Origin of the sequence: Cryobacterium psychrophilum, assembly GCF_004365915.1 — a bacterium.
Taxonomy (GTDB): Bacteria; Actinomycetota; Actinomycetes; order Actinomycetales; family Microbacteriaceae; genus Cryobacterium; species Cryobacterium psychrophilum.
In genome coordinates, this window is record NZ_SODI01000001.1 from 2,628,921 (window position 1) to 2,686,591 (window position 57,671).

A 57,671-nucleotide genomic window follows, 5' to 3' on the forward strand; every position below is an offset into this window, starting at 1 on the left:
GGCGAAGGCCGGGCTGCTGGAGAATGACACGGCCACGCTCCTGCATCGCACCCTGCTCTTCTCCGGACACACGGCATCCGACGTGATGACGCCGCGTCCCCGCGTGGCGGTCATCTCGCGCACGGCATCCGCTCAAGAAGTCATTGAGCTCACCCGCCAGACCGGGTACTCGCGCTTTCCGGTGATCGATGAGAGCGCCGACGATATCGTGGGGATCGTGCACGTGAAGCAGGCCGTGGCCGTGCCGCGGCAGCGCCGGGCCGCTGTGCCCGTGTCGGCGCTGCAGACCGAAGCCGTTCGCGTGCCCGAAACGATGAAACTCGACAGCCTGCTCGGCGACCTGCGCGGTCGCGGCTACCAGATGGCCATCGTCGTCGACGAGTACGGCGGAACGGCTGGCGTGGCCACCCTGGAAGACCTCGTGGAGGAGATCGTGGGGGAGGTCGCCGATGAGCACGATCGCGCCAGAGCCGGCGTTGTACGCTCCCCGGGTTCGATGACGTTTCCCGGCATGCTGCGCCCCGACGAGCTGCTGGAACGCGCGAGCCTCTCCGTCCCCGACGACGGCCCGTATGAAACCGTGGCCGGATTCGTGATGAGCCTGCTCGGCCGACTGCCGGTGGTGGGGGACACCGTGGCCATGGAGGGCGGGGAGCTGCGGGTGGAACGCCTCGATGGGCGCCGGATCGACCGCTTGCGGTTCACTCCCGTGGCGGCGGTGGCGCCTGGGCCCAAACCCGAGTCGGAACCGACCACAGATTCCAGGAAGAAGAATGACAAAAAGAGCGAGGTGACGAAACCATGAGTGATTGGGCGGGAATAGCCTGGCTCATCGTGCTGCTCGCGGCCAACGCATTCTTCGTGGGTGCCGAATTCGCGGTCATCTCCGCGCGCCGTTCCCAGATCGAGCCGCTCGCCGAGGCGGGCAAACGCAGCGCCAAAACGGCCCTGTGGGCGATGGAACACGCCACCCTCATGCTTGCCACCACCCAGCTCGGTATCACCGTGTGCTCACTGCTGATCCTCAACGTTTCTGAGCCGGCGATCCACCACCTGATCGCGGTTCCGCTCGAGTTGACCGGTCTGCCCGGTGAGCTCATCAGCACACTCGCGTTCCTCGTGGCGCTCGTGCTCGTGTCGTACCTGCACGTGGTCTTCGGTGAGATGGTGCCCAAGAACCTGTCATTCTCGGTGCCCGACCGAGCGGTGCTCATCCTGGCGCCGCCGCTCGTGTTCATCGGGCGCATCTTTTCGCCCGTGATCGTGGCCCTCAATGCCACGGCCAATGCCGTGCTGCGTCTTTTCGGGGTGCAACCCAAGAACGAGGCCACGAGCACGTACACGCTCGATGAGGTTGCCACGATCATCACGCAGTCCAAGAAGGAGGGGGTGCTCTTCGACGGGACGGGTGCGCTCACCGCCACGTTCGAATTCACCACCCGCAAGGTGCGCGACGTGGCGGTGCCGATCGGCAACATCATCAGCCTGCCGGAGTCGGCCACCCCGGCCGACGTGGAGAAGGCGGTCACCCGCCACGGTTTCTCGCGCTTCGTTCTCGTGAACGAGGCCGGCGATTCCACGGGTTACGTGCACCTGAAAGACGTGCTCGACATCGAGCTGGCCGAGTACAAGAACCAGATCCCGACCAAGCGCATCCGTCAGCTCGCGTCCATCTTCGAAGACACCGACCTTGAAGACGCCCTCGCCACCATGCGTCGTTCGGGTGCGCACCTCGCTCGCTCGTTCACCGAGATCGGCGAAACCACCGGCATCCTCTTTCTTGAGGACATCATCGAGGAGCTCGTGGGCGAGGTGCAGGACGCCACTCGCCGCGAGTGACCCCCGGCTTTCGCCGGTCTGGTTCGCACGATCGATAGGTAAACAATCTATCGTGGGGGCATGGCGAAACCCCGTGGCTGGCTGGAATGGAACGCTGAGCAGGCGCGCAACTGGATCCGTGTCCCCGGCCCTGCGGATGACAAGTACACGCGTGGTGTGCTCGGCATGCGCACGGGATCGAAGGATTACCCGGGCGCGGCCGTGCTCGGCGCGGAAGCCGCCGCGCGCACGGGCGTGGGCATGGTGCGCTACCTGGGACCGGGACGGGCCAGCGACCTCGTGCTGCAGCGGAGACCGGAGGTTGTGACGGTTGCCGGGCGCGTGCAGGCCTGGCTGCTCGGCTCGGGAATCAACGCGGACACCCGCGGTGAGACGGTGACCCGCGCCCTCGACGCGGCGCTCGCCGAGGGACTGCCCACGGTGGTCGACGCCGGAGCGCTCGATCGTGTGGCCGGTGGGAGCGATTCCCCGCGACCGATCGTGATCACCCCGCACTACCGGGAACTCGCCGCTCTTGTGAACGGGCGAAACGGCACCACAAAGACCGTCACCGCTGGGCAGATCGCGGCCGATCCCGGCGAGTGGGCCACCCGAGCCGCTCGAAACCTCGGTGTCACGGTTCTGCTCAAGGGCAGCGTGACCCGCATCGCCACTCCGTCCGGTGTCAGGCTCACGGTCTCAAACGCGACCGCGTGGCTGGCGACGGCCGGTTCCGGCGACGTGCTCGGGGGCATCCTCGGGGCGCTTCTTGCCACCAACGCGGGACGTATTGAAGCTGATCCCGACGCTCTCGCCGCCCTGGCCGCCACCGCCGCGCTGGTGCACGCTCGCGCCGCCGGTATCGCTTCGGCCGGCGGACCGCTCGCGGCACTCGACGTGGCCGAGGCCGTTCCCGCCGTCATTCGGGCGCTGCTGGCCGTTCCCACCGAGCGCAAACACTAGGCCTTGCGGCAACGCAGCCCGCTGCCGCTACAGTAATCAGGTGCCACGACCCATGCCGCATCGACCCGTGCCGCTCTGGGGCGCGTTCGTTCTCGTTCACGTCATCATCGTGTCCCTGGCGCTCTATGGCCCGGGCAATTCGCTCGGTGACATCGCCGTCGTCTATCGAGGTTGGGCGAACGGGCTCCGCGACGGCATGATCATGGGGATCACGACGCCGTTCGTCTACCCCGTGCTTGCCATGGTCCCCATCGCTGCCGCGTCGCTGGCGGGCGATGCTCTCTACGTCTACACCTGGTTCGCCCTCGTCACGGTGGTCGACGCCGTGGCCTTCTTCGTGCTCGTGCGGGGCCGGCGAGCCCGCCGCGTCTCGGCCGCGTGGTGGTGGCTCGGGTTCCAGTTGCTGCTCGGCCCGATCGCGCTGGCGCGCATCGATGCCATCACCGTTGCGATGGCGATCATCGGACTGCTCTGGCTCGGCTCCAGGCCGTTCTGGGGAACCACGCTCCTCGTGCTCGCCACCTGGGTGAAGGTATGGCCGGCCGCGGTGCTTGCCGCACTTGTCGTGCTGTCGCCCAAAGGCTGGCGGATGCTGCTGCTCGCATCGGGAATCAGCGTGGCGATCGTGGGCCTCGCGCTCGCTCTCGGCAGCGGTGCCAACGTGCTGAGCTTCATCACCGCGCAGACGTCCCGTGGCATTCAGATCGAATCGCCCGTCGGCGGCGTCTGGATGTGGCTGACCGCGCTGCAGGTGCCGGGCAGTTCGCTGTATTACGACCGCGACATCCTCACGTTCCAGGTGCGGGGGCACGGCGTGGTCGCCGCGAGCAGGGTCATGACCCCGCTCATGGCCGCGATGGTCGCGATCGTCGTGCTTCTCGGCGCCCGGGCCAGACGCGCCGGTGCGGCCTTCGCGACGGTATTTCCCCCGCTCGTATTGGCCCTTACCGTGACGCTCCTGGTCTTCAATAAGGTGGGCTCGCCGCAGTTCATCTCCTGGCTCGCGGGCGCCGTCATCCTCGGGCTGGTGTGGCACGGCTCCGCTTGGCACACACCGGCCCTGCTCGCCATCGGGATGGCGGCCCTCACCCAGCTCGTCTACCCCTATCTCTACGCCTGGTTGATTGTGGCCGACCCGGCGCTGGTGCTTGTGCTCACCGTGCGCAACCTGCTCGAAATCGTGCTGCTTGGGTGGGCGGTGCGTGAACTGTGGTCGTACGATCGCAGGAGCGAAAGCTCACCCGCGTTGGAACGGGTGTCACCGCTCGACTAAAGGAGTTCTCATGCTGGTTGCATTCTCGGTTGCCCCGTCCGGAGCCCAGGACGAAGAGGGATCGGTGCACAACGCTGTTGCCGCCGCTGTTAAGGTTGTGCGTGACTCCGGGCTGCCCAATCACACCGATTCCATGTTCACGACCATCGAGGGCAGCTGGGACGAGGTCTTTGCCGTGGTCAAGGCCGCGACCGACGCGGTGGGCGCGTTTGGGCCACGCGTTTCCCTCGTGCTGAAGGCAGACATCCGTCCCGGGCGCACCGGCGAGCTCACCGGCAAGGTCGAGCGTCTCGAGGCTGCCCTCACTTCCGACGCGTAGCAGCCAGGCGACCTGGCAAACGGATGCTCGGGGCGGCTCGGGCGCTCGCACGCTCGCTCGCACGCTCGCTCGCTGGGTGATGTTGCTACTTCAGGAGATCCGGCCGGGAACATCCGCTCGCCCGCGAGACTACGCGGCGGTCGGGTACTGTCGACCGCGGATCTCCTGAAGTAGCAACCAGGGGGGCGGATGCCGGGGGCGCGTTCGGAGTGCGGCGCTGGGCGCGCTGGGTGCCCATCTCCGGGCCGAGGATTGGCCGGTAGGCGGGCTGCGTTGGCGCCCGGAACCGGCGCCAACCGCGCCCGTGGGGCCGCTGGCGGGCTCGTTTGCGGACTTCGGCTGGCAGAATTACTTACTAAGGTCTATAAAGAAACAGGTGAGCAACTCTCGCTTTTACGTTCGATTCGCGCTAAAATGGGGGTATGTTCACGACGGTGAAGTCCGGAGCTGAGATGGTCGCCCTGCTACTGCAGGCCGGCGAACTCGTCACGGCCGCCCTCGCCGGAGTGCAATTCAGCCTCCTCGATGAGGACGATGCACTCAGCGTGATGGGCGCGTTGGAGGCCGTGGGGCGTCGGGTGGATGGTGGCCGGATCAGCTCCGCGGCCCATGTCGGGTTTCGCGCCGATTCCGGCCTCGGGCATGACTCGCTCGCCTGGAAGAACGGATGCCGCGGCAAGTTCGAACTGATCACCGGGGTGACGCGTATCTCGAGTAGCGAGGCGAAGCGGCGGATGCGCCTCGGCGGCACCATCACCGGGGTCTCGTCCGCGACCAGCGGCCTGGTCGGGCAGGTTGTGCCGGTGCTGCACCCCGCCGTCGCCGAGAGTCTGGCCGCTGGGGAACTCGGCATCGACGCCGCCGACGTGATCGTGACCGCACTGGAACAGATTTCGACCCGGGTCGCCCCCGATGACCTCGACCGGGCCGAACGCGCCCTGGTGGCGTCGGCGACCGGGGCGATCACCCCGGAGACCGAGGGCCTCCCGGGCGCGGGGATCGCGTTCAGTGCCGACCTCATTCGGGCGCAGGCCCACGAATGGGCGGCGATGCTCGACCCCGATGGGGCCGCGCCGAGCGACGACAAGACCGCCGCGAAGAGCACGTTCGGGTTCGGGCTCCTGCGGGATGGGCTGTATCCGCTGCGCGGCGGCGTGACGCCCGACCTCCGCGGCGTGATGAACGGCGTGTTCAACACGTTCCTGTCAGCCCACGCGGCACCGGCGTTCCCGTCGGCGGAGGACCAGGCGCGCCTGGAGGCCGGGGAACTCATCCCCGGCGCCGAAGAAGCCGTCGACGACCGCACCGGCGGGGAGAAATGCGCCGACATTCTGCGGGCGGTGTTCGAAAAGACCGCCCGAGACCCGAAAACCCCGACCATGGGCGGCGCCGCGCCCGTCGTGATGGTGCACGTGAACGCCCGCGACCTGAAGAACGGTCGCGGCGTCGGCTGGATCGACGGCGTCGACGCCCCGATCAGCCTCCGCAGCGTAAACCAGCGGCTGTGCGCGGGCGGCTACCAGCAGGTCATCATCGGCGACGACGGCCACGTACTGCACCTGGCAGCGAAGGAACGATTCTTCAGCCCCGCCCAGCGCCGCGCGATCGCCGCCCGCGACGGCGGCTGCGTCATCCCCGGCTGCAAAATCGCCGCCGCCTGGTGCGAAGTGCACCACGTGATTCCGTGGCAATCTCAGGGACTTACCGACGTGGAAAACGGTGTGCTGTTGTGCTGGTTCCACCACCACACCATTGACACCGCCGGGTGGGACATTCGAATGATCAACGGGAGGCCCCACCTGCGCGGTCCCGTACTCTTCGACCCCACCCGAACCTGGCGACCAGCCGCCGCACACCGCGCCAACACACCCAGCAGTGACCCGCCGTGGAGCAAATCGAAAGGGTGAGATCACCGTCCCACGAGCCAGGCCGTCAGTAGAATGATCGCCATGGCTGAGAGAACACCTGAGCGCACTTCTCCCGGTGCGCCTGCCGTCCGCTTTGAAGCGACACTGCTGACGATCGCTGACCGGCCCATCGTGAAGTTGCCTAAAGAGGCAAGCGCCCAGCTGCCATCCCGCGGCCAGGTGGCGGTCACCGGAATACTGAACCGCCAAGCCTTCGAGACAGTTCTCGAACCGGATGGGATGCGGGGCCATTGGCTTCAGGTCGACAAAAATGTGCGACAGGCCGTGGCTCTCAGCGTCGGCGATACGGTGGAGGTTGAACTCCACGTGTCCAAAGCGTGGCCCGAACCCGAGATGCCGAAAGACTTCCAGGAGGCGCTGGCGGGCGCTCCCGACGTCTCCGAGCTCTGGAGGGACATCACGCCGATGGCGCGCTGGGAATGGGTGCGCTGGATAAACGCCACCAAGAACGTTCAGACTCGCCAGCGGCGCGTCGAGGTTGGTCTTTTGAAGCTTCGATCTGGCAAGCGACGGCCTTGTTGCTTCGATCTCGCATCCTGCACCGACCCTGAACTGTCGAAGAACGGCAAGCTCATAGACGCAGTGTAGAGAATGTCCATTTCACCGGTTGGTGCACAATCAGTCGAAGCTGAGGCTGAGCTTGCGGAGGAGGGTGGCGAGGCGGTCCTGCTCGCTCGTGGAGAGGGTGCTCAGCAGCGCGGCCTCGGCGTCCACGAGTCGAGTGATGGCGGCATCCACTCTCGTGAGGCCCCCCGGAGTCATGCCCACGAGGATGCCGCGACCATCGTGAGGATCGGTGTGGCGAGTGACCAGGCCGCGTTCGACGAGCCCGTTGATGCGGTTGGTCATGGTGCCGCTCGACACGAGCGTCTGCTGCAGCAGCGACTTGGGGCTGAGCTCGTAGGGTGCGCCGGCCCGGCGCAGCGCGGAAAGCACGTCAAATTCCCAGGATTGCAGTTCTGACCGGGAGAAGGCCGTGCGGCGGGCCCGGTCGAGGTGCTTGGCCAGGCGGGCCACCCGCGAGAGAACCTGGAGCGGGGCGAAGTCGAGATCCGGTCGTTCGCGCAGCCATGAAACTACGATCCGGTCTACTTCATCATGGTCAGGCATTGCTCCATTATCCCGGGTGTGGCCGTGGGGGAGCGTGCGGGCCCCGTCATCTGGCACACTTGAGAGTGTCGTCAGCTCTCGGCTGACGCCTTCCGCCGTGGTGTAATGGCAGCACGACAGCCTTTGGAGCTGTTAGGTCTAGGTTCGAGTCCTGGCGGCGGAGCACTATTTTCTCCCATATGTAAACACGCAGAGGACATCCCCGTGACAGACGCCCACCTCGCCATCATCGTGCTCGCCGCCGGCCAGGGCACGCGAATGAAATCCAGCCTCCCGAAGCTGCTGCACCCGCTGGCCGGGCTCCCCATCGTGAGTCACGTGCTCGCGACGGCTCGCTCGCTCAATGCGGCCCACATCGTGACCGTCGTGCGCCACGAGCGCGATCGCCTCGTCGCCGTCGTTGCCGAGGAGCTGCCGGAGAGCCTCATCGTCGACCAGGACGAGGTCCCGGGCACCGGCCGCGCCGTGGAGCAGGCCATCGCCGCTCTGCCCGCCGGGTTTGACGGTGACGTGCTCGTGATCAACGGTGACGTACCCCTGCTGGATGCCGCCACCCTCGCCACCTTCATCAACGCGCACCGCTCGAGCGCCGCCGCCGGAACGGTGCTCTCCGCCTTCCCCGACGACTCCACCGGCTATGGACGCATCGTGCGGTCCGCCCAGGGATCGTTCGACCGCATCGTGGAACAGAAAGACGCCAGCGCCAATGAGCGGGCGATTGACGAGATCAACGCCGGCGTATATCTCTTCGGATTCGCGGCCTTGCGTGAGCAGCTCGCCCAGCTGACAACCGAGAACGTTCAGGGTGAGAAGTACCTCACCGACGTGATCGGTTTGCTGCGTCAGGCCGGTGCCGAGGTAGCCGCGGTCCCCGTTGAGGAAGCCTGGCTCGTTGCCGGCATCAACGATCGCGCGCAGCTCAGCGACGCGGCCCTTGCCCTCAACCAACTCATCGTGCGCGGCTGGCAGCTTGCCGGGGTCACCATCCAGGACCCGGCGACGACGTGGATCGATCTCAAAGCGAAGCTCGCGCCCGACGTCACCATCCTGCCGGGAACCCAGATCCTTGGTTCCACCGTGGTCGAGACGGGCGCGATCGTCGGCCCTGACACGACCCTTACGGATTGCGAGATCGGTGAGGGAGCGGTCGTGAAGCGCACGGACGCGACGCTCGCTGTGATCGCGGCGGGAGCATCCGTTGGCCCGTTCTCGTACCTGCGGCCCGGTACGCTGCTCGGCGCAGACGGCAAGATCGGCGCCTTCGTGGAGACCAAGAACGCCACGATCGGTGCGGGCAGCAAGGTGCCGCACCTCAGTTACGTGGGCGACGCCGTGGTGGGTGAGGGATCGAACATCGGCGCTGGAACCATCTTCGCCAATTACGACGGTGTAGCCAAGCACCACTCGAACATCGGGTCGCATGTGCGAACCGGGTCACACAACGTCTTCGTGGCGCCGATTACAATTGGCGATGGAGCATATACGGGAGCGGGTTCGGTCGTTCGAAAGAACGTGCCGGCGGGGGCGCTGGCCATCAACGTTGCACCGCAACGCAACATGGACGGTTGGGTTCACACCAACCGCCCCGGCACGGCCGCTGATGCGGCCCAGGCCGCAAGCCAGAGAAGTACCGAGAGCGGAGAATAAGTGTCTGAAATCAAGACCAGCGGCGATAAGCGACTTGTATTGGTCTCGGGGCGGGCGCATCCACAGCTTGCCGTCGACATCGCCACGGAGCTTGGCTCGGAACTGCTCCAGACCGATGCGCGCACCTTCGCCAACGGTGAGCTGTACGCACGGTTCGATGAGAGCGTTCGCGGCTCCGACGCGTTCGTCATCCAGTCGCACACGGCGCCGATCAACGAGTGGTTGATGGAACAGCTCATCATGGTCGACGCCCTCAAGCGCGCCTCGGCGAAGCGGATCACCGTCGTCGCGCCGTTCTATCCCTACGCCAGGCAGGACAAGAAGGGTCGCGGTCGCGAGCCGATCTCTGCCCGCCTCGTCGCCGACCTGTTCAAGGTTGCCGGAGCCGATCGCATCATGTCGATCGACCTGCACGCCGCACAGATCCAGGGCTTCTTCGACGGCCCCGTCGACCACCTTTTCGCGATGCCGGTGCTGCTTGAGCACTTCCGCGAGAAGCTCGACCCCGCAACCCTCACCGTTGTCTCGCCCGACATGGGCCGCGTTCGCGTCGCCGACATCTGGAGTGACCGCCTCGGGGTTCCCCTCGCCATCATCCACAAGCGTCGCGACCCGCTCGTCCCCAACCGCGTCTCGGTACACGAGATCGTCGGCCAGGTGGAGGGACGTGTCTGCCTGCTCGTCGATGACATGATCGACACCGGCCGCACGATCGCCCTGGCCGCCGAGGCGCTGCGCGATGCCGGCGCCATCGGCGTTGTCGTCGCTGCCACGCACGCCGTGTTCAGCGACCCGGCCGTTGACATGCTGCAGAACCCCGCCATCTCGGCCGTCGTCGTCACCGACACGCTCCCGATCCCGGAGGAGAAGCGCTTCCCCACGCTCACCGTCCTGCCGATCGCCCCGCTGCTGGCGCGTGCGATTCACGAGGTCTTCGACGAGGGTTCCGTCACCTCAATGTTTGACGGCGCCGCGTAGCCTGCGTTCTCCCTGCGGGGGCCGGTCATCGTGCTTCGATGACCGGCCCCCGTGCTGTGTGTGGCACCGCTAGTTTCGACCGAGCACCTTCACGAGTACGCGGCGAATCGCGTCGGCCCGGCTCACGAGTCCATGCGTGCCGACCGGCTCGACACTGGCCACGAGGCGCCGCAGACCGCGCACCCCGAGCGTCAGGTCTGAGGAGAGCACGAGGGTGTCCTGCGCGTCGTGCACGGCGAGCTCCACCGTGTTCATATCGCCCCAGGCATCCCAGCCGGGGTCGTCCGTCAGGTCCCGTCGGGCGCTCAGGCGCAGCCACGCTCCGTCGTGCAGAATCCGCGCCGTGTAGGTCACACGCGCCCCGTCGATGTCGACGGCCCCGCCGGCCAGGAAAATTCGTGCGCCCCATGGGGCGTAGTCGAGAAAGCCCGCGAGCTCCGGAACGGCCGATTCACCGGGCAGCGGCAGAACGACGGTGACCGACAGGGTCAGTCGCACACCGTGCACCTTGGCGCTGAGCCCTTCGACGTAGCGGATGCCCGGCGCATGCTCCGTCATGGCGGTGCACGCCGCATCCGCCGGTACACCCGTCGGACTTGCCGCATCCAGGTAGGCACGGGCATCCCGATACCCCATCGCGATGAGGGAATCGGTGCTGATGCGGCCGAGAAAATACTCGGGATCCAGCGGCAGCGGATGCTGCGGCTTCACCACGTGCAGCACGAAGCGCCGCCCCGCCGCGGCGGCCTCGGCGAAGTCCGCGAGCAACGCCCCGGTGGCGCTCATCTCGATCATGTGCACGTACTGTTCGAGCGGCCCATCGCCGTAGTAGCCCGTGTTGCCAATGCACCACACGAGCCAGATCTCCTCCGCGCCACGACGCAGGGCCTCCGCCACGTTGGCGTCCCTAATCCACACCGCATCGGTGTACACCACGCCGTCGCGGCGCAGCGGCGTCATGAAAATGGGCAGCGACATTCCTGCGGCGAGCAGCTCGGCGTCGATCTCGCCCGCCTCGAAGGCGATCGATCGCTTGTGCGTGAAATCGGCCACGTTGAACGTGCCCGCAATGTCTGTCGAGCGGATGCGGGCCACGTCGATTCCGAGTCCCGGGAACACCTGGTCGCGAATCCCGTCGGCGTCCCCGAACGCCTGAAGCGACCACGGCCCCTTCAAATACTCCTTCAGCGGCAGCCCCGAGGCAAAGTCGCCCACGTCGAGCGCGCTCCACAGCGCCACCATGTCGTCGGCGCGAAGCCCGGAGAGCAGCATTGCTGCCGTGAGGATTCCGCCACTCGTTCCGTCGTAATGGTCGAAACTGAGTCCCTCCTCGGTGAGGGCCTTGACCACCCCGGTCTGCCACGCCACACGCATGCCCCCGCCGGCCAGCACCAGGGATCGTTTCATGATCGGTCGTCGTCTGCAGTGCGCAGCCGCCTCCCGTAGACAAAGAGCAGCACGGCGGTCGCCAGGTCAAACAGGGCCACGAGCAACGCAATCGGCCCGAAGAGCTCATTGGCGACGCCGATCGACACCGCCACGACCGCACCGAACTTCTGCACGCCCGCCCAGAGCACCACATCGCGGTTCGGAACCTGCCGCAGGAGCGACCGGGTGAGCAGCCCGCCCACGACCAGCATGAACAGTCCGACGGTGCCGAACAGCTGGGCGGCGAGCGGCGTGGGGCTCGCCCCGAGCAGGACCAGCAGCCCGCGCGGCACCACAATCTCGGCGACGCCGGTGATCGCGGTGATCAGGGCGAGAACGACCAGTACGCTCCGCAGCGGATGCTGCCGCAGCCAGTCCCGCACGCTCGTCGGCCGTCGGCTCACTGGCCGGTTCATGAGAACGCCGCCGCGAGCTGTCCCTTGTCGACGATGTAGCCCACAATCACGAGCCACAACACCGTGGAACCGTAGAATCGCAGGTCGTTGAGCCACATCCAGCGCCGGAGCAACGCGCGCAGCTCGTCGACCCCCGCGTACGTGCCGGCTCGAATCTTCTTGTTGATCGGGATGATCAGCACCTGGCCCACGTAGGTCAGGAAGATGATTCCCGCCACGCACACCCAGCTGAGCCACACGCGCGGGTGGCCCCACTCCGACACCACGAGCACCGCGCCGGCCACCAGCATGAGCGGAACGACGAAGGTGAAGAACTTCGTGGCCGCGAGCGTGGGAATGGCGAAGTGAACCGGTTCGGTCTCCGGGGTGAGTCCCCGCCAGGTGGGGTACAGAAAGAACTTGAGCACCCACATCGTGCCCATGTACATCGTGGCCCCGAAGAGAAAATACAGGGCGTTGACGAGCAGCAGCCACCCGCCGGGTCCGGCTTCACGCATCGTGTCCTCACATCTCTACGTCGCTGCCGCGGTCGGAGGTGTGCCGTCGAGGCGGCGCGAGCCACTGCTGGCTGTTCGTCAGGTGCACAACGCTCCCCAGGCCGTCACCGCGGTGACCCGATGCCGCGAGCTCGCTCGTGTCCGCCGTGAGGAACCATCCCTCGTAGTGGTCGTCGAGCACACCGTGCGCCTCGGGCATATACGCGGTGAAGAGGGGTTTGCGGGCGACGTGCAGCGTCTTCAACGCCTGAACGCCGGGCGCGTCGCCGAGAACCAGTCGCGCCTGCGCCCGGCGGCCGACCGCGACATCCGCTCGGGCCTCGAAGTAAATGGAGGACTTCATCAGCTGGCCGCGGAAGGCGCAGTAGTTGACCGCCGCGAGCTTGAGCGGGAGGTTCGTGTGCGGCGGGCGTTTGATGTCGATCGTGCACCCGTGCATGCCATTGACGGCATACATCGCGGAGACCTTCTTCGGGGTCACGAGGAAGTCGAGGTTGGCCTGGTGCTTGGGCATGCCCCAGATACCCTTGCCGCCCTTCACGGAGATCTCGGAGCTCACCGGAAGGTCGACCACGTACTGGCCCGTGCCGTAGGTGCCCATAAGCAGTGCCGGCAGCAGGGGCGGGGCGGGTTTCGACCCGTGCGTCACGGCGATGGCGAGGGAGTACTCGATGTATGTGCCGATGTCGGTGGCGAGATAGTTGACCACCGTCACAACGAGTAGTCCGCGGCCAAACCCGATGCCGACCGGATGCAGTTCGGTGCCGGGCAGCAGACGAGCGGCCGCTGAACGCCGAATGGGAAAGGCGGCCATCAGCACGGGGGAATCATCGGAGTTGACCGGCATCGTGTACGGGATACCGTCAACGAGCGCGTGTTGGCCGGTGAGCCGTGCCTGACGTTCCGGCACGGGAGAGGGCAGACGCAAAAGCGTGCCCTGGAGGAGACCCTGCAGCGAACGGCCCAGGGCCGCGGTGGCGGCGTTCATAGTGCCAGCTCCCTTTCGATGATCGGGTAGGTGTCGCGCCACGCGTTGACCCCGAAGAACACGTCGAGGTGCCCGTAGCGCGGAATGAGGTGAAAGGTATCTTTTCCGGGGCGATGCCGGTTGAAGAACTCATAGCTGCGGCGCTGACTTTCGGGCAGGAAACAGCGGTTGTCGGCCCCGGTGAGAAAGACGAAACGCGCGTCGGTCTGCGGGGCCGCAGCCGTGAGGTCGACGGGCAGCTCGTTGTGCACGCCTGAGTGAACGAGATGGCCGGCATCGAGGCACTTCTTCATCTGGGCGAAGAACGTCATGGGCGACTCGGCGAATTCGCCGGTGATCCAGTCGTGCGTGGCCTGGTCGAGGTTACGGTGTGCCCAGAGCGCCGGGTGTCCGCTGCCGTAGGTGAAGCTCACCATGCGGCAGACGGTGTTGTCACACTCGGGGTGGCTGGCTCGCACCAGGCCGCGCACGACGCGGGAGAAGTATCCGTTGGACTTGTAGCCCCAAGCGGTGTTGAGGTATGGGCTGAAATGATTCACGATGGGCGCGAGCCGCGTGATTTTGAAGCGTGACAGGGCCGGAACAACCGGGTGCAGCGACACCGAGTTGGTGATGACGGTATCGACCTGGGGGAGCAGGCCGGCGACGGCTGCCATCGTGAACGACGTGGAACCCTGGCAGTGCACGACGGCCTTGAGGGTATCGGCGCCGGTGGCGCGCAGAATGTGCGCGACGGCCGTGGGGTAGTCGTACACGGCCGCGTCGTCCAGCGTCCACGGCAGCGGGTCGAAGTCGATGGATGCCCGCCAATTGAACATCCACACGTCCCAGCCCTGATCGAGCAGGGCGTCCACGAGCGTGCGTTTGAGCGGAGGGCGGAACAGCTCCGAACGCACCCCGGCACCGTGCACGAGCATGACCGGCCCCCGGGGCGGATGGCGTCGAATGCCCGCTGTGGTGACGTGCACGAGGGAGAGCGGCGCGCCGTCGGGAGCGGTGAGTGGAATGACCTGCGTCACATGGTCGGCGCGGGTGACCGGTGCGGGTGTGGCGAGTGGTGATGTCATGCGCGGAAGCCTTTTCGGGAGACGAGGATGGGCGGCTCAAGAAGTCGCGGCGTGAGGGGTGAACTGGGGACGGGCCGCTTCTGGCCGTTTGCGGCGTCGACGAGGGTCCAGTCACGGCACACAGTGTCGATGACGAGAGGGAAGATCTCGAGGTCTCCGTTGCGGTGCAGTCGCATGCGCAGGAAACCCTTGTGGTCTTCGACGGCCTGGCTCGACATCTGCCAGGTGAAGATGCCGCCGGAGCGCTGGGTCAGGGTGAAGAGGGCGAACACTTCGGTGCCGAGCAGGGCTCCGCCCGCGCCCACGATGATCGCGGCGACGACCACGTTCTCGGCGCCAGACCAGGTGATCGGCCAGGGAACCGAGAGGGTCAGGATCACGAGGGTAAGAAGCACGGTGATCTGGAGGCCCACGGCGGCCACCGCCGGAGCGGTGCGGGGCAGCCATTCGCGCGGGGACACGGCAGCGACGATCGAGACCAGCAGAACCGCCGCGGTCAGGATCATGAGAATCCCGCTCACGTCGAGACGGCTCGCGGCGGCGTCGTCGTTCGGCATCGGCGAGGGAACGGTACCCGGCTGGTTGATGCCGAGCAGCCAGACGAGCGGAAGGAACACGAGCAGGTGCAGGCCGCCGAGGAGCGGCGGGAAGGTGGGATTGCGCCAGCCGAGCCAGAATCGACTGAAGGGGTTGGCGGTGCGGGCACTCATCCGGAGCGAGCTCGCCCTATCCGGGTACGTTGTGGGCGCTTGCCGGTACTCGGTGCCCTGCTGGTCTTTGTCGCGCATGCGCGACTGCGGAGACGGGAGGGTCAGAGCAGACGGTAATTTGTGTGTTGCGGCGAGGAAGGCGCCGCCGAGCCCACAGGTGATGAGCTGGGTTGCGCGGGGATCCCGGGCGCCGGTCGGCCACCCGGACGGCTCTTTGGCGGCATGGCGTGGCGGCACCTGCTCGTACCGCGTGTAGTGGTGGGAATCCCCGCTGAGCCAGACACGCACGTGCGCCCCCGTGGGCCTGCTCGTTCCGGTATCGGGGTCGTATCGGTTGCGCAGAAAATGCCGCTCGAAGTAGTGCAGCTGGTTGAAGGCGTCGGGGTCGTGCGTTTTGGTGCCCACCCAGGTGGGGGATGCCGTGCAGAGAATGATCGCGTCCCCCGGGCGCAGCCGGTTGGTCAGCTGCTGGCGAAAGTAGTTCAGCTGTGGTTCGTCGATGTATTCACCCAGTTGACTGTCGAGGCCCGCGAGCCACCAGCCGTGGCCCAGGCGAAGAGCGAAGTAGCTGCGCGTCTGAATGGCGTGCCAGGCGCCGAGTCGCCGCGGTCGCCTGAAAATGCGCAGAAACGCGCTGAGCCCGTCGTACCAGTCATGATTACCGGGCAGGGCGAGCAGGCTCGGATGCTGGTTGCCCGGGCGCAGGGCGGTATCGGCGGGGAGCGCTGCGGCGTAGGGGCCGAGGGTACGGTTCTCGTAGCCGCTCGCCGAGGCGGTGGGATAGACCTCGTCGCCGCCGAGGATGAGCAGGTGCCCGCGGGGCAGGGTCGCTGTCAGCCCGGAATCGCCCGGCGAACGCACGGACAGCTCATCCTGACCGAGGAGCGACGCGACGCTCGCAGTGGCGTCGAAGCCGTCACCGAGGTCGGCCGTGAAGTCGATCCATAGGTCGCCCCGCGGACGTTCCTTCAGCCGTAGCCGGCGCTTCGAGAAGACCTCCTGCAACTCGCGCTTGTCCCCATAATTGGCGAAGATCTCGGCGAGCACGACCTGCACGGCCGTGCGCAGCAGCTGACCGGGTGCGAGCCACCGCACGCGGTCCTCCGGCAGGAAACCGAGCTCCTTCTCATGGCGAGCGAGAGTGCGTCTCTTCATCGGTGCCTTCTCCTCGGCATGTCGGTCAGTTCGTGTCGAGGCTCTTCCGGGCCCGAAGGTAGACGTGCGCGACTTCTGCGAGGAACAACCGTCCGAAGGCCCAGAGCGCGCCGCGACCGGCGGGGCCGCTGACGCGGAATGTGGTCAGTTGTCGGGCTAGGGCCAACGGCGAAATGTGCAGGATTCCGGCGGCTCGAATGCCGCGGTCGGGGGCGAGGAAGGCGGCCTGTCCGTTCAGGTCGGTGAGGGGGGTTGGCGGGGCCACATGCCCATCGAGTACGTGGGTGAAGAGGGTCGTCGTGTCTCTCCAGGGAGTGAAGCCGTCCCGGTTGGTCACGTCCTTGTACCCCACAAGGGTGAGCGGCGTTCCCCCCACACCGCGCAGCCAGAGCCGGTACAGCATCCGGCGACCAGTCGATCCCTCTGGCCGAACGAACAGATTGAACCAGCCCCGCTCCACGTCGAGGCGCCCGCCAAGCACGTCGCACATGACGTAGCCGCTCGCTTGAGCAGGGTGCAGGGGATCTCGCGTGAACGCGGTCACATCGGTCGCCGTGATCGTCAGTTCGAACATGAGGTCGTGGCCGCGAATGCGGCCCGTGAGGGCGCCCCGTTCCGGGTCGGGCACGCCGCTCGTCGCCGCACCGCGCATCCGCTCGGTGAAGCTCAGTGATGTGGGAGCTAGTAACGGGGGTGTGACCGCTGGCGTGACCGCTGGCGTGACCGCTGGCGTGACCGCTGGCGTGACCATTGGTGTGACGGCGGGCGTGGCTGCGCCCCGCGCGTGTGACCCGGATGCCGTCCATTTCGTGTCGAGCATATGTTCGCTGGCCCGATCGGAGAACGCGGCAATCGTGAGAGAGGGATTGGCCCCCACCGGCCCAGGCATCGCGGCACCGTCCAACACGTAGAGGCCTGGGTAGCCGAACACCTCCCCGAACTGATCGCACACACCCTCCTCAATCTGCCGCGCGGCCGGGGCGCCACCGAGCGGGTGCACGGTGATCACCCGCTTGGCCCACCACAGCGGGTTGTCCTCGAACCGGGCCTGCAGCGCCGTGGCGATCTCGGCCATGGTGGAGCGCATGCGATCGTAGTAACCGTGGGAGGTGGCGAGCGTCCAGTTGATCTGGAGTCGCCCCTGGGCGAGTGTCATCACGCCGTCGGGCACGTCCCGACCCATTCCCAGCAGAGGAAGTGCGCTCGCCGAGGCATGGCCATCACCGAGGGCCGCGGCGAGGTCCCGCGAAATGTTGGAGCGCTGACCGTGAAAGAGCCGGTTCAGGAAAAGCTGCCAGGCGACGGGACCGATGCGGGCCACCACCTCGGGCAGCTGCGCGGTTTCGAGCAGCCAATTCAGAAACCCGGGATACCCGGCGTCTTCGATGTAGAAACCGCGGCCGGAGCCGCCGTCCACGGTATCCGGCACGCGAATGGCCGTGGTGATCACCGGGCCACGGTCGCTGGTGAGGTTGCGTACGCCGCCCGATTCGGTCTTCGCGTTGAGCAGGAGCGTGAGCAGATCGCCGTTGCCGCTGAACCGGCTGCCGAGCAGCGGGCTGATGGCGGGCAGGGAGGCCCGGTTGCTCAGCAGCAGGAACGTCGAGCCGAACGTGCCGGCGCCCAGGATCAAGCGGCGGCAGCGGATGCGTCGAACCGGCAGTCCGGCGGTGCCGCCGGGAAGCCCCCGCGTCGCATCCGGATCGTGCACCACGTAACGCACCTCGTAACCGCCGCCGTCGAGGGGGCGGAACCCGCGCACCTCGTGCAGGGTACGGATGCTGGCGCCGTGGTGCTGGGCGGCGGAGAGGTACGTGTGGTCGAGGGTGTTCTTCGCACCGACGTTGCAGCCCACGTCGCACTCGCCGCAGAGCAGGCAGGTGACCCGGCGGTGACCGTGCAGGTTGCCGTATTCCGCTGCGGCAATCTGCAGGTTCGGTTCGGCGTCGGCATAGCGAGTGGGACCGAACGTCACCGCGATGGGCGGCCGTTCGATGTGGAGCCCCAGCGATCTGGCGGCCGCTTCCATGGCCTCGGTCTTCGGGGTGTCCTGGTAGGGGTACGGCACCGGGTTCAACATCTCTTCCACGTGCGCATAGTGCGGGTCGAGGTCGGCCCGGCTGAACACCCAGTTCTCATAGCCGCCGCCCGGAACCGGTGACTCGCGCACGAACCACTTCTCGTCCTTGCGCAGCAGCACATTGGCGTAGATGAGCGAGCCGCCTCCGAGACCGCTCGACACGATGCCCTCAAGCCCGCGAAACGTCCACGCGTCGAACAGGCCGTACATGCCAGCGCTCGGGTCCCAGAAGTTCCGCCCCATCTGGGCGGGGGTGCGCGCGAAGCTGCCGGGCGGGTACGGTTTTCCGCGTTCGAGTACGACCACCGACTTGCCGGCAGACGCCAGCTTGAAGGCCGCAACGGATGCCCCGAAGCCAGATCCGACGACCACGGCATCCACGAATTCCGAATCAGACGATTCGTTCGTCAGGGCCACCCCCTCGGGGACTTTCAGGCGCTGACTTCCTGAGTCAGGCCCGAACCAGGCCGGTGCACGACACACACCGGTATTTTTCTCAGTATTTTACCACCGGGTCGGCGAGTCGTCCAGCAGTTCCTCAGCTGGGTTGGCCTGGGGCGACCGGCCGCGGCGCGGAGGGGATGATGCCCAGCTGGCTGACAAAGGTCTCCCGCTCATTGCGGTCGATGGCGTAGCACTGCCATCCGAAGCCTCCCGGCCCGCTGAGCTCGAAGCGAGCGTCGGTGCCAGAGGCGAACGGGTAGTACCGCGCCACATCAACGTTGCAGGCTCGGCTCGCCGTGTTGGAGGCCACGTTGATGGTGGTGAGCACACCGGGAATGACGAGGGCCAACAGGCCGAACACGACGACGATGCGCATCAGGCGTGTCACATGTTTGCTGCGCAACGGGCGCTGGCGGTCGTTCGGCTCATAGCCGGACAGTTCGGGGTAATTGTCACTCATGATTCAATCCAGTATTCCAGACGGGCCCGCCCGGCGCCGCAGATGACAAAACGACGGAGATCCCGTGCAAGGCGGACTCTCCCGGTGGGAAAGCCGCGTATGACCAAAATCTCCGTCGTTTCGGGGGAGAGGGCGTGGCTAGTGGGTCGACGCCTCGGTCTCGATTTCCGTGCGGTCTCCGGACCACAGGGTGTGGAACGTGCCCGGCTGATCGGCGCGCTTGTAGGTGTGTGCACCGAAGAAGTCGCGCTGTCCCTGCACCAGGGCAGCCGGCAGGCGCTCACTCGCGAGCGAGTCGAAGTAGCTCAGCGCCGACCCAAAGCCGGGAACCGGGATGCCCGACAGCGCGGCCGTCGAGACGATCCGGCGCCAGGCTGCCTCACCGTCGGCAACGGCCTTGGCGAAGTACGGGTCGACGAGCAGCGTCGGGATCGACGGGTCGTTCGCGTAGGCGTCGACGATGCGGTTGAGGAACTGGGCGCGGATGATGCAGCCGCCGCGCCAAATCGTGGCGATGGCGCCCTTGTCGATCTTCCAGCCGTACTTCTCGGCACCGGCGATGATGGCGTCGAAGCCCTGCGCGTAGGCGACGACCTTGGAGGAGTAGAGCGCCTGGCGCACGTCATCCTCGAAGGTATGGCCGACAACCGCGATCTCCGGGCGGGCGTCGACGACGGCGCGGAACGCGACGCGCTGTTCCGGGTGGCTCGACACGGCGCGGGCGAAGACGGCCTCGGCGATGCCGCCGACGGGCACGCCCAGGTCGAGCGCGTTCTGCACGGTCCAGACGCCGGTGCCCTTCGAGCCGGCCTCGTCGAGCACGATGTCGACGAACGGCTTGCCGGTCTTTGTGTCGACCTGGCGCAGCACCTCTGCGGTGATCTCGATCAGGTAGCTCTCGAGGTCTCCGGAGTTCCACTCGGTGAACACGTCCGCGATGGCGGCGGGGGAGTGTCCGCCGACCTTGCGGAGCAGGTCGTAGGCCTCGGAGATGAGCTGCATGTCGGCGTACTCGATGCCGTTGTGGATCATCTTGACGAAGTGGCCAGCGCCATCCGTTCCCACGTGGGTGACGCAGGGAACGCCGTCTACGACGGCGGCAATGGATTCGAGGATCGGGCCGAGGGTCTTGTATGCCTCCACCGAGCCGCCGGGCATGATGCTCGGGCCCTTGAGCGCGCCCTCTTCGCCGCCGGAGATGCCGGCGCCCACGAAGTTGAGTCCCTTGGCGCTCTGTTCCTTTTCACGACGGATGGTGTCGGTGAAGTCGGCATTGCCGCCATCGACGATGATGTCGCCGGGTTCAAAGTGTTCGGAGAGCGATTTGATCACGGCGTCGGTTCCGGCGCCGGCCTGCACCATGATGATGGCGGTGCGAGGCTTCGAGAGTGACGCGACGAAGTCGGCGATGGTCTCGGAGGCCACGAAGTTGGCCTCGGGGTGCTCGGTCGTGAGCAGGCGCGTGCGCTCGGGGGAGCGGTTGAACACCGCGACCGTGTTTCCGTCGCGGCTCGCGAGGTTGCGGGCGAGGTTGGATCCCATCACCGCCAATCCGACGACGCCAATGTTTGCCTGTGTTGCACCGGTTACTGACACGTTTGCTCCTTTGGGGCTGTTATTTCCAGACCAATCTAAAGGTTAGTCGGTGGCCTGCGTGACCCGCACCCCGGACGGAAGGTCGTTTGACGGGACAGACATTATGGGTAATATTAATCAATGTAATCTGATTTATTGCGCAGGAATTGCAAAATGATCCGATGTAATGAAGCAACGGCCCATGTAGCGGAGCGTCAATGACTGATGAAATCCTGAACCGTACAGCCCCCAAATCGTCTACCGGGAGACCGATCGTGGTGATGGGCGTGCAGGGCTGCGGCAAATCAACCGTGGGCCAACGCCTGGGCGATGCCCTGGGGATGCGCTTCGCCGACGGCGACGACCTGCACAGCGCGGAGGCCCGCGCCAAAATGGCGGCAGGGCATCCGCTCATCGACGCCGATCGCATCCCGTGGCTCACCCTGATCGCCCACACGATTGCAGAGTCCGTGGCGAACGGTGAGCCCAACGTCGTGGCCTGCTCGGCGCTCAAGCGCAGCTACCGTGACCTGCTGCGCAGCATCGTGCCGACGCTCGTGTTCGTTGAGCTCTTCGGTGACCAGGCGCTCGTTGCCGAGCGGCTGACCCACCGCAACCATGAGTACATGCCTGCCGCGCTGATCGACTCGCAGTTCGCCGCGCTCCAGCCGCTCGCGGCTGACGAGGCCGGCGTGCGGATCAACCTCACCAATACTCCCGACGACATCGTCGGACTCGCAGTTGAATTTCTGCAGTACCACGCTGCACCAGTAACACGCCGTACCTGAAAACAGAAAGAGATACCCGACGCATGACCGATCTTGAAATGAACTGGGTGTTGTCGACACCCGCGCTGCTTGGCGTTGCCGCCGGCGCCATCGCACTCCTGCTCGTCTTGATCATGAAGTTCAAGGTTCACGCCTTCCTCTCCCTGATCATCGTGAGCCTGCTCACCGCCGTTGCAACCGGCATCCCCACGGACAGCGTCATCCCCACGCTGCTCGCCGGATTCGGCGGAACACTCGCGAGCGTCGCCCTGCTCGTGGGCCTCGGGGCCATGCTTGGCCGGATGCTCGAGACCAGTGGCGGGGCTACGGTACTCACCGACGCCCTGATCAGTCGTTTCGGCGAGAAGCGCGCTCCGCTCGCCCTCGCGGTCGCCTCCCTGATGCTCGGATTCCCGATCTTCTTCGACGCGGGCCTCGTCGTGATGCTGCCCATTATCTTCGCGGTCGCCCGTCGCCTCGGCGGGTCGTTCCTCGGCTACGCCTTCCCCTCGGCCGTGGCCTTCTCGGTGATGCACATCTTCGTGCCGCCGCACCCCGGGCCCGTCGCCGCCACCGGGCTTCTCGGCGCCGATGTCGGCCTCGTGCTCATCTTCGGACTGATCGTTGCCCTGCCGACGTGGTATTTCGTAGGTCACCTCTTCGGCCGGTACGTGGGCCGCAAGTACGACATTCCCGTTCCCTCCATCCTGAGCGGCAGCACCGGCAACTTCGCTGAGTTCGAGTCGACACCCAGGGTCGGTACGGTCCTCACGCTGCTACTGCTTCCGATCGGCCTGATCTTCCTCAACACCGGCCTCAACATGGCCGCCAGTGCAGGCCTGGTCTCCCTCGATGACTCGGGGGTGCAGATCCTTCGCACCCTGGGTGAGACCCCGGTTGCCCTGCTCATCACCGTGCTGCTCGGAATGATTCTGCTCGGGTGGAAGAAGCGCAAGTCCGCCAACCTCGTGGAAGCTGTCGTCGACAGCGCGCTCGGCCCGGTGTCGTCCGTCATCCTCATCACCGGCGCCGGTGGCATGTTCGGTGGAGTGCTGCGAGCGAGCGGCATCGGCAACGCGATCGCGGAGTCCCTGGATGCCGTCGGGCTCCCCGTGATCGTCGCTGGTTTCGTCATCGCCGCCGTGGTGCGCATCGCCCAGGGTTCGGCGACCGTGGCACTGACGACATCCGCTGCCCTGCTGCAGCCCGTCGTCATGAGCAACACGACCTTCAACCCGGTGGAGCTTGCCGCGATCGTTCTCGCCCTCGCCGCCGGTTCGGTGTTCGCCGGCCACGTCAATGACTCAGGCTTCTGGCTGGTCAGCCGGTTCTTCGGGATGGACACCAAGACCACACTGAAGACCTGGACCGTTGGCCAGGCACTCGTGGGTGTCATCGGCTTCGCGATCGCCCTGGCGATCTACATCGTTGCCGGACTGTTCTAAGCAGCCCTATTGCGGCTCGCCGTCCTCCCAGATCGAACTCATCTCGTCGAATGCGCGTTGCATGATGCCGAGCATGGCGGCCTGGGCGGCCGCGGCGTCACCGCGCTGAATGGCACTGGCGACGTCGACGTGCAGCTGAAGCGCCTCGTTGTGCGGACGATGCGGCATGAGCCCGTAGTGTGTCCGGCCCGTCAGAACCTCGGCGACGAGTGAGTTGAGCTTGGCGAACATCTCGTTGCCTGAGCACGCGAGCACCAGGCGGTGGAACTCAATGTCAAGAACGAGGAAGGCCGCGGGGTCATCGGCCTGTCCGGCGGCCCAGAGCTTGCCGGCCAGGCCCATGAGCTCGCTCGCGTCGGCCAACGGTGCCCGGCTAGCGGCCAGCCGCGCCGCCTCCGGCTCGATGGCGGTGCGCAGCTCGGTCAGGGAGCGCAGCTGGTTGATCCGGGCCGGGGAGGCCAGGCGCCAGCGAATGACCTGGGGATCGTAAAGATTCCAGTCGGTCTCCGGCAGAATCTGCACGCCCACGCGGCGGCGTGAGGCGACCATGCCCATCGCAGCGAGCACCCGGATGGCCTCCCGCACGACCGAGCGGGAGACGCCGTAACGTTCCTCCAGCTCCTCGATGCGAAAGACCGACCTGGTGGGCAGCTCGCCGGCACAGATGGCCAGGCCCAGCAGATCGAGAATTTGAGCGTGCAGGCCGTTCAGGGCGGAGTTGTCGTCGAGCTCCCGGGGGAGGGCTGCGAGCGAGTCGGGTTCCGTCGCCCGCGCCACTGCATTTACGTTATCCGTCATGCCACACATCATATCGTTTTGATTACGGGGTTGAATAAGTATGTTTTATTGCTGTAACGTCACCCTCTGAGACAGATGTAAAGATGCATCGGTTGGGAATCTGTGTGAAGACGCACTGGTTCCTCGAATGGAGACACAGTGAAGCGTCATTCAGCTATTCGTGTTGCGGCCATCGCCGCAGCGACATTTATCGCCGCAGGCTCGCTCACCGCCTGCAGCACCGCTGCCGGTGCCGGTGACGGTGACGGAGCCTCGAAGACGCTCCGCGTCACCCTGGCCAACCACGTCTGGACCGACACGATCAAGGACAAGCTGCCCGAGTTCGAAGCGGCCACCGGCCTCACGGTCGAACTCAGCCAGTACGGCGAAGACCAGCTGTCGGATCAGTACAACGTCAAACTCAATGCGGGTACCGACGAAATCGACGTCATGATGTATCGCCCGCTCCAGGAGGGCAAGCTGTTCGCCAAGAACGGCTACCTCGCCGACCTGAGCGACGACGTCGAGTCGAATGCCGACTGGGACTGGAGCGACTTCCAGCCGGGTCCGGTCGGGTCGACGACCTACGACGACAACGTGGTGGGCGTGCCCATCATCACCGAGCAGGAAGTGCTGTACTACCGCAAGGACCTGCTGGCTAATGCCGGACTCGACGTTCCCACCACAATGGTTGAACTCGAAGCCGCCGCCCAGGCGATCAAGGAGCAGAACCCCGGCGTCGCCGGATTCGTTGCCCGTACCGGCAAGTCCGCCGCCGTCACCCAGTTCTCGAGCTTTCTCTACAGCTTCGGCGGTGACTTCATCGACGACAACGGCGACTCCGGCATCGCCAGCCCCGAAGCCAAGGAAGCGTACGCGTTCTACGGAAAACTCATCCGTGAGTATGGCCCCGAAAACGTCAGCACGGACATGAGCTGGCCAGAAGCCATGGCCATCTTCACGCAGGGCCAGGCCGGTTTCTACACCGAGGCCGACAGCCTCTACAAGAACGCGACCGACCCCGAGACCTCCAAGGTGTCCGACACGGTCGGCTTCGCACCGATGCCGGCCGGCCCCGGCGGTTCCGTCGCCTACAACGTGCCGTCCTGGGCGCTCGGCATCAACGCCGAATCGAACAACTCGGCTGAAGCATGGAAGTTCATCGAATGGGCGACCAGCCAGGACCTGACACTGGAGGTGCAGCAGGACGGCGTTCCCGGTGCGCGCCAGTCGGTCTGGGAAGACCCGGCCGGCACGTCGACCTACCCGGCCGACCTGGCCGCGGCGATCGCCACGAGCACGAAGAACGGTGTCGGCCATGACCGCCCGCTCGTCATCAAGGTGCCCGAGGCTCGCGAGATCGTCGGCGACCCGATCGTCATCGCCATCACCGGCGGCGACTCCGACGCGGCCGCGGACGACGCGGATGATGCTTTCCAGGGCCTCCTCGACGACGAATAACCACTGAACAACGGGGGTGGACGGTCGGCAACGATCGTCCACCCCCGGCAGTCCCCATCCTTCTGAACGTGCAACACCAAGTGTGAGGTGAAAGATGACCACGATGGTCACCACCACGCCCTCAATGTGGAGAAACTACTCCACCTGGGCAAACCGGAATCGGAAGTGGCTCTTCGCCTCTCCCGCAATGATCTTCGTCGGCCTTCTCATCGCTGTCCCGCTGGGCTGGACCCTGTATCTCAGCGTGACCGACTCCGAGGGCTCCGTCCGCGCCAAATCCAACCTGGTCGGACTCAGCAACTATTTTGAGGTGCTCACCGACACGGACCGCTTCTGGCCGGCCGTGATGCGCACGTTCGTGTTCACCGGCGGTTCGCTCGCCATCGAATTGATTCTGGGCATGTGCATCGCGCTGCTGCTCTGGCGACCGTTCCGCGGTGAGAAATGGGTGCGCGTCGCCATCCTGCTTCCGCTGGTCGCAACTCCGGTCGCCGTCGGAATGATGTGGCGCCTCATCTTTGACCCGAACATCGGTTTCGCCAACCAGGTACTGAGCTGGATCGGTATTCCGGCCCAGCCCTGGCTCTCCGGCCAATACACCGCGCTGCCCACTCTCATGTTTGTGGACATTTGGCAGTGGACCCCGATGGTCGTGCTGATGCTCCTCGCCGGCCTCACCTCGCTCTCCGACGAACCCGATGAAGCGGCTCGCATCGACGGAGCCAACTCCTGGCAGCGATTCTGGTTTGTCACCCTGCCGTTGATGCGCGCCACCGTCATCGTGACCATCGTGCTGCGCGGCATCGACGCCCTGAAGACCTTCGACCTCCTGTACGCGACCAAGGGCAAGGGCGGTGGCTCGTTCCACGAGGTCGAGACGCTCAACATCTACGCCTTCGGCTTGAGCTTCGACTACAACGACTATGGGATAGCCTCCACCGTGCTGATCCTGTTCTTCCTGCTCATCATCGCGATCATGTGGGTACTCACCTACCGCAGAAAGGCGAACCGGTCATGACCACGACGCTGCAAACTCGTCCCGTCACCGAGACACCGCGCCCGGTCAGAACCGCGCCGCGGCGCCGCAAACCGCGCGCCTACAAGATCTTCCGGGTTGTCGCGCTCACCCTGACCGTGCTGCTGTTCATTGCCCCGCTGGTTTGGATGTTCATCTCGTCGCTCAAAACCAACGTCGACATCTATGACGCGAGCAAGACCCTGTTCTTCACGCCGACCTTGGACAACTACGACAACGTGCTCGGCCGAAACAACTATTTCGGATTCATCTTCAACAGCTTCTGGGTGGCGTTGCTGTCCACTATCTTCTCCCTGATCATCGGGGTTCCGGCCGCCTACGCGATGAGTCGCTTCACCATGCATCGCTCCGCGATCGTTGTGCTCATGGCCCGCATCATTCCCGGGGTGAGCCTGCTCGTGCCGTGGTACTTCATTTTCGCCAACATGCGCATGGTCGGTGGTTTCGGCGTACTCATCCTGTCGCACATGTTCGTCGCCCTGCCCCTCATCGTGTACATCATGATCAGCTACTTCGACTCGACCCCGCTCGAGCTGGAGGAGCAGGCGCAGGTCGATGGACTCACCCACATCGGAGCGTTCCTGCGCATCACCCTGCCGTTGTCGGTTCCCGGACTCGCGACCGCCGGCATCCTGTCGTTCATCTTCTCGTGGAACAACTTCATGTTCGCCCTCGTGCTGTCCGGCGCCAACACCAAGACCCTGCCGGTGGCGATCTTCAACTTCGTCTCCTATGCAAGCATCGACTGGGGCAGCCTGATGGCCGCAGCCGTCGTCGTCACGGTGCCCATCATGGTGATCGCCCTCTTCACGCAGAAGTACATCGTGTCCGGCCTCACCGCCGGTGCCACGAAGGGATAGGCGTGTACGCCACCATCCCGCCCATCGTCATCATGGGGGTGCAGGGATCCGGCAAGAGCACCATTGGAGTTCTGCTCGCCGAACGGCTGGGCCTGCCCTTCATCGACGGCGACAGCCTGCATTCCGACGAGAACAAGTCCTGGATGACCTCCGGAAAACCCCTGACGGACGCCCATCGGCTGCCGTGGCTGCACCAGGTCGGCGATCGTCTCGCGGGCAGCGAGGGGTCGGGCGTCGTCATGGCCTGCTCGGCCCTTAAACGGAGCTACCGTGACCTGCTCCGGGAGCATGCTCCCACCCTGGTGATCGTCTTCGCCAACGGCCCCATCGAACTGATAGCGTCTCGTCTCGCCGCGCGCCAGCATGAGTACATGCCTCCGTCGCTGCTGCTCACCCAGTTTGCCGACCTTGAGGTGCTGGAGGACGATGAGCCGGGCCTCACGCTCGACATTGCACAGACGCCCGAACAGGTCGTCGATCACATTGTCGCCGCCGTCCAGGCAGGAAGTGTCCTCAGATGAAAATCACCCGCGTTGAAACGTTCATGGTCGCCCCGCGCTGGCTCTTCGTGCGGCTGGAAACGAACGACGGGGTCGTCGGTTGGGGCGAGGCGAGCCTCGAGGGGCATTCCGATGCCGTGCGCACCGTCGTCGAACAGTTCGCGGAGTACCTCGTCGGCTCCGACCCCGGCCGAATCGAGGACCACTGGCAGGTGATGACCAAGAGCGGCTTCTACCGCGGCGGGCCCGTCTTCGGCAGTGCTGTCGCCGGTATCGACCAGGCCCTCTGGGACATCAAGGGCAAGGCCCTCGGGGTGCCCGTGCACGACCTGCTCGGCGGGGCGGTGCGCGACCGCATCCGGATGTACGGGTGGGCCGGCGGCGACGACCCGAGCGGCATCACCGACGCGATCCAGGCCCAGCTCGACGTGGGGCTGACCGCCGTCAAGATGAATGCGTCGGGGAAGATGGGTCCGATCGGCACCGTCGCCGAGATCGACGGAGTGCTCGAGCGCGTCGCGGCGGCCCGCGAGGTGCTGGGTCCTGACCGTGATGTCGCCGTGGACTTCCACGGCCGTTTCACCCTCGCCAACGCCCGCCGGATCGCGCCGCTGCTGGAGCCGCTGCGTCCGTTCTTCATTGAGGAACCCGTCGTCCCCGAGAACTCCCACCTGATCAGGCAGTTCGCGCAGGCGACATCCATCCCGATCGCCACGGGGGAGCGGCTTTACAATCGCCAGGACTTCCTGCCGGTTCTCCAGGCCGGAATCGCCGTCGCCCAACCCGACCTGTCCCACGCCGGCGGAATCTCGGAGGTACGCCGCATCGCGGCCCTGGCCGAGGTCTACGACGTGCAGCTGGCGCCGCACTGCCCGCTCGGACCGATCGCGCTCGCCGCCTGCCTGCAGGTCGGCTTCGCCACCCCGAACTTCCTGATCCAGGAGCAGAGCATCGGCATCCACTACAACCAGGGCGCCGAACTGCTCGACTACGTGCTCGACAAGTCCCCGCTGCGGTTCGTGAACGGCAACATCGAAAGGCTCACCGGGCCGGGCCTCGGTATCGAGGTCGATGAGGCGGCCGTGCGGTCAGCGGATGCCCGGGGCCACACCTGGCGCAGTCCGCTCTGGCGGCACAGCGACGGTTCCGTGGCGGAGTGGTGAGCGCCGTGACACACGACTTTCTCGCCCAGCTGGGGCGCGACCGGCTGCTGGCCATCATCCGGGGTACCGACCCCGGGGCGGCGGTCGCCGCATCGCTCACCCTGTTCGACGCCGGCATCCGTTTTCTTGAGGTGTCGCTCGTGACCACGGATGCCCTCGGCGTGATCGCAGAACTGGCCAGGCTCGCCCCCGCCGGCTGCGTCGTCGGCGCCGGCACCGTCCTCACGATTGACGATGTCACGAGCGCCGCCGCCGCCGGGGCAACGTTCATGGTCACCCCGGCCGTGACCGAGAGTATCGCCGAATCCGTGCGGCTCGGTCTGCCGGTGCTGGCCGGCGCGCTCACCCCAACCGAGGTGGTCGCGGCCCGCCGCGCGGGCGCGACGGCCGTGAAACTGTTCCCCGGCTCGTTCGGTGGTCCGGCCTACCTGCGCGCCCTGCGCGACCCGTTGCCCGACGTGCCATTCGTGCCGGTCGGCGGCGTTGACGCCGAACGTGCCGCCGCGTACTTCACGGCCGGCGCCGTCGCGGTCGGTCTGGGTAGTCCACTGCTCGGCGATTCGGTGCGGGGCGGCGACCTTGACGCCCTGCGCGAGCGGGCCGCCGAGTTCCGCAACGTCGCAGCGGCAGCCGGGCCGGCATGACCGGCGTCGACGTGCTCACCCTCGGCGAGACGATGGTGAGCCTGCGCACCGGCACCGCGTTGCGGCTCGGCGGCACGCTGGAGATGACCATGGCCGGCGCCGAATCCAACGTGGCGATCGGACTCGCCCGCCTCGGCCACAGCGTGCGCTGGGCCGGTCGGGTCGGCGTCGACGAAGTCGGTACCTTCATCCTGCGTTGTCTTCGCGCCGAATCGGTGCTCGTCGACACGGTCACCCTCGACCCCGATCGACCGACCGGGCTGATGCTCGCCGAACGTCGCATCAATGACCTGTCCCGGGTCAGCTACTACCGGGTCGGGTCGGCCGGCTCTGCCCTCTGCCCGGCGGATGCCGCCGCGAGCCTCACCCCGGTTCCGCGTGTTCTGCACGTGACCGGTATCACGCCCGCACTCTCCGACACGGCCGCCGCCGCCGTGCGTGAGGCGGTGCGGCTCGCCAAGGCCGCCGGCGCCCTGGTCAGTGTTGACGTCAACTACCGGGCGAAGCTGTGGACCGAAAAGATTGCCCGACCGGTGCTGTCGGCGCTGGCCCGCAGCGCCGACCTGGTCATCGCCTCCGACGACGAGCTCGCGCTCTTCGTCGACGATCCGCTCGACGAAGCCGCCGCGTGCGCCGAACTCGCCACGTTCGGGGTGCGCCAGCTCGTGATCAAACGCGGCGCCCACGGCGCCAGCGTCTGGCACGACGGGCAGGTCGAGCATGCCCCGGCCATCTCCGTCAGCGTTCGAGACACGATCGGCGCCGGCGATGCGTTCACCGCCGGTTACCTGTCGGCGATCCTCGACGGATTGTCCCCGGTGGAGGCCCTGCGCCGCGGCACTGTCACCGGCGCCTTCGCCGTCGCCACCGTCGGCGATTGGGAGGGAGCGCCGACCCGCGCCGAACTCGGTCTGCTCCAGGAACCGCCCGGAGCGACGCTGCGTTAAATGCAGGGGCCCCGAGAAACGTGTAAAGTTAGAAGCTGAACTTCGGCGAGGGATGTCGCCACCCCGGGTTACCCGGCCCATGGCATCCGTTATCGACGCGGCGGACGAGACTTTGGGCTTTTCCTCACGCTGACATGCGTTCGAGTTGAACACCAAACAACGACCACGGCCCTTAGGCCCGCTAGGAGATGCACCATGGCTAAAGAGATTTACAAGGTTGAGGTTGACCTGCGCGAGAAGTTCGGCAAGGGTGCGGCCCGCAAGCTGCGCGTGCTGGGCATGATCCCCGCCGTCATCTACGGTCACGGTACCGAGCCGGTGCACGTGTCCCTTCCCGCCCACCGCATGGGCCTGCTGCTTCGTCGCGCGAACTCGATCCTTGACCTCGACATCAACGGCAAGAGCCAGCGCGTTCTGGTGAAGGACGTTCAGAAGGACCCGGTTCTCGCCATCGTCGAGCACATCGACCTCATCGTCGTGCGCACGGGCGAAAAGGTTCAGGTTGAGGTCCAGGTCCACATGACCGGCGAAACTGCTCCCGGAACCATCGGCGGCTTCGACACCAAGACGCTTCTCCTCGAGGTTGAAGCGACCGACATTCCCGAGAACGTCACCGTCTCGGTCGAAGGCCTCGAAGACGGCGCCCAGATCCACGCGTCCGACATCATCCTGCCCGACGGCGCCGAGCTCATCTCCGAGCCCGACACCCTCGTCGTCGTCGTGTCCACCCCGCGTGGCGAGGGCGATGCTGAGACCGAGGTCATCACCGCCGGCACTCCCGCCGCGTAGTCATCCCTTTCTGGTTCCGTCGTAAGCGGAGGATTCCACTGGACGAGAATCTCTGGCTCGTAGTCGGGCTCGGTAACCCCGGGCCCGACTACTCCGGTAATCGCCACAATGTCGGCCAAATGGTGCTCGCGCAACTTGCCGAGCGCATGCGGGCGAATTTCAAGAACCACAAGACCGCTTCATCGGTCGCCGAAGGTCGCAGTGCGCCCGGCGGCCCGAAGCTCATCCTGGCCAAGCCGAATACCTTCATGAATGTGTCCGGCGGGCCCGTCGCAGCGCTCCTGCGCTTCTACTCGCTCCCGCCCTCGCAGCTCATCGTGGTGCATGATGATCTCGACATCCCCTTCGACACCCTCAAGCTCAAGGTCGGCGGCGGCCACGGTGGGCACAATGGTCTGCGCGACATCATCGCCGCGATCGGCACGGGCGACTTCGTGCGGGTGCGCATGGGAGTCGGTCGGCCCCCCGGCCGCCAAAGCGCCGCGGACTTCGTGCTGCACGACTTCACGTCGACCGAGCGGGGCGTTCTGCCCAATATCCTCACGGACGCCGCCGACGCGATCGAACTCATCGCGGCCGACGGCCTCACCGCCGCGCAGCAACGCTTCCACGCACCCTCCTAACAGAGCGGATGCGCGTGCCTCGCAGGCGTAGACTCGACCGGTGATCCTTCAGGGCTTAATTTCAGCGCTCAAGCGCGCCTCCACGTTCGATAACGCCCTCACCTATGCGAGCCGGGATGCCGATTTCTCCCTCACCGAGGGGTTGCGCGCGCCTCTCCTCGCCGCCCTGCTTGAGCAGCGCCACGACGAGGCCCAGGCCCTCTTCGTGATCACGGCCACGGGCCGGGAAGCCGAGGCGCTGCGCGAGAACCTCGCGTGTTTCGCCGGCGAGGCGGAGATCATCGACTTTCCCGCCTGGGAGACGCTGCCGCACGAACGTCTGAGCCCGAGCGCCGAGATCGTCGGCAACCGGCTTCACGCCCTGCGGCGGATGCGGCAATGGGAAGAGACCCCGGTCGCCGAGCGTCGCCCGCTCGTGGTGGTCGCCTCCGTGCGCGCCGCCCTCCAGCCCGTGGCCGACAACCTCACGGATTATGAGCCCATCGAACTGCGCGTTGCCGCCCGCGGCCACGACCTGAGCGGGATCGCCCTTCAGCTCGTGAGCGTCGCGTATGCCCGAGTGGACATGGTCACCAGGCGCGGCGAATTCGCGGTGCGCGGTGGCATTCTCGACGTGTTCCCGCCCGTGTCCTCGCATCCGTTTCGCATCGAGTTCTTCGGGGATGAGGTCGAGCAGATTCGAGAGTTCACGGTCGCCGACCAGCGGTCCCTGCCCGAACCCGTCACGGCGGTGTCCCTGCCCCCAAGCCGCGAACTCCTGCTCAGTCCCGCCGTGCGCCAGCGTGCCCGCGAGATGGAACACGAGTTTCCGAGTCTCTCCGGCATGCTCGCCAAGATCGCCGAGGGCATCCCGGTGGAAGGCATGGAGAGCCTCGCGCCCGCGCTCGTGGATCGCCTCGTACCCGTCACGCACTACCTGCCGGCGCGTGCGGCTGTGGCTGTCATCTCGCCCGAGCGTGTCGCGAGCCGCGCCATCAGCCTTGCCGAGACCAACCGTGAATTTCTCGGGGCGGCGTGGAGCGCGGCAACCGCGGGTGCCGACTCGCCGATCGACCTGGCCTCCGGTGACTTCCTCACCCTGGGCCGCCTGCGCGAGAGCGTCACGTACACGGCTCCGGGAGCACCGGCATCCGCTCACAACTGGTGGACGCTCAGCTCGTTCCAGGCCGCCCCCACGGACACCGACGTGCTTCCGGAACATCGCGAGATGGATGACCTGCTCACGATTCGCATTGACGCCGACACCGTGCCGAGCTTCCAGGGCAATGTCGAGGGTGCGGTCGGCCACGTTGCGAGTCGGCTGAAGGACGGCTGGACGGTGGGAATCGTCGCCCAGGGTGCCGGCCTCGTGGAACGTGCCGGCGATGTGCTCGCCGAGCACGAGCTGCCCGCACGCGTCGTCGATTCCTGGCCGGACGAGCCGGAACCGGGCATCGCCTACCTGCTCAAGGCGGGGGTCGACCATGGCTTCGAGCTGGCCGAGACCAAGCTCACCCTGATCAGCGAGTCCGAATTCTACGGGCGCACCGCTGGGTACTCAGAGCGCCAGGTGAAGAAGCTGGCCAGCCGCCGCAAGAACGTGGTCGACCCGCTGCAACTGAAGACCGGCGACCACGTCGTGCACCAGACACACGGTATCGGCCGCTTCCTCGAGCTCACCCAGCGTGAGGTGTCGAGCGGGGGGCGCAACCCGATCAAGACCACGCGCGAATACCTGGTACTCGAATACGCGCCGTCCAAGCGCGGGCACCCGGGCGACAAACTGTACGTGCCCACCGACCAGCTCGACCTCGTGAGCCGCTACGTGGGCGGCGAGGCGCCCGCCCTGAGCAAGATGGGCGGGAGCGACTGGTCAGCGGCCAAGACGAAGGCTCGCAGGGCCGTGCGCGACATTGCCGTGGAGCTCGTGAAGCTCTACTCGGCGCGCATGGCGAGCAAGGGCCACGCCTTCCCTCCCGACACCCCCTGGCAGCGCGAACTTGAGGAGGCCTTCCCCTTCGTGGAGACCCCCGACCAGCTCACCACCATCGATGAGGTCAAGGCCGACATGGAACGGCCCATCCCCATGGACCGGCTCTTGTCGGGCGACGTGGGATTCGGTAAGACCGAGGTCGCCATTCGCGCCGCCTTCAAGGCCATCCAGGACGGCAAGCAGGTGGCGATGCTCGTGCCGACGACCCTGCTCGTGAGCCAGCACATGGAGACGTTCAAGGAACGTTTCGCCGGCTTCCCGGTGCATCTGCGCGCCCTCTCGCGGTTCCAGACTGAGAAGGAATCGAAGGAGGCCATCGCCGGAATGCTCGATGGCACGGTGGACATCGTCATCGGCACCCACCGTCTGCTGTCGCCCTCGATCATCTTCAAGGACCTCGGACTCGTCATCATCGATGAGGAGCAGCGATTCGGTGTTGAGCACAAGGACTCGCTCAAGAAGCTCAAGACCAACGTCGACATCCTCGCCATGAGCGCGACCCCGATTCCGCGTTCGCTGGAAATGGCCGTCACCGGTATCCGGGAAATGTCGACGCTCGCGACGCCACCGGAAGATCGGCACCCGATCCTCACCTTCGTGGGCCCGTACTCCGAGCGGCAGGTGGGTGCCGCCATCCGTCGTGAGCTCCTGCGCGAGGGCCAGATCTTCTTCGTGCACAACCGGGTCTCGAGCATCAACCGGGTTGCCGCGCAGCTCGCCGAGCTCGTACCGGAGGCCCGCATCGCTGTGGCACATGGGCAGCTGCCGGAGGCACAGCTGGAACAGGTCGTTGGCGACTTCTGGGAGCGCAAGTTCGACATTCTCGTCTCAACGACGATCATCGAAACCGGCCTCGACATCGCCAACGCGAACACCATCATCATCGACAGCGCCGACAGGTTCGGCCTCAGCCAACTGCACCAGTTGCGTGGCCGGGTGGGTCGCGGGCGTGAGCGCGCCTACGCCTACTTCCTCTACGACGGCAACAAGCCGCTCTCCGAAACGGCACACGACCGGCTGTCCACCATCGCCGCGAACAACGAACTCGGCGCCGGAATGCAGGTGGCGCTGAAGGACCTGGAGATTCGCGGCGCCGGCAACTTGCTCGGGGGGGAACAGGCTGGCCACATCGCCGGCGTTGGCTTCGACCTCTACCTGCGGATGATCGGCGAAGCGGTGAGCGCGTTCCGTGGGGACGTCGCCGAGGGTCAGACCGAGCTGCGGCTCGAGCTCCCCGTTGACGCGCACATCCCGCACGACTTCGTCGACAGTGAGCGACTGCGGCTTGAGGCGTACCAGAAGCTCTCGAGCGCAAGTTCCCCCGCCGCTGCAGCAGGCCAGATCGACCTCGTGCTCGAGGAGCTCACCGATCGTTACGGAGAACCGCCCACCAGCGTGCAGAACCTGGTCGCGGTGTCGCGGTTGCGCTGGCACGCGCAGCAGGCCGGGCTGAGCGAGGTCGTGGCCATGGGCTCGAACCTGCGCCTCACGTCTGCGGACCTGGCCGACTCGATCCAGATCCGCCTGCGCCGCATGTACCCGGGGGCGAAGTACACGCCCACGAACGGGGCGCTGATCGTACCGCTGCCGCGCACCAGCACCGACGCCCGCACGAGCGAGCCCGTTGACGATGCCGCCCTGATCGAATGGACGGATGCGCTGCTCGGCGCAATCTTCCCGCGACCCGTCGAGACGGTGGTGCCCGGCACCGGTCGGTAACGGGCCGAGACGTCCGCTGAGCGAAAAAACACCCCCGTTGACTCAACGGGGGTGTTTTTTCGTGCCAGTGAATACCTGTCGGGGCTAGTTCTTCGTCTCGAACACGTCGGGCACGCCGTCCTGGTTGGCGTCGAGGGCCTCCTTCTCGGCGACCTCCGCGTAGTGCTGGTTACGACCGCGCAGGATGACGGCGGCCAGCAACGCGGCCAGCAGCGAACCCACCAGAATGGCGACCTTCGCGTGGTCATCGTGCGGACTGCCCTGGCCGTACCCGAGCTCACTGATCAGCAGGGACACGGTGAATCCGACGCCGGCCAGCACGGCAACCCCGGTGACGTCGATCCAGGCGAGGTCGGGATCGAGCGTCGCCTTGGTGGTCTTGGTGACGATCCAGGTCGCCAGCAGCACTCCGATCGGTTTGCCGACCACGAGTGCGACGACGATGCCGATGGCGACCGGATCGGTGATGGCGCGAAGCATGCCTTCGGCGCCCCCGATCGCGACACCGGCAGAGAAGAACGCGAAGATCGGAATGGCGAATCCGCTCGAGAGCGGACGCAGGCGGTGTTCCAGCGTTTCGGCGAGGCCGGGACCGGCGTCCGGGCCGCCGCCGCGCCTGCTGCGCACCACCGGAACGGCAAAGCCGAGCAGAACACCGGCCACCGTCGCGTGAACACCGGAGCCGTGCACGAGTGCCCAGACGATGAAGCCCAGCGGCAGAAGAATCGTCCAGGCGGCCCAGGCACGGGTGCCGAAGAAGTGCGAGAACTTGTGCGACAGGATCCAGTACAGGGCGAGCGGGATGAACGCCAGGAACAGGAGAAGGAAGGAAATCTCGGAGGTGTAGAAGAAAGCGATGATCGCAATGGCCAGGAGGTCGTCGACCACGGCCAGGGTGAGCAGGAAGATCCGCAACGCGGCGGGCAACCGAGAGCCGATGACGGCGAGAACAGCCACGGCGAAGGCGATGTCGGTTGCGGTGGGAATGGCCCAGCCACGGAGAGCTTCCCTGCCACCGTTCAGGTTGATCAGCGTGAAGATGAGGGCAGGAACGATGACCCCTCCGACCGCTGCCGCGACCGGGACGATGGCCCGGTTGACGCTGCGCAGATCTCCGGCGACAAACTCGCGCTTGAGTTCAAGTCCGGCCAGGAAGAAGAAGACGGCGAGAAGTCCGTCGGCGGCCCAGGTGCCGACGCTGAGGTTCAGGTGCAGGGACTCGATCCCGAACTTGAAGTCGCGTGCGGCGAAGTAGGTGTCCGCGAGGGGGGTGTTCGCCATGATGAGGGCGGCCACGGTCGCGAGCAGCAGGATTCCACCGCCGACGGTCTCCTTGCGGAGAATTGCGGAGATGCGCAGGAATTCCGCGTATCCGCCGCGGCGAAAGAGTGGACCGAAGTCGCTGCTCCGGTCGGAGGGAGGAATCTGGGGGGATTGTGACACTACAAATCCTTACGAGGTCTAGGGCGCTACATATTGACTGCCGACCAGGCTTCCCGGCTCACCACAGCCAGAATACACCAGGCTGCGGCGTCTTCCGGGAGGATCGGGGAGGGCCGAGCGCGCAGAGCCTACGATTGAATCGAAGAAGGAGACGCCGTGACAGACGCAGCACCCACAACACCCGGTACCGGGGACGAAGCCACAGCGAACTCGCTCGGCACTCTCATCGCGACCGTCGCACGCCTACGCGGACCCGGCGGCTGCGCCTGGGACGCCGAGCAGACCCATGAATCCCTCGTGCAGTATCTCGTGGAGGAATCCCACGAGCTTCTCGAGGCAATCGAATCCGGCAGCCGCAATGACCTGCTCGAGGAGCTCGGTGACGTGCTGTATCAGGTGCTCTTCCACGCCGACCTCGCTGCCCACACCAAAGGCGAGAACTTTGACATCCAGGACGTGGCCCACCACATGAATGCCAAAATGATCGGCCGGCATCCGCATGTCTTCGGCGACCTGCGACTGGACACTGCTGCCGACGTCACCGCGGCGTGGGACGGGTTCAAGTCCGAAGAGAAACCAGAGCGCACGAGCGTGCTCGATGGGATCCCCGTCGGTATGCCTTCCCTGGCCCTGGCCCACAAGGTGCTCGGCCGGGCCGAGAAGATCGGCCTGCTCGAAGCGGACGACGCGTTCCCCCTGCCGATCGAGAGTGAAGACCAGCTGGGTCCGCTCCTCCTGGCCATCGTGTCAGCGGCCCGGTCCAAGGGCCTGGATGCCGAGCGGGCCTTACGCGGCGCCCTCCGTGACCTCCAGGGCGAGATTCGGGAGGCCGAAACCGCAATGGCCCCCAACACGGAACGCGCGGTCGACGTCGATTCCTTCGATGCCGGCATCATCGGACTCCCCACCGCGCCCCAGCCTTAGGGTGCCCATGCTGGTGCTAGCCTCCACCGTGCGGGTAGCGTTATTGTATGAGCGAGACATCCTTCAATGCACTCCTGTCCACCCAAATCGGTAACGAGTTTGCCGCTTCGCAGCAGTACATTGCCATCGCCGTGTGGTTCGACACGCAGGCGTTGCCGCAATTGGCTGGCCACTTCTACCGCCAGTCCATCGAAGAGCGCAACCACGCGATGATGCTCGTGCAGTACCGCATGGACCGCGACCTTGACGTTGTCATCCCGGGTATCCCGGCCGTACAGAACACGTTCGGCAACGCCGTCGAACCGATCGCGCTCGCCCTGTCGCAGGAACGCCAGGTGACGACGCAGATCGAGGCGCTGTTCCGTGCGGCCCGTGCCGACGGTGACGCGCTCGGTGAGCAGGCCATGCTGTGGTTCCTCAAGGAGCAGGTCGAGGAGATCGCGTCGATGTCGACGCTGCTCACCATCGCAGAGCGCGCCGGAGACAACCTCTTCGATATCGAGAACTACATCGCACGCGAGACGGTTGGCGACGGGGGAGTCGAAGCCGGCGCACCCGGCGCGGCCGGAGGCGCCCTCTAGTCGACGACTGACCAGCACGAGCAGGGTGGCGTGACCTGACAGAATTGGCACATGGCCGTATCAGTAACCCCTCCCCGTGGCATGCGCGACTTCCTCCCGGCCGACAAGGCCTCCAGGGAGCGTGCCCTCGGAGTGATTCGGGAGAGCTTCGCCCTGCACGGTTTCGATGAGATCGAAACCCCGGTCATGGAGGACTCCGCTCGGCTGCATTCCGGCCTCGGGGGCGATAACGAGAAACTCGCCTTCGCGGTGATGAAGCGGGGCCTCCAAGCGGCGGATGTCGCGGCGGCCGTTGCCGGCGACGACCTGCTGTCCCTGGCCGACCTGGGCCTGCGCTTCGACCTGACCGTTCCGCTTGCGAGGTTCTACGCCAGCCACCGCGCCGAGCTGCCCGCCGTGTTTCGCTCGATTCAGATTGCGCCGGTCTGGCGTGCCGAGCGCCCGCAGAAGGGGCGCTACCGCCAGTTCGTGCAGTGTGACATCGACGTAATTGGAGAGTCGGGCCCCCTCGCGGAGATCGAGCTCATCACCGCGACCGCGGCGACCCTCGAGAAGCTCGGGCTCCGCGGCTGCTCCATTCGCATCAACGACCGGCGCATCCTCGCCACCATGCTCGCCCACTGGGGAGTGGCGTCCGAGCTCACCGAGCGCGCCCTGATCACAATCGACAAGCTGGACAAGATCGGCGTGGACGGTGTCGTCGCCGAGTTGGGCGCACTCGGTATCGCCACCGGGGGCGTTGCGGAGACGCTGGGCACCCTGAACGGGATCGACGGCTCCGGCTGGGACGTCGGTGCACACAATCCAGACTGGCTCGAGGAGGCCGCCTTCGCCGACCTCCTGGCCCTCCGCGCGGCGATGCCCGCGGTGGATCTCGTCTTCGACCCGACACTCGTGCGCGGGATGGGCTACTACACCGGGACGATCTTTGAGATCTCGCACCCCACCCTCGGCTACTCGCTCGGTGGTGGCGGCCGGTACGACGGCATGATCGGACGATTCCTGGGAACGGATGTGCCGGCGTGCGGTTTCTCGATCGGTTTCGAACGCATCGTCGACCTGCTCGGCGCCGACGAGGCATCCGCTGCCAACGCCGTCGTGCTCGTGCATGACAAGGACGCAGACCCGGCGCACCTGGTAGCCCTGAAAACTGCGCTGGTGGCCGAGGGACTGCGCGTTCGGCTGGAACGGCGCACCAAGAATCTCAAGGCATTGCTCGACCGGGCAGCTGAGGCAGGCTTCGGCAGATTCGCCTTCGTGACCGCCGAAGCAGTGAGCTCCGCGGACCTGGACTTCAAGGCCCTCGGCACCTGAAGCGCCTGAGGCTTGTGGCCAGATGCTTTGGCTAGACTGACCGAGGATGACACCATCACCCCAAGCTTTAGGAGACAGTTGTGGCCCTGATTGAGGCAGTAGACGCACGCGAAATTCTCGATTCCCGAGGAAACCCCACTATTGAGGTCGAGGTCCTGCTGGACGACGGCACCGTCAGCCGCGCCGCCGTTCCCTCTGGCGCATCGACCGGAGTGTTCGAGGCCTACGAGCTTCGCGATGGCGACAAGGGCCGCTACCTCGGCAAGGGCGTGCTCCAGGCGGTTGACTCCGTCATCGACGAGCTCGGCCTGGCCGTCGAAGACATCGACGCGACCGACCAGCGCGTCGTCGACATGGTTCTCAACGAGACCGACGGAACCGACAACAAGGAGCGCCTCGGCGCCAACGCCATCCTCGGCGTGAGCCTCGCCGTGGCCAAGGCCGCCGCGAGCTCGGCGGGGCTGCCCCTGTTCCGCTACCTCGGTGGCCCGAACGCCCACACCCTGCCGGTGCCGCTGATGAACATCATCAACGGTGGCTCGCACGCCGACAACGACGTGGACATCCAGGAATTCATGATCGTTCCCCTCGGCGCCGACTCGTTCCGCGAGGGACTGCGCTGGGGCGTCGAGACCTACCACGCGCTCAAGGGGCTGCTGCAGTCCAAGGGCCTCTCCACCGGTCTGGGTGATGAGGGCGGCTTCGCGCCGAACCTGCCGAGCAACCGTGCGGCCCTCGACCTCATCGTCGAAGCCATTGAGATCGCCGGTTACGTTCCCGGAAAAGACATCGCCCTGGCCCTCGACTGCGCCGCGAGCGAATTCTTCTCCGACGGAACCTACACGTTCGAGGGCAAGAAGCTCTCGGCCGAGGAACTGTCCGCGTACTACGCCGAACTGGTAGCCGGGTACCCGCTCGTGTCGATCGAAGACCCGCTGGAAGAAGACGACTGGGACGGCTACGTGCACCTCACGCAGCAGCTTGGCGACAAGGTGCAGATCGTCGGTGACGACCTGTTCGTCACGAACCCGGTACGCCTGGCGAAGGGCCTTGAGCTGGGGGCCGCGAACTCCATCCTCGTGAAGGTCAACCAGATCGGTACCCTCACCGAGACCATGGATGCTGTTTCGCTCGCGCAGCGCAGCGGATACACCGCCATCATCTCGCACCGTTCGGGTGAGACCGAGGACACATTCATTGCCGATCTCGCGGTGGCAACGGATGCCGGCCAGATCAAGACCGGCGCCCCGGCGCGCAGTGAGCGCGTTGCCAAGTACAACCAGCTTCTCCGTATCGAAGAAGAACTCGGCGAGGCCGCGGTGTACGCGGGTCGTTCGGCTTTCCCGCGCTTCACGGCGTAATCGCTCGACAACCGGGTCTCGACAGGCTCGACCAACGAATGAAGGGAGTTCCCGTGGCCACCAGACCCACGGTGCGGGAACTCCCGACCACCGAACCGGCCGAGACGCCGGTCGGCGGCTGGCTGCGCGGCATCCATTTCTCGGGTTTCTCGCTGGTCATGATGGTCATTCTCGTGTTGGCGGTCGTCGTGCTCGCGCCGAGCCTGCGCACCTTTGCGGAGCAACGCCAGCAGATCAGCGCGCTCAATGAAGCGGTGAGCGAGCAACAGGCCAAGGTTGACAAATTCACGGCCGAGCGGGAACGCTGGAACGATCGCACCTACGTCACCACGCAGGCACGGGACCGGCTTTCCTATGTGAAGCCGGGCGACATAAGCTTTCTCGTGATCAATGATCTACCGGTTCCCGTCGTGGGAACCGACGTGCCGGCAACGGTGAGCACAGACATTCAAGATACAAAAATCGATTGGTTGGGATCCCTGTTCGCTTCCGCGATGACGGCCGGTCTTGCACCCCAGAAGGCAGCGCAATGACCACGCCCCCGTTCGACCCCTTCACCGACGACGACATCGCTCTCGTCACCGCCCAGCTCGGCCGACCGGCTCGCAATGTGGTCGGTATCGCGGCCCGCTGCGTGTGCGGAGCGCCCACGGTCGTGGCGACCGCGCCGCGCCTCGCCGACGGCACACCGTTTCCCACCACCTACTACCTGTGCCACCCGGCGGCCACCGCCGCGATCTCGCAGCTCGAGGCCACCCAGGTGATGAACGAGTACAACCAGTTGCTCGCGGACGATGAGAATATCAGGGCCGCCTATCGCACCGCCCACGAAAGCTTCCTGGCCGATCGTGCACGACTCGGTGATGTGCCCGAAATCGCGGGTATCTCCTCCGGCGGAATGCCCAACCGCGTCAAGTGCCTCCATGCCCTGGCGGGCCATGCCCTGGCGGCCGGTGCAGGCGTCAACCCCATCGGCGATCTCGCGCTCGAGCGCTGCACCTGGACGCCAACCGTGTGCGAATGCATCGACTATTCGGTGGCGGATTCGGTACCCGAGTGACGGGAGCGTGGCGACGGCTCGGTGTGGGCCTCGGCGTATTGCTGGCGACCTCCGTCGTGGGCGGCTCCATCGTTCTCGACGCCCCCGCTGCCCACGCCGACCAGATACGGGACCTCCAATACTGGCTCGGTGACTACGGCTTCTCCGAGGCCTGGAACACGACGCGTGGAGCCGGGGTGACCGTGGCCGTCATCGACACGGGCGTCGACGGCAGCGTTGCCGAGCTCAACGGAGCCGTGGTGGGGGGAACGGATGTCTCGGGTCTCGGTTCCGGGAACGGCCAGACCCCGGTGGGCGGTGACGCCCAGGACAGCGGTCACGGCACGATGGTGGCTTCGCTTCTCGCGGGTCGCGGAACGGGCGACGGAACCGGTTTGATCGGCGTCGCCCCTGAAGCGGAGATCCTGTCGGTCTCCGTGGCTTTTGGCGAGTCCGCATCCACGGTGAGCAACGACGACCAGATCGCGGAGGGCATCCGCTGGGCGGTCGACAACGGTGCAGACGTCATCAACATGTCGCTCACGCGCAATACGCTCTTCTGGCCTCAAAGCTGGGATGACGCCTTCCTCTACGCATTCGAGCACGATGTCGTCGTGGTCGCGGCGGCCGGCAACCGCGGAAGCGGCACCACGGAGGTCGGTGCCCCGGCGACCATTCCCGGGGTGCTCACGGTCGCCGGTGTCGACCGCGAGAAGACGGCCAGTTTTGACGCTTCGTCGCAGGGCATCACCGTTGCCGTTGCCGCTCCCAGCGAACAACTTGTGGGCGCAGTGCCCGGCGGCAGCTACGTGCTCTGGGACGGCACGAGTGCCGCTGCGCCCATCGTGTCGGGCCTGGTGGCCCTCGTTCGTGCGGCGTATCCCAAGCTGAGCGCGGCCGAGGTGATGAATCGGGTGATCGAATCCGCTGATCCCAACGGACAAACCACGCCGAGCCCCATCTACGGAAACGGGCTCATTGACGCGAAGGCGGCCGTCACCACCTATGTGCCGCCGGCGGCCGTGCAGCCTCCGGCGGAGCTGCTGAACGAGTGGGTGCACCTGCATCGCCGGGCCGAGATTGAGGTCCAGCCCACCGAAACTCCCTCGGTGGTCGCCCCGCTCGCACCCAGGAAAGACCCGGCCGTTCCGACTCAGAACGACGCCGCTGCGTGGCTTCCCAACCAGCTCACGCTCACGTACATCAGCCTGCCGCTCGCCGTGCTCGTGGGATTTGGTATCCTATTAGGATTGCTCGGCATTGGCGCCACTCGGCATATCAAGCGAATTCGCCGCAAATAGTGAGTATTTGCGCAAAATAACCATGTAGGAGGCCCACTCATCGTGCCCAAAATTCTCATTGTTGGTGGCGGCTACGCCGGTTTCTACACGGCCTGGAAGCTCGAGAAATGGCTGCGATCCGGCGAGGCAGAGGTCACGATCGTGGACCCGCTGCCGTACATGACCTATCAGCCGTTCCTGCCGGAGGTCGCCGCCGGTTCAATTGAACCGCGCCACGCGGTCGTCTCGCAGCGTCGACACCTCAAGAAGACCAACATCGTCTCGGCCAAGGTGACGCACATCAACCACGCGGAGAAGAAGGCCACCATCACGCCTCCCACCGGCGATTCGTGGGACTTCGACTACGACATCGTCGTGGTGACCGCCGGCGCCGTGTCGCGCACCTTCCCGATCCCGGGCGTCGCCGACCAGGCGATCGGCCTCAAGACGATCGAGGAAGCGGTCGCCATTCGCGATCGTGTGCTGACGAACTTCGATAAGGCCGCAGCGCTTCCCGCCGGCCCCGAGCGTGACCGTCTGCTCACGTTTGTCGTTGTCGGTGGCGGTTTCGCCGGCATCGAGATCTTCGCCGAGCTGCGTTCCTTTGCGACCTCGCTGCTCACCTCGTATCCCGAGATCAGCTTCGACGAGGTGCACTTCCACCTGATCGAGGCAATGGGACGCATCATGCCCGAGGTCTCGCTGAAGACGAGCCTGTGGGTCATCGACAATCTCGCTGCCCGCGGCGCTCAGATCCACCTCGACACGCAGCTGAAGAGCGCCGTCGACGGTGTCATCGAACTCTCCACCGGCGAGACGTTCGAGACCGACCTCATCGTCTGGACCGCCGGCGTCATGGCGAACCCGACCATCGTGCGCCACACCGACCTTCCCATCGAGGACCGCGGTCGCCTGCAGGTGCGCGCCGACCTGCGCGTGGGAACCGAAGACGACATCGTCGCCGATGCCTGGGGTGCCGGGGACGTCAGTGCCGTCCCCGACCTCAGCGGCGGCGGAGTGGGCGGCAACTGTGTCCCCAACGCCCAGCACGCCGTACGTCAGGGCAAGCTCCTCGCCAAGAACATCGTGGCCGTGCTGCGTGGCGAAGGCCCCCAGGAGTATCTGCACAAGAACCTCGGAGCCGTCGCCGGTCTCGGCGTCGGAATCGGTGTCTTCCAGTCCGGCAAGATCGCGATCACCGGCCTGCCGGCCTGGTTCGCGCACCGTGGCTACCACGGCATGGCCATGCCGAGCTGGGAGCGCAAGCTGCGCGTGGTCTGGGGTTGGGTGAACAACTTCTTCCTCGGTCGCGACATCGTGTCCCTGAGCGCAGTTCAGACGCCTCGCGCCGCCTTCGAGGAGTTCGCCTCGCGTCCGAAGCCCCCGGTGGAAGCGTCTGCCCCGGCAGCCGCAGCGCCTCGCGCGCCGCGTGCGCCTCGTGCCCCGCGCAAACCCATCGTCAAGGCTGCCAAGCCCGCTGCGACGGATACCGCGGCCCTGTCGACGACACCCGAATCGGCCCCGACCGATGCGGTCGTTGACGAGGTCATCGCCGAGCGCGACGCCGCACAGGCATCCGCTTCGAAGTAACGCCCGTCGCGGTGCGTGCATCGCACCGCTTACGCTAGAAGCGTTCGAGAACGTTCGAACGCGCCCCCGTAGCCCAATCGGCAGAGGCAAACGACTTAAAATCGTTCAAGTCTGGGTTCAAATCCCAGTGGGGGCACCACGTCTTAATCCGCAGCGTCAGCGCAATGCGCGCGGCGGGCGGCGATGGCTGGCACGAGGCTCGCTGTTTCCTGCCAGCGAAGGTCCAGACGGCTGTTTCTGCCCGGTCCTCTCGGCCCTACGCGTCGGCCTTCGGTCGTCGAGGCCTGACGCTCGCGGTCAGGCCGATCAGGAGCCCCACGGTGATGGCCAGGAGCGTCTCCGCCAGGGCGCTGCCGGGGCCCCACAGGGTTGGACCTCGCAGCGCATCGAAAGTTTCGAGCGCGCCCGTTGTGATCAATGCGATCAGAGCACCGCCCGCCCCAAGACTCAGCGCGCGGCGAATCGGGAGGGGCCGCTCAACCCGGGCACGCACGTAGATCGCCGCACCGGACACCGCGACGAGCGGGGACTGCCGCACGGTCATCTGCGGGTCATGACCCGGCGGCACAGGGCGACGAACGGGTTTACGCGCGGTTCGCCGTTTTCCTGAACTGCCACGACGCGAACACCGTTGGAGAACGCGACGTAGTTTCGGATATTCTCGGCCGCCGACGTCGGGTCGGGGTAGTACCACGCGGCATTGGCGTTCTTCTGCCCGTCGACGGAGAGCGTGTAGTACTGCGCCGTTCCCTTCCACGCGCACTGCGACGTCAGGGACGCCTTGGAGAAGTGCACAGAGATCAGTGACGTCGGCGGGAAGTAGTGGTTGCCCTCCACCCGGATGGTTTCTTCGGACTCCGCCAACACGACGTCATTCCAGATTGCCTGGTACATGGGCTGCTCCCTGCGAGTTGTGTGCGGGAAGACCCGCGGATGTATCCACTGTAGGAACCGTGGAGGCGCGGGCTCCGTGATCTGGGACACACAAGGGCGCAGGACTGATTAAGACGATGCCGATGCGTTACCGGCTGAGGGCTTCGAGTGTCGCGATGATTTCGTCGCCACGGGCAAGGTAATCCTGGAGTTTGGTGCGACGTTCCAGTGCCTGCTCAAGGTACCCGTCGAGCTTGACGCGGGTTCCCGGCGTGTCGGCCGCCGCGTTGTCGCTTTGCAGCGTTTGGATGATGTGGAGGATGTCCGCCATGTCCTCGAGGGAGAACCCGAGCGCCTTGATCTGCCGAATCAGCAACAGCCGGTCCAGGTCGTCCGCGGTATAAAGGCGGAAGCCACCCTCGGAGCGGCCAGAGGGTTTCAGCAGCCCGACCTCGTCGTAGTGCCGAATTGTGCGCAGTGACATTTTGCTTTTCTCGGCCAGCTCGCCAATGTGCATGATCATGTTCGGCCCTTGCTCCGTCGTCATGTGCGGGTTCCGTTTTCCTCGTCGTGAAACTCTACCCTTACGTTAGGGTAGAGTGCGTACCAGGCCGAAGTTCCACAGTAAGCCAGTCTTTGCCACGTGCTGCCTCCGGCGCTCGTGGCGCGCTCGTCGCAGAGTGAAGCCCGTATTCCCGTTCTGATTTCGATCGGACGCTCGTTATCTGGAGATTTTCATGGCATTTGCTCCCCGGCCAGGTACGGCCAGCCGCTACACCCCTAATCCGTCTGTGATGACGGCCCTGCGGTCGCCGCGGTTGCTCACCCGGGAGGTGCTCGCCGGCCTGGTTGTGGCGATGGCGCTCATCCCCGAAGCGATTGCGTTCTCCGTCATTGCCGGCGTCGACCCGCGACTGGGGTTGTTTTCGTCGTTTGTGATGGCGGTTTCAATTGCGTTCCTCGGGGGGCGTCCGGCGATGATCACGGCGGCGACCGGCGCCGTTGCGCTGGTGATCGCGCCGGTCGCTCGGGACTACGGCATTGAGTATTTCCTCGCCACGGTGATCCTGGCCGGTATCTTCCAGATTTTGCTCGCCGTTCTCGGTGTCGCGAAGCTGATGCGGTTCATTCCGCGCAGTGTCATGGTGGGTTTCGTGAACGCCCTCGCCATCTTGATCTTCACCTCGCAGCTGCCGCAGCTGCTCGGGGTGCCGTTCATGGTCTACCCGCTCGTAGCCATCGGGATCATTATCATGATCGTGATGCCCCGCATCACGAAGGTGGTGCCGGCGCCGCTGGTGGCGATCCTGGTCCTCACCATCGCGACGGTCGTGATCGCCATCAACGTGCCCACCATCGGCGATCAGGGCGAACTGCCCACGACCCTGCCGCAATGGATCTTCCCGGACGTGCCGCTGAACCTTGAAACGTTCCGCATCATCGCGCCGTTCTCGCTGGGCATGGCGTTGGTCGGTATTCTCGAATCCCTCATGGCCGCCAAGCTCGTGGACGAGATCACCGACACGCATTCCCGCAAGACCCGGGAAGCGTGGGGCCAGGGTGTGGCCAACATGCTTTCCGGGTTCTTCGGCGGCATGGGCGGCTGCGCCATGATCGGCCAGACGATGATCAACGTCAAGGCGTCCGGTGCCCGCACCCGCATCTCTACGTTCCTCGCCGGTGTGTTCCTGCTCGTGCTCGTGCTGGGCCTCGGCGACCTGCTCGCCGTCGTGCCGATGGCCGCCCTGGTCTCGGTGATGATCATCGTGTCGTACCTCACGTTCGACTGGCACAGCATCCGCCTGTCCACCCTGAAGCGGATGCCCAAGAGCGAGACGACCGTCATGGTCGCCACCGTCATCGTCATCGTCGCCACCCACAACCTCGCCATCGGCGTCGTTGTCGGCGTGATCATCGCCATGGTGGCCTTCGCCCGCCGGGTCGCGCACCTCGTCACCGTCGAACGCTCGCTGCCCGAAGACGCAGAGGTTCCCACCGCGTTGTACACGGTGGACGGGGCACTGTTCTTCGCCTCGAGCAACGACCTGACCACCCAGTTCTACTACCACGACGACCCCGACAACATTGTGATCGACATCTCCGCCTCCCACATCTGGGATGCCTCCACCGTCGCCTCCCTCGACGCGATCACGACCAAGTACGAACGCCTGGGCAAAACGGTCGACATCATCGGCATGAACAAAGCCAGCAGCAAACTGCACACCCGCCTCGGCGGCCGCCTCGACGGCGGACACTGATCCTGCCCTTTCGGCACGCTGTAAGCTGAGTCCTCGTCCCTGAGCGCTCGTTGCGCAGGACGGACAATGTCGCTGGAGTCGGCGGCCGCTCGAAAGGAAACCATGAGCCTGATCAGGCTGAACGACGTCAGTGTTCGATTTGAGAAGACCCAGATTCTGCGCGAGGCGTTCTTTCGCCTCGAACCGGGTGACCGGGTGGGCCTGATCGGCAAGAACGGGTCGGGAAAGTCGACGATCCTCAAGCTGATCCTCGACCAGGTGTCGCCCGACGCGGGCACGGTCACGCTGGAGCCGGGCACCCGCGTGGGCTATTTCTCTCAATTCTCCGAGCTCAACGGTGCGTCGACGATCACCGAGGTGCTCGATGCCTTGTTCGTCGACGTCAAGGCGGTCGAGGCGGAGCTCGCTGCAATCGATGCGGCCATTGCGCGTGACTCATCCGCCAGTGCCGCCCTCGACGTCCTGATCGCGCGCCAGGCCGAGCTGTTCGAGGACATGGACCGTCTGGATGGCTGGGACTACAAGCGCCACATCGACACGGCCCTCACGACCCTCGGCTTTGATGAGGCGCACCGTGTGTGCGCCATCGACGACCTGTCCGGTGGCTGGCGCAACCGCGCCGCCCTCGCCAAGATCGTGCTCGAGGCACCGGACGTGCTCCTGCTCGACGAGCCGACCAACTACCTCGACGTTGCCGGTGTGGAGTGGCTCGAAGCGTGGTTCCGCGACTTCCGTGGCGCCGCCATCGTCGTCTCGCACGACCGCAAGTTTCTCGACGCCGTCGTCACCCGCATCATCGAGGTCGAGAATTATCACCTGCACGAGTACCCCGGTAACTTCGGCGAATACGTCGTGCAGAAGCAGTTCCGCCTCAAGACCCTCGACGCACAGTACGTGCACGAGTCAGAACTGCTCGCGTTCGAGGCGGAGGGCATCTCCGACCGTCGCGAGGCGGCGAAAGCGGAAAGCCGAAAGCTCGGCAACAAGCTCGCCCACATCAAGAAGTCCAGGGCTCCCCGCCCGGTCGACCAGATCATCACGGAGATCTACGGCTCGCTGCACGTCAAGGACGCACTGTGCCGGGTGGAAGAGCTGGGCAAGTCCTACGGCGACAAGGTGCTGTTCAGCGACCTGACGTTCGAGATCCGTCGCGGCAACCGCATCGTCGTGCTCGGCCCCAACGGAAGCGGCAAGACCTCGCTGCTGCGCGTACTGACCGGCGAGGAGCCGGCCGATTCCGGATCCGTCAACTGGGCATCCGGCGCGGGAGTCGTCTCGTACAACCAGGTCCTCGCCGAACTCGACGAGACCGACACGGTCAGTCACGCCGTCAACGCGATGCCGGGAAGCCTGGCCCTCATCGCCACACGCAAATCGGTGAACCGCTTCCTCGCAATGTTCCAGTTCTCCGACGCCGACCTCAAACAGAAGATCGGCAACCTGTCCGGTGGGCAGCGAGCCCGGGTGGCCATGGCGCAGTGCCTGCTCTCCGGTGCCTCTGTGCTGCTGCTCGACGAACCGACGAACCACCTCGACATGTCAAGCACCCAGGTGATGGAACGCGCCCTGCTGCACTTCCCTGGCGCCGTCGTCGTGGTCAGCCACGACCGCTTCTTCAGCGACAAGATCGCCAACCGTTTTCTCGTCTTCGGGACGGATGCCGCGGAGCCGGGCGAGATCGACGTTCGGGTCGCGTAACGGCGCGCGGCGCGGCGGCGGCGTCTTTTAGCTCAGGCGGTCGAGGTACCGAAGGATGATGCCTTCGCGCAGGGCCCACGGAGACACCTCCAGTTCCTCTGCCTTGAAGGCTGACATGGCCTCGCCCAGCACGATTCCGCCGGCGACGATTTGGAACGTGCGATCCGCGGTGATGCCAGGAAGCGCCGGTCTCGCGTCAGCCGGGATGCGGGCCAGGCGGGGGACCCAGTCGTTTAGCTGTGAGCGCCCGACGCGCAACCGATCACCGGAGCCGACGCCGTCGGACGTGGAGCCGGCGAGCCGGGCGAGCGACCGGATGGTCTTGGACGAACCGACGATGTGGTGGGGCGCCGGCAGCGCGGCAAACGCCCCGACGGATTCCTTGAGTACCTTCGCGGCGTGGCGGCGGAGCGCGGCGACCTCATCGGGCATCGGCGGATCATGGTGCAGAAAACCGATGGTGGACCGGCCGGCCCCGAGGGGCAGGGATAGGGCGACGTCGGGAACCTCGCCCGCACCGGATGCGATCTCCAGGGAACCGCCGCCAATGTCGAAGAGCAGAATATTCTCCGCCGACCAGCCGTACCAGCGTCGCACGGCGAGGAACGTCAGCCGAGCCTCGTCCGCACCGGAAAGCACCTGGAGGGCGACGCCGGTTTCGCGTTCCACGCGATCAAGCAGCTCCGGCCCATTGGTGGCCTCGCGGAGCGCCGACGTGGCGAAGGGCAGTAGTTCGTCGATCTGGTGCCCAGCGGCGAAGTCGGCGGCATTCTGCACGGCCGTGAGCACGGCCGCGACCCCCTCGTCGCTGATCGCACCGTCCGGCGTGATGTAGCGCATCAGCCGCAGCACCGCCTTATCGGCGGCCATGGGCAGGGGAGGAGCGCCCGCGTGGGCGTCGACGATGAGCAGGTGGACGGTATTCGACCCGACGTCGAGGACTCCTAAGCGCACATTTTTACGATAGCCCCTGTCAGAGCTGTGTTGGAGCCACGAACCGTTGCCACGCCCAGGCCCCTCCGCTCAGCGCGGCAAAGATACCGGCGGCCACCCAGAGCAGCGGCACCCGTCCGGCACTCTGCCACACGTCAATCACCGGGGACAGCACGGCAAAGAGCAGGGTGAACGCGGCGACCATGAGGCCAGCCCAGAACAGGGGCGACCACGCGAGCACGCTCCGGCCGCTCGTGCGGCCCAGGGGTACGAGAACGAGCACAGCGGACCCAATTGACGCGAGCACCACGGTGTTCACGATTTCCGCGACGAGGCTGCTCACCAGCCCGGCGGCCGTGGGGAGCGCGCCGAGGGTGGTCCAGCCCACGATCGCGAGGGCCATGAGGCTTGCGGCGCGAACCGCGGCGAGTTGTCCCCGCTGGGCAATCGTCGGCCCCGCGGCAATCGTGACGCTGCCGAGGAGACCGAACAGCAGGACGGGGTGAATGTCGAGCACGCGCGATCCAATCGCCGCCACGGCGACCAGCGCAAGGTAGCGCGGCAGGAATGTGATGGTCGCATCGATGTGCATCACCCGGGTGCTCCACCACAGGGGCACCACGGCGGCCGAGAGGTTGACGAGGAGCAGCGCGACGATCACGGCGACGAGCAGGCGCAGGTAGGCCGGCTGGGAGACGACCGGGCCCGACAACATCACCAGGGTCGCGGCGGCAACGAGCGCGGCTCCGCCGAGAAGCCACCGATTCAACTGTACGGTGGGAGCGGTTTCGAACTCATCGCGTGCCCGGTTGCGCCCGGCAATCGACGTGGCGCTCCACAGCGGGCGGCCGCCCCTGGCCCGCGAGATGGTTCCCGCCAGCAGGCGCGCAGGAAGGGCGAGCAGAAGCATCGCCCCGAGGGCAAGGAGAACGGCCTGCAGCCAGGGGAAGGGCGCCGTCGTGAACGGGGACGACACCGCTGCCGTGAACCGGGTCGGAGCATTCCACTGCCCGGGTGTGACCCCCGCGGCGGGGCCCTCGCTGGACGCTGAGGGGCTCGGAGTGGGGACCGGCGCGACGGGGGCGGCGTCGCCCGTGGCGGAGGGCGAGGGGATCGAAGCCTCCGGGACCGGTGTGGCCATTCCGCTGGGACGTGGACTGGGCGTCGGCGTTCGGGTGGCGGTGGGGGCGGGCGGTGCCACATATGCCACCCTGAGGCCGGGGCTGCCGCGGCTCACATTGCCGGCAGCGTCTTGCTGTACCGCCACGAGGGAGTACGAACCGACGGCGATGCCGCCGACGGTGCAGGTCCACGCGCCGGCGGTGACTGTCGTCGTGCACACCGAGTAGGCGCCGGCAAACACCGTGACCGTTGTACCGTTTTCACCGGTTCCCACGTAGGTGGTCCCCGCCACGGGAATCTGAGTCCCGGCGGCGGGGGCGGTGATGATCGGGGGATTGGGCCGGTCAATGTCGAACGCTATCGACACCGTTGGGCTCGGGTTCGACGAGTTCTGTCCGCTGTAGATTGCGCGCTGCCGTGCCGACACGTCACGGGACCCGCTCGACGTCACCCCGTCGAGGTAGCAGGCCCAGGCCCCTGAACCATCTGCCGTGGTCGTGCAGTCCGCCCCGTTCGCCACGGTCACGGTGACGGATGCCCCGGGGTGGCCCGTGCCGCGAACCAGGCCGTTCGATACCCCACCGGTCACCGTTGGGGGTGCAAGCACCGTGACCGTGATCTCGTCCGACAGCGTCGAATCGCCCGTGACGACAACGCGCAGCGTCACGGCTGAGAAACTTGGCAGCGACGCATTGCGGCAGGACCACCGGGTGGTCCCGTCCGGGGCGATAATGCACAGCGGATCACCGCCGGTCGGGGAGAGCAGTTGTACCTCGGAGGATGCGTCGCGGGTGCCGGACACGGTCGTGGTCGAGCTCCCGATGAAAGCTCCCGCTGAGGGGTTCGTGATGACGGGGGAGGCAACCTGCTGGGCCGTCGCGTTCGGAGTCGGGGTGGTGGTGGCCGTTTCGGCACCGTTCTCGGTGGTCGATGCGGCGAACGCCTGGTGGGGCATGGCGATGGGTATCAAGACGCTCGCGAGCGTGACGAGAACCAGCAGTGCAGCGCGAAGCACTCCGGGTCGCGGAGGCGACGTCGCGGAGGCGATATGTTTGCAGGAGGTCAGGTGGCCCACCCCACCATTTGACGAGGCGAAACGGCCAAAGTCAACTTGGAACCGCGCTTCGATGACACTTTTTTACGTGCCGGGAGAATGCGCAGGAAAAGGCTACCGACAACCGGTTTTCGGCGGGGTCCCGGCACCGGTCACAACCCTGGCCACCACACCCCGCATCGGGGGTCACCTGGAGGCAACCTAATGAAAGCTGCGTCGTGATTCTGCGTACGGCTCCGTGGCGTAACTGGGGTCGCACCGAGTCCGTGCGCCCGGTTCGGATGGAGCGTCCGGCGACGGTGGGAGCGGTGCAGCGTGCGGTGCAGGCCGCTGCCCGTGCCGGACTGCGCGTCAAGGCGGTGGGCTCCGGGCACAGCTTCACGGGGATCGCGCTCGCCCCCGGTGTGCAGCTCGACCTGCACAACCTCACGCTGCCCGCCGGGGTCGCCGGGGGAGACGCCGTGATCAGCGTCGATGCCGAGACGGCCAGGGTCACCGTTGCCGGCGGCGTGACCCTGCACCGGCTGACGCGGTTGCTTGCCGGGCACGGACTGGCCCTCACCAACCTCGGCGACATCGACATGCAGACCGTGGCCGGGGCCATTTCGACGGGCACGCATGGAACTGGTGGCCGGTTCCAGGGGATCGCCAGCCAGGTCGTGGCCCTCACGCTCGTGGTCGCTGACGGGACGCTGCTGCGCGTTGGCGATACCGAACATGCGGACCTGCTTCCGGCGGCCCGGCTCGGCCTCGGAGCTCTCGGCATCATTGTCGACGTCACGCTGCAGTGCGTCCCGACCTTTGTGCTGCATGCCGTGCAGAAAACCGAAGACCTCGACGAGGTGTTGGAGACCTACCTGCAGCGCTCCGCGTCAGGTGACCACTTCGAATTCTTCTGGTTTCCGCACACGACGCTCGCCCTGACGAAAACAAACACCCGCCTTTCTGCTGCGGCGCCCGGTGCCCGCACGTCCCGGGTGCCCCGCTGGATCGATGACGAACTGCTCGCCAATGGCCTGTACCGGGCCGTGTGCGATCTGGGCACGGCGATTCCCGCGCTCGTACCCCCCCTCGCCCGCATGGCCGCCACGGCCACCGGCAGCAAGGAATTCACGGATTCCTCGGCGCGGGTGTTCGCGACCAGCCGCACGGTGCGCTTCCGCGAGATGGAATATGCCCTGCCACGGAGCCGGGTGCCCGACGCCGTTCGCGCGGTGCGGGCGCTCATCGACGCGCGGGGCTGGCGCATTTCGTTTCCGATCGAAGTGCGCTGCGCGGCCGCCGACGACCTGTGGCTGTCGACCGCCAGCGGGCGGGACACCGGCTACGTGTCCGTGCACCGCTACGTTCGCGAAGACCCGGAGGAGTATTTTCGCGCCGTCGAGGAGATCATGCTTGAGCACGGCGGACGCCCGCACTGGGGCAAGCTTCACTACCAGGATGCCGACGCGCTGCGGGATCGGTACCCGCACTTCGATGATTTTCGTGCGGTTCGTGACAGGCTCGACCCGGAGCGTCGCTTCGCTAACCGCTATCTGGAAAGAGTCCTCGGCCCGTGAGTATGCAGTCCGCCCGCAACATCCGTTCGAAACCGCGCCCGACCGCCTCCGAATCCCGTGACTGGCCCCACCGCACGGCAGAGCTCGGTGACCTGCTGCCCGATGGTTTCTCGATGGGCGTCTCGACGACCGCGTTCCAGGTTGAGGGAGCAGCCAGAGACGGCGGACGCGGCGACTCCGTGTGGGACACGTTCAGCGCGGCATCCGCTCGCATCCGGGACGGGTCGAACGCATCCGTCGCCGCCGATCATCTCAACAAGCTCGCTGAGGACGCCACGCTGCTGCGGGAGCTCGGCGTGGACGCCTACCGGTTTTCCCTCTCGTGGCCGCGACTGCAGGCACAGGGACGCGGGGCGCTGAACCGCAACGGCCTCGCGTTCTACGACCGCCTGCTTGACGAGCTTCTCGTCGGTGGCATCAGCCCCACGGTGACCCTGTCGCACTGGGACACCCCGACGGCACTGCGCGGCGGCTGGCTCAATCGCGACACGGCCGGTCGCTTCGCTGATTACGCCCACGCGGTCGGGGAGGCGCTCGGAGATCGCGTTGACGCGTGGGTCACCCTGGACGACCCGGCGACCGTCATGCTCCAGGGCTACGCGCTCGGCACCGACGCACCGGGCCACGCACTGCTCTTCGACGCCCTGCCCGCAGCCCACCACCAGCTCCTCGCCCACGGCCTCGCCGTGCAGGGCCTGCGGGCAGCGGATGTGCAGGGCCAGATCGGGATCGCCAACGCCCACTCGCCCGTGGAATCGTTGACCGATCGGGAGCAGGATCGCTCCTACGCGGCGCTTTACGACCTGCTCCACAACCGGATCTTCGCCGACCCCGTGCTGCTGGGACGCTACCCGGACCCGCTCGAGCCCTTCGCCGTGGAACTGCGCGGCCTGCTCGAGGCCGATCCGGCCGACCTGGCCGTGATTCACCAACCACTCGATTTCTACGGCCTGAACTACGCCGGTCCGACGCGCATTGCCGCCGGTACGGGGCGCACGATCTTCGTGGATGATCCGGCACCCGTGGCACCGGCCTTCCCCTTCCACAGCGCGCCGTTCCGTGAGTTCCCGGTCACCGGTACCGGCCAGGTGAGCGCGCCGGAGTACCTCGGGGTGGCTTTCGCCGAGCTGCACACTCGCTACGGAGACCTTCTTCCTCCCGTGCTCATCACGTCCCTCGGGGCCGGCTACGGCGACCAGGCGGACGCGCGCGGCACCGTGCGCGACCCCTTGCGCATCGACTACCTCGGGGAACACCTGAAGGCCGCCGTCACCGCGGTACAGCCGAATGGCATGGCGGCGGGCGTTCGGCTCACGGGCTGCTTCGTGCGGTCGTTCCTCGACGGTTTCGAATGGTCCGCCGGGTATGCCGAGAGGTTCGGGCTCGTTCACGTGTCGTTCACGGATGGGATGACCACTCGCACGCCGAAGGACTCCTACCGCTGGCTGCAGAAGGTGCTGGCCGCTCGCTAGTAGAGCCGACGACGGTCGGCGCAGCAGCGTGATCGATCCGACCAAGACGGAACGCTCACGCACCCGTGCGCGCCGTTAGTGTGGCCTCCCACTTAGCTTTGAGTCTGGTGAGAAGCGGAGGGGAGCCTCAGAACTCTTGGTTAGTATGGTGCTGCATCGCGCGGAAACGCCGGCGACCCAACGGTCCCGCAACACCTGTGCACAACCAGAGTTCTCGCTCGGCTCAACATACAAGGAGACGCTGCCATGGAATGGCTCATCCCGGTCCTGATCGTCGTTGCCCTCGCTGCCATTGTCGGCATCTATCTCTGGGCAACGTACAACTCCCTCGTGACCCTCAAGGTGCGAGTTGACGAGGCCTGGAGCGACATCACCGTTCAGCTGAAGCGACGCGCCGACCTCCTGCCCAACCTGATTGAAACGGTCAAGGGATACGCGGCTCATGAAAAAGGCGTGTTTGAGAGTGTGACGAAGGCGCGTGCCGAGACGCTGTCTGCGCAGAGCCCCGCCGACGCATCCGTGGCGGAGAACCACATGCAGACGGCGCTGAAGAGCATCTTTGCCGTGGCCGAGGCGTATCCCCAGCTGCAGGCGAGCCAGAATTACCTGCAGCTGCAGGGCGAGCTGGTCGACACCGAAGACAAGATTCAGGCGTCACGCCGGTTCTACAACGGTGGCGTACGTGAGTTCAACACCAAGATCAAGGTCTTCCCGAACCACTTGTTTGCCCGCAACCTCGGTTTCTCCGAGCGTGACTTCTTCGAGGTGGCAGACTCCGCAGCGATTGCGGAGCCGCCTCGCGTGCAGTTCTAACGGGGCGCGCACATGTACAGCGCGATAGCCAGGAACAAACGCAACACCGTTTTCATCATGGTGTTCTTTTTCGCGATCATTGCCGGGCTTGGGTGGCTGGCAAATGTTACCTACGGCAATGGCGGTTACGGAATCCTCATTGCCACCGTGGTGATTGCCGGGCTGTATGTGCTGATTCAGTATTTCGCGGCCGGTCGGCAGGCGATCACCCTCGCCGGGGGAATCAAGCTCAACAGCAAGTCCGACAACCCTCGGTTGTGGCGCATCGTGGAGAATCTCTCGATCACAACCGGCACGCCCATGCCTGAGGTCTACATCATCAACGACCCGGCGCCGAATGCGTTCGCAACCGGGCGAGACCCGAAGCACGCCATTGTGGCCGCAACCACCGGACTCATCGAGATCATGGACGATTCGGAGCTCGAAGGCGTGATGGCTCACGAACTCGGCCACGTGCGGAACTACGACATTCGCGTGTCGATGGTCGTTTTCGGCCTCGTTGTGGCTATCGGCTTCATCTCGGACATATTTCTGCGCATGGCGTTCTTCGGCCGGGGCCGCAACGGCAGCCCCGTCGTCATGGTCTTCGGACTCGTGGCAATGGTCGTGGCGCCGATCATCGCCACCATCGTGCAGCTCGCCGTCTCCCGCCAGCGTGAGTACCTCGCAGATGCGACCGGTGCGCTCACGACGCGGCACCCGGATGCGCTCGCGAGCGCCCTCAACAAGCTCGGCGAGTACGGTCGCCCGATGCGCAAGCAGAACACGTCGATGGCGCACCTGTGGATCGCCGATCCG

Annotated in this window: 52 protein-coding genes and 2 tRNA genes (2 of these 54 cut by a window edge); 37 read left to right on the forward strand and 17 right to left on the reverse strand. The window is 66.0% G+C overall.

Going from position 1 to position 57,671, the window contains the following annotated elements:
* The 7 genes from EDD25_RS12285 to EDD25_RS12315 all read left to right on the forward strand — a co-directional run.
* Positions 1-805 carry the 3' portion of a hemolysin family protein gene (locus tag EDD25_RS12285; protein ID WP_134175446.1) on the forward strand. 560 nt of this gene lie to the left of the window's left edge, so the window shows 805 of its 1,365 coding nt (coding positions 561-1,365); its start codon lies beyond the left edge, outside the window; it ends in the stop codon at positions 803-805.
* Positions 802-1,839, forward strand: coding sequence for a hemolysin family protein (locus EDD25_RS12290; protein ID WP_134173524.1), 1,038 nt, complete (start codon positions 802-804; stop codon positions 1,837-1,839). Before EDD25_RS12285 ends, EDD25_RS12290 begins: the two co-directional genes overlap by 4 nt.
* A gap of 60 nt (positions 1,840-1,899) precedes the next feature.
* Positions 1,900-2,781, forward strand: a complete 882-nt coding sequence (locus tag EDD25_RS12295; protein ID WP_134173525.1) for an ADP-dependent NAD(P)H-hydrate dehydratase — start codon at positions 1,900-1,902, stop codon at positions 2,779-2,781.
* Positions 2,782-2,821: 40 nt separating this feature from the next.
* On the forward strand, positions 2,822-4,054 hold the full coding sequence (locus EDD25_RS12300; protein WP_134173526.1) for a glycosyltransferase 87 family protein: 1,233 nt from the start codon (positions 2,822-2,824) through the stop codon (positions 4,052-4,054).
* Positions 4,055-4,064: 10 nt separating this feature from the next.
* Positions 4,065-4,373 (forward strand): thiamine-binding protein, encoded by a 309-nt coding sequence (locus EDD25_RS12305; protein WP_134173527.1) that lies wholly within the window; start codon positions 4,065-4,067, stop codon positions 4,371-4,373.
* Between the two features lie 422 nt (positions 4,374-4,795).
* Positions 4,796-6,280: an HNH endonuclease signature motif containing protein gene (locus tag EDD25_RS12310; protein WP_134173528.1), complete on the forward strand. Its 1,485-nt coding sequence runs from the start codon at positions 4,796-4,798 to the stop codon at positions 6,278-6,280.
* Positions 6,281-6,322: 42 nt separating this feature from the next.
* Positions 6,323-6,889 carry a YdeI/OmpD-associated family protein gene (locus EDD25_RS12315; protein ID WP_134173529.1) on the forward strand — a complete coding sequence of 189 codons (567 nt, stop codon included), beginning with the start codon at positions 6,323-6,325 and terminating at the stop codon, positions 6,887-6,889.
* A gap of 30 nt (positions 6,890-6,919) precedes the next feature.
* On the opposite strand, the gene EDD25_RS12320 is transcribed toward EDD25_RS12315, so the two are convergent.
* Positions 6,920-7,411 (reverse strand): MarR family winged helix-turn-helix transcriptional regulator, encoded by a 492-nt coding sequence (locus EDD25_RS12320; RefSeq protein ID WP_134173530.1) that lies wholly within the window; start codon positions 7,409-7,411, stop codon positions 6,920-6,922.
* A gap of 91 nt (positions 7,412-7,502) precedes the next feature.
* On the opposite strand from EDD25_RS12320, the gene EDD25_RS12325 reads away from it, so the two are divergent.
* The 3 genes from EDD25_RS12325 (at position 7,503) to EDD25_RS12335 (ending at position 10,036) form a co-directional block, all read left to right on the forward strand.
* Positions 7,503-7,574 (forward strand) — tRNA-Gln (locus EDD25_RS12325).
* A 41-nt stretch (positions 7,575-7,615) separates the two neighbouring features.
* Positions 7,616-9,058, forward strand: a complete 1,443-nt coding sequence (glmU, locus tag EDD25_RS12330) for a bifunctional UDP-N-acetylglucosamine diphosphorylase/glucosamine-1-phosphate N-acetyltransferase GlmU (protein ID WP_134173531.1) — start codon at positions 7,616-7,618, stop codon at positions 9,056-9,058.
* Positions 9,059-10,036, forward strand: a complete 978-nt coding sequence (locus tag EDD25_RS12335; protein ID WP_134173532.1) for a ribose-phosphate diphosphokinase — start codon at positions 9,059-9,061, stop codon at positions 10,034-10,036. It abuts the gene before it with no gap.
* Positions 10,037-10,105: 69 nt separating this feature from the next.
* On the opposite strand, the gene EDD25_RS12340 is transcribed toward EDD25_RS12335, so the two are convergent.
* The 9 genes from EDD25_RS12340 to gndA all read right to left on the reverse strand — a co-directional run bounded on the left by EDD25_RS12340 (position 10,106) and on the right by gndA (position 20,823).
* Positions 10,106-11,443 carry a patatin-like phospholipase family protein gene (locus EDD25_RS12340; RefSeq protein WP_134173533.1) on the reverse strand — a complete coding sequence of 446 codons (1,338 nt, stop codon included), beginning with the start codon at positions 11,441-11,443 and terminating at the stop codon, positions 10,106-10,108.
* On the reverse strand, positions 11,440-11,880 hold the full coding sequence (locus tag EDD25_RS12345; protein WP_134173534.1) for a hypothetical protein: 441 nt from the start codon (positions 11,878-11,880) through the stop codon (positions 11,440-11,442). The genes EDD25_RS12340 and EDD25_RS12345 overlap by 4 nt, the downstream gene beginning before the upstream one ends.
* On the reverse strand, positions 11,877-12,377 hold the full coding sequence (locus EDD25_RS12350) for a DUF1772 domain-containing protein (protein ID WP_134173535.1): 501 nt from the start codon (positions 12,375-12,377) through the stop codon (positions 11,877-11,879). The genes EDD25_RS12345 and EDD25_RS12350 overlap by 4 nt, the downstream gene beginning before the upstream one ends.
* A 7-nt stretch (positions 12,378-12,384) precedes the next feature.
* Positions 12,385-13,365: an acetoacetate decarboxylase family protein gene (locus tag EDD25_RS12355; protein WP_134173536.1), complete on the reverse strand. Its 981-nt coding sequence runs from the start codon at positions 13,363-13,365 to the stop codon at positions 12,385-12,387.
* Positions 13,362-14,432: an alpha/beta hydrolase gene (locus EDD25_RS12360; RefSeq protein WP_134173537.1), complete on the reverse strand. Its 1,071-nt coding sequence runs from the start codon at positions 14,430-14,432 to the stop codon at positions 13,362-13,364. Before EDD25_RS12360 ends, EDD25_RS12355 begins: the two co-directional genes overlap by 4 nt.
* Positions 14,429-16,297, reverse strand: a complete 1,869-nt coding sequence (locus EDD25_RS12365; protein WP_134173538.1) for a metallophosphoesterase — start codon at positions 16,295-16,297, stop codon at positions 14,429-14,431. The genes EDD25_RS12360 and EDD25_RS12365 overlap by 4 nt, the downstream gene beginning before the upstream one ends.
* A 25-nt stretch (positions 16,298-16,322) precedes the next feature.
* A complete protein-coding gene (locus EDD25_RS12370) occupies positions 16,323-18,794 on the reverse strand; it encodes a GMC oxidoreductase (RefSeq protein WP_243834557.1) in 2,472 nt (823 codons plus the stop codon).
* Between the two features lie 121 nt (positions 18,795-18,915).
* Entirely contained in the window at positions 18,916-19,281 is a 366-nt protein-coding gene (locus EDD25_RS12375) for a hypothetical protein (protein WP_134173539.1), read from the reverse strand.
* A 138-nt stretch (positions 19,282-19,419) separates the two neighbouring features.
* The gene (gene gndA / locus EDD25_RS12380; RefSeq protein WP_134175450.1) at positions 19,420-20,823 is read right to left on the reverse strand and encodes an NADP-dependent phosphogluconate dehydrogenase; all 1,404 of its coding nucleotides are present in this window, start codon (positions 20,821-20,823) and stop codon (positions 19,420-19,422) included.
* Positions 20,824-21,074: 251 nt separating this feature from the next.
* On the opposite strand from gndA, the gene EDD25_RS12385 reads away from it, so the two are divergent.
* A complete protein-coding gene (locus EDD25_RS12385) occupies positions 21,075-21,644 on the forward strand; it encodes a gluconokinase (protein WP_241986560.1) in 570 nt (189 codons plus the stop codon).
* Positions 21,645-21,667: 23 nt separating this feature from the next.
* Positions 21,668-23,068: a GntP family permease gene (locus EDD25_RS12390; protein ID WP_134173540.1), complete on the forward strand. Its 1,401-nt coding sequence runs from the start codon at positions 21,668-21,670 to the stop codon at positions 23,066-23,068.
* A gap of 6 nt (positions 23,069-23,074) precedes the next feature.
* Here the strand turns inward: EDD25_RS12390 and EDD25_RS12395 are convergent, their stop codons facing one another.
* Positions 23,075-23,866, reverse strand: coding sequence for a FadR/GntR family transcriptional regulator (locus EDD25_RS12395; RefSeq protein WP_134173541.1), 792 nt, complete (start codon positions 23,864-23,866; stop codon positions 23,075-23,077).
* 138 nt (positions 23,867-24,004) lie between these two features.
* Between EDD25_RS12395 and EDD25_RS12400 the strand changes: the two genes are divergently transcribed.
* The 10 genes from EDD25_RS12400 (at position 24,005) to mfd (ending at position 35,559) form a co-directional block, all read left to right on the forward strand.
* Positions 24,005-25,306: an ABC transporter substrate-binding protein gene (locus tag EDD25_RS12400; RefSeq protein ID WP_134173542.1), complete on the forward strand. Its 1,302-nt coding sequence runs from the start codon at positions 24,005-24,007 to the stop codon at positions 25,304-25,306.
* 94 nt (positions 25,307-25,400) lie between these two features.
* Entirely contained in the window at positions 25,401-26,324 is a 924-nt protein-coding gene (locus EDD25_RS12405; protein WP_241986559.1) for a carbohydrate ABC transporter permease, read from the forward strand.
* Positions 26,321-27,202 carry a carbohydrate ABC transporter permease gene (locus EDD25_RS12410; RefSeq protein ID WP_134173543.1) on the forward strand — a complete coding sequence of 294 codons (882 nt, stop codon included), beginning with the start codon at positions 26,321-26,323 and terminating at the stop codon, positions 27,200-27,202. Before EDD25_RS12405 ends, EDD25_RS12410 begins: the two co-directional genes overlap by 4 nt.
* A gap of 2 nt (positions 27,203-27,204) precedes the next feature.
* A complete protein-coding gene (locus EDD25_RS12415; protein ID WP_241986558.1) occupies positions 27,205-27,723 on the forward strand; it encodes a gluconokinase in 519 nt (172 codons plus the stop codon).
* Positions 27,720-28,865, forward strand: a complete 1,146-nt coding sequence (dgoD, locus tag EDD25_RS12420; protein WP_134173544.1) for a galactonate dehydratase — start codon at positions 27,720-27,722, stop codon at positions 28,863-28,865. The genes EDD25_RS12415 and dgoD overlap by 4 nt, the downstream gene beginning before the upstream one ends.
* 5 nt (positions 28,866-28,870) lie before the next feature.
* Positions 28,871-29,509, forward strand: coding sequence for a bifunctional 4-hydroxy-2-oxoglutarate aldolase/2-dehydro-3-deoxy-phosphogluconate aldolase (locus tag EDD25_RS12425; protein ID WP_134175458.1), 639 nt, complete (start codon positions 28,871-28,873; stop codon positions 29,507-29,509).
* Complete coding sequence (locus EDD25_RS12430; RefSeq protein WP_134173545.1) at positions 29,506-30,456, forward strand: sugar kinase; 951 nt, start codon at positions 29,506-29,508, stop codon at positions 30,454-30,456. Before EDD25_RS12425 ends, EDD25_RS12430 begins: the two co-directional genes overlap by 4 nt.
* A 195-nt stretch (positions 30,457-30,651) precedes the next feature.
* Entirely contained in the window at positions 30,652-31,245 is a 594-nt protein-coding gene (locus tag EDD25_RS12435; protein WP_134173546.1) for a 50S ribosomal protein L25/general stress protein Ctc, read from the forward strand.
* Between the two features lie 38 nt (positions 31,246-31,283).
* Entirely contained in the window at positions 31,284-31,868 is a 585-nt protein-coding gene (gene pth / locus EDD25_RS12440) for an aminoacyl-tRNA hydrolase (protein WP_134173547.1), read from the forward strand.
* Positions 31,869-31,908: 40 nt separating this feature from the next.
* A complete protein-coding gene (mfd, locus tag EDD25_RS12445; RefSeq protein WP_134173548.1) occupies positions 31,909-35,559 on the forward strand; it encodes a transcription-repair coupling factor in 3,651 nt (1,216 codons plus the stop codon).
* 84 nt (positions 35,560-35,643) lie between these two features.
* Here mfd and nhaA read toward each other — a convergent pair whose 3' ends face one another.
* Complete coding sequence (gene nhaA, locus EDD25_RS12450; protein WP_422386804.1) at positions 35,644-37,002, reverse strand: Na+/H+ antiporter NhaA; 1,359 nt, start codon at positions 37,000-37,002, stop codon at positions 35,644-35,646.
* A gap of 156 nt (positions 37,003-37,158) precedes the next feature.
* On the opposite strand from nhaA, the gene EDD25_RS12455 reads away from it, so the two are divergent.
* The 9 genes from EDD25_RS12455 to EDD25_RS12495 all read left to right on the forward strand — a co-directional run bounded on the left by EDD25_RS12455 (position 37,159) and on the right by EDD25_RS12495 (position 45,230).
* Positions 37,159-37,926, forward strand: coding sequence for a nucleoside triphosphate pyrophosphohydrolase (locus EDD25_RS12455; protein WP_134173549.1), 768 nt, complete (start codon positions 37,159-37,161; stop codon positions 37,924-37,926).
* A gap of 47 nt (positions 37,927-37,973) precedes the next feature.
* Positions 37,974-38,507 carry a ferritin gene (locus tag EDD25_RS12460; RefSeq protein ID WP_134173550.1) on the forward strand — a complete coding sequence of 178 codons (534 nt, stop codon included), beginning with the start codon at positions 37,974-37,976 and terminating at the stop codon, positions 38,505-38,507.
* A 51-nt stretch (positions 38,508-38,558) separates the two neighbouring features.
* Positions 38,559-39,821, forward strand: coding sequence for a histidine--tRNA ligase (gene hisS, locus EDD25_RS12465; protein WP_134173551.1), 1,263 nt, complete (start codon positions 38,559-38,561; stop codon positions 39,819-39,821).
* A gap of 80 nt (positions 39,822-39,901) precedes the next feature.
* Positions 39,902-41,182 (forward strand): phosphopyruvate hydratase, encoded by a 1,281-nt coding sequence (gene eno, locus EDD25_RS12470; protein ID WP_134173553.1) that lies wholly within the window; start codon positions 39,902-39,904, stop codon positions 41,180-41,182.
* Positions 41,183-41,235: 53 nt separating this feature from the next.
* Positions 41,236-41,715, forward strand: a complete 480-nt coding sequence (locus EDD25_RS12475) for an FtsB family cell division protein (RefSeq protein ID WP_241986557.1) — start codon at positions 41,236-41,238, stop codon at positions 41,713-41,715.
* Positions 41,712-42,242 (forward strand): DUF501 domain-containing protein, encoded by a 531-nt coding sequence (locus tag EDD25_RS12480; RefSeq protein ID WP_134173556.1) that lies wholly within the window; start codon positions 41,712-41,714, stop codon positions 42,240-42,242. The genes EDD25_RS12475 and EDD25_RS12480 overlap by 4 nt, the downstream gene beginning before the upstream one ends.
* Entirely contained in the window at positions 42,203-43,522 is a 1,320-nt protein-coding gene (locus EDD25_RS12485; protein WP_134173558.1) for a S8 family serine peptidase, read from the forward strand. The genes EDD25_RS12480 and EDD25_RS12485 overlap by 40 nt, the downstream gene beginning before the upstream one ends.
* Before the next feature lie 42 nt (positions 43,523-43,564).
* Complete coding sequence (locus tag EDD25_RS12490) at positions 43,565-45,091, forward strand: NAD(P)/FAD-dependent oxidoreductase (RefSeq protein WP_134173560.1); 1,527 nt, start codon at positions 43,565-43,567, stop codon at positions 45,089-45,091.
* Between the two features lie 62 nt (positions 45,092-45,153).
* A tRNA-Leu gene (locus EDD25_RS12495) sits at positions 45,154-45,230 on the forward strand.
* Positions 45,231-45,347: 117 nt separating this feature from the next.
* On the opposite strand, the gene EDD25_RS12500 is transcribed toward EDD25_RS12495, so the two are convergent.
* The 3 genes from EDD25_RS12500 to EDD25_RS12510 all read right to left on the reverse strand — a co-directional run bounded on the left by EDD25_RS12500 (position 45,348) and on the right by EDD25_RS12510 (position 46,511).
* Positions 45,348-45,635, reverse strand: coding sequence for a hypothetical protein (locus tag EDD25_RS12500; protein ID WP_134173562.1), 288 nt, complete (start codon positions 45,633-45,635; stop codon positions 45,348-45,350).
* Complete coding sequence (locus EDD25_RS12505; protein ID WP_134173564.1) at positions 45,632-45,985, reverse strand: DUF427 domain-containing protein; 354 nt, start codon at positions 45,983-45,985, stop codon at positions 45,632-45,634. The genes EDD25_RS12500 and EDD25_RS12505 overlap by 4 nt, the downstream gene beginning before the upstream one ends.
* Before the next feature lie 127 nt (positions 45,986-46,112).
* The gene (locus EDD25_RS12510) at positions 46,113-46,511 is read right to left on the reverse strand and encodes a MerR family transcriptional regulator (protein WP_134173566.1); all 399 of its coding nucleotides are present in this window, start codon (positions 46,509-46,511) and stop codon (positions 46,113-46,115) included.
* A gap of 190 nt (positions 46,512-46,701) precedes the next feature.
* On the opposite strand from EDD25_RS12510, the gene EDD25_RS12515 reads away from it, so the two are divergent.
* Together EDD25_RS12515 and EDD25_RS12520 are read left to right on the forward strand one after the other, a co-directional pair.
* On the forward strand, positions 46,702-48,222 hold the full coding sequence (locus EDD25_RS12515; protein WP_134173568.1) for a SulP family inorganic anion transporter: 1,521 nt from the start codon (positions 46,702-46,704) through the stop codon (positions 48,220-48,222).
* A 102-nt stretch (positions 48,223-48,324) separates the two neighbouring features.
* Positions 48,325-49,920, forward strand: coding sequence for an ABC-F family ATP-binding cassette domain-containing protein (locus EDD25_RS12520; protein WP_134173570.1), 1,596 nt, complete (start codon positions 48,325-48,327; stop codon positions 49,918-49,920).
* Between the two features lie 27 nt (positions 49,921-49,947).
* On the opposite strand, the gene EDD25_RS12525 is transcribed toward EDD25_RS12520, so the two are convergent.
* Positions 49,948-50,874, reverse strand: coding sequence for a Ppx/GppA phosphatase family protein (locus EDD25_RS12525; RefSeq protein ID WP_134173572.1), 927 nt, complete (start codon positions 50,872-50,874; stop codon positions 49,948-49,950).
* 19 nt (positions 50,875-50,893) lie between these two features.
* Positions 50,894-52,990, reverse strand: a complete 2,097-nt coding sequence (locus EDD25_RS12530) for an Ig-like domain-containing protein (RefSeq protein WP_134173574.1) — start codon at positions 52,988-52,990, stop codon at positions 50,894-50,896.
* 257 nt (positions 52,991-53,247) lie between these two features.
* Between EDD25_RS12530 and EDD25_RS12535 the strand changes: the two genes are divergently transcribed.
* The 4 genes from EDD25_RS12535 to EDD25_RS12550 form a co-directional block, all read left to right on the forward strand.
* Entirely contained in the window at positions 53,248-54,588 is a 1,341-nt protein-coding gene (locus EDD25_RS12535) for a D-arabinono-1,4-lactone oxidase (RefSeq protein WP_277871702.1), read from the forward strand.
* A gap of 2 nt (positions 54,589-54,590) precedes the next feature.
* Positions 54,591-56,060 carry a glycoside hydrolase family 1 protein gene (locus EDD25_RS12540; RefSeq protein WP_134175464.1) on the forward strand — a complete coding sequence of 490 codons (1,470 nt, stop codon included), beginning with the start codon at positions 54,591-54,593 and terminating at the stop codon, positions 56,058-56,060.
* Between the two features lie 246 nt (positions 56,061-56,306).
* A complete protein-coding gene (locus EDD25_RS12545; RefSeq protein WP_134173576.1) occupies positions 56,307-56,873 on the forward strand; it encodes a LemA family protein in 567 nt (188 codons plus the stop codon).
* A gap of 12 nt (positions 56,874-56,885) precedes the next feature.
* Positions 56,886-57,671, forward strand: the 5' portion of a protein-coding gene (locus EDD25_RS12550) for a M48 family metalloprotease (protein WP_134173578.1). It continues 93 nt past the right edge of the window; the window shows 786 of its 879 coding nt (coding positions 1-786); it begins with the start codon at positions 56,886-56,888; its stop codon lies beyond the right edge, outside the window.

Excerpts from the sequence above, each read along its gene's own strand:
- EDD25_RS12305 (WP_134173527.1), top strand. The coding sequence starts at position 4,065 with ATGCTGGTTGCATTCTCGGTTGCCCCGTCCGGAGCCCAGGACGAAGAG.
- EDD25_RS12430 (WP_134173545.1), top strand. The coding sequence starts at position 29,506 with ATGACCGGCGTCGACGTGCTCACCCTCGGCGAGACGATGGTGAGCCTG.
- EDD25_RS12405 (WP_241986559.1), top strand. The coding sequence starts at position 25,401 with ATGACCACGATGGTCACCACCACGCCCTCAATGTGGAGAAACTACTCC.
- EDD25_RS12350 (WP_134173535.1), bottom strand. The coding sequence starts at position 12,377 with ATGCGTGAAGCCGGACCCGGCGGGTGGCTGCTGCTCGTCAACGCCCTG.
- EDD25_RS12295 (WP_134173525.1), top strand. The coding sequence starts at position 1,900 with ATGGCGAAACCCCGTGGCTGGCTGGAATGGAACGCTGAGCAGGCGCGC.
- EDD25_RS12390 (WP_134173540.1), top strand. The coding sequence starts at position 21,668 with ATGACCGATCTTGAAATGAACTGGGTGTTGTCGACACCCGCGCTGCTT.
- EDD25_RS12480 (WP_134173556.1), top strand. The coding sequence starts at position 41,712 with ATGACCACGCCCCCGTTCGACCCCTTCACCGACGACGACATCGCTCTC.
- EDD25_RS12310 (WP_134173528.1), top strand. The coding sequence starts at position 4,796 with ATGTTCACGACGGTGAAGTCCGGAGCTGAGATGGTCGCCCTGCTACTG.
- dgoD (WP_134173544.1), top strand. The coding sequence starts at position 27,720 with ATGAAAATCACCCGCGTTGAAACGTTCATGGTCGCCCCGCGCTGGCTC.
- EDD25_RS12510 (WP_134173566.1), bottom strand. The coding sequence starts at position 46,511 with ATGACGACGGAGCAAGGGCCGAACATGATCATGCACATTGGCGAGCTG.
- EDD25_RS12315 (WP_134173529.1), top strand. The coding sequence starts at position 6,323 with ATGGCTGAGAGAACACCTGAGCGCACTTCTCCCGGTGCGCCTGCCGTC.
- EDD25_RS12540 (WP_134175464.1), top strand. The coding sequence starts at position 54,591 with ATGCAGTCCGCCCGCAACATCCGTTCGAAACCGCGCCCGACCGCCTCC.
- EDD25_RS12505 (WP_134173564.1), bottom strand. The coding sequence starts at position 45,985 with ATGTACCAGGCAATCTGGAATGACGTCGTGTTGGCGGAGTCCGAAGAA.
- EDD25_RS12320 (WP_134173530.1), bottom strand. The coding sequence starts at position 7,411 with ATGCCTGACCATGATGAAGTAGACCGGATCGTAGTTTCATGGCTGCGC.
- EDD25_RS12290 (WP_134173524.1), top strand. The coding sequence starts at position 802 with ATGAGTGATTGGGCGGGAATAGCCTGGCTCATCGTGCTGCTCGCGGCC.
- EDD25_RS12360 (WP_134173537.1), bottom strand. The coding sequence starts at position 14,432 with ATGACATCACCACTCGCCACACCCGCACCGGTCACCCGCGCCGACCAT.
- EDD25_RS12345 (WP_134173534.1), bottom strand. The coding sequence starts at position 11,880 with ATGAACCGGCCAGTGAGCCGACGGCCGACGAGCGTGCGGGACTGGCTG.
- EDD25_RS12520 (WP_134173570.1), top strand. The coding sequence starts at position 48,325 with ATGAGCCTGATCAGGCTGAACGACGTCAGTGTTCGATTTGAGAAGACC.
- EDD25_RS12385 (WP_241986560.1), top strand. The coding sequence starts at position 21,075 with ATGACTGATGAAATCCTGAACCGTACAGCCCCCAAATCGTCTACCGGG.
- EDD25_RS12515 (WP_134173568.1), top strand. The coding sequence starts at position 46,702 with ATGGCATTTGCTCCCCGGCCAGGTACGGCCAGCCGCTACACCCCTAAT.
- EDD25_RS12435 (WP_134173546.1), top strand. The coding sequence starts at position 30,652 with ATGGCTAAAGAGATTTACAAGGTTGAGGTTGACCTGCGCGAGAAGTTC.
- EDD25_RS12500 (WP_134173562.1), bottom strand. The coding sequence starts at position 45,635 with ATGACCGTGCGGCAGTCCCCGCTCGTCGCGGTGTCCGGTGCGGCGATC.
- EDD25_RS12545 (WP_134173576.1), top strand. The coding sequence starts at position 56,307 with ATGGAATGGCTCATCCCGGTCCTGATCGTCGTTGCCCTCGCTGCCATT.
- gndA (WP_134175450.1), bottom strand. The coding sequence starts at position 20,823 with ATGGGATCCAACCTCGCCCGCAACCTCGCGAGCCGCGACGGAAACACG.
- EDD25_RS12355 (WP_134173536.1), bottom strand. The coding sequence starts at position 13,365 with ATGAACGCCGCCACCGCGGCCCTGGGCCGTTCGCTGCAGGGTCTCCTC.
- EDD25_RS12460 (WP_134173550.1), top strand. The coding sequence starts at position 37,974 with ATGAGCGAGACATCCTTCAATGCACTCCTGTCCACCCAAATCGGTAAC.
- EDD25_RS12395 (WP_134173541.1), bottom strand. The coding sequence starts at position 23,866 with ATGACGGATAACGTAAATGCAGTGGCGCGGGCGACGGAACCCGACTCG.
- hisS (WP_134173551.1), top strand. The coding sequence starts at position 38,559 with ATGGCCGTATCAGTAACCCCTCCCCGTGGCATGCGCGACTTCCTCCCG.
- EDD25_RS12365 (WP_134173538.1), bottom strand. The coding sequence starts at position 16,297 with ATGAAGAGACGCACTCTCGCTCGCCATGAGAAGGAGCTCGGTTTCCTG.
- EDD25_RS12485 (WP_134173558.1), top strand. The coding sequence starts at position 42,203 with ATGCATCGACTATTCGGTGGCGGATTCGGTACCCGAGTGACGGGAGCG.
- EDD25_RS12340 (WP_134173533.1), bottom strand. The coding sequence starts at position 11,443 with ATGAAACGATCCCTGGTGCTGGCCGGCGGGGGCATGCGTGTGGCGTGG.
- EDD25_RS12410 (WP_134173543.1), top strand. The coding sequence starts at position 26,321 with ATGACCACGACGCTGCAAACTCGTCCCGTCACCGAGACACCGCGCCCG.
- EDD25_RS12375 (WP_134173539.1), bottom strand. The coding sequence starts at position 19,281 with ATGAGTGACAATTACCCCGAACTGTCCGGCTATGAGCCGAACGACCGC.